The 55,290-nt window shown below is 62.7% G+C and carries 59 protein-coding genes (1 of these 59 only partly in view); 26 read left to right on the plus strand and 33 right to left on the minus strand.

What is annotated here, in order from left to right; translation table 11 throughout:
• Positions 1-279: 279 nt before the first annotated feature.
• Positions 280-732 carry a tRNA (cytidine(34)-2'-O)-methyltransferase gene (locus EKN06_RS14685; RefSeq protein WP_127613658.1) on the minus strand — a complete coding sequence of 151 codons (453 nt, stop codon included), beginning with the start codon at positions 730-732 and terminating at the stop codon, positions 280-282.
• A gap of 170 nt (positions 733-902) precedes the next feature.
• On the opposite strand from EKN06_RS14685, the gene EKN06_RS14690 reads away from it, so the two are divergent.
• Entirely contained in the window at positions 903-1,685 is a 783-nt protein-coding gene (locus EKN06_RS14690) for an esterase/lipase family protein (protein ID WP_127613659.1), read from the plus strand.
• A gap of 50 nt (positions 1,686-1,735) precedes the next feature.
• Here the strand turns inward: EKN06_RS14690 and EKN06_RS14695 are convergent, their stop codons facing one another.
• The 4 genes from EKN06_RS14695 to EKN06_RS14710 form a co-directional block, all read right to left on the minus strand.
• A complete protein-coding gene (locus EKN06_RS14695; protein ID WP_240655043.1) occupies positions 1,736-2,314 on the minus strand; it encodes a GNAT family N-acetyltransferase in 579 nt (192 codons plus the stop codon).
• Positions 2,314-3,399 (minus strand): alpha/beta fold hydrolase, encoded by a 1,086-nt coding sequence (locus tag EKN06_RS14700; protein WP_127613660.1) that lies wholly within the window; start codon positions 3,397-3,399, stop codon positions 2,314-2,316. The genes EKN06_RS14695 and EKN06_RS14700 overlap by 1 nt, the downstream gene beginning before the upstream one ends.
• Complete coding sequence (locus tag EKN06_RS14705; protein ID WP_127613661.1) at positions 3,392-3,754, minus strand: poly(R)-hydroxyalkanoic acid synthase subunit PhaE; 363 nt, start codon at positions 3,752-3,754, stop codon at positions 3,392-3,394. Before EKN06_RS14705 ends, EKN06_RS14700 begins: the two co-directional genes overlap by 8 nt.
• Positions 3,755-4,101: 347 nt before the next feature.
• Positions 4,102-6,060 (minus strand): outer membrane protein assembly factor BamB family protein, encoded by a 1,959-nt coding sequence (locus EKN06_RS14710; protein ID WP_127613662.1) that lies wholly within the window; start codon positions 6,058-6,060, stop codon positions 4,102-4,104.
• A gap of 247 nt (positions 6,061-6,307) precedes the next feature.
• Between EKN06_RS14710 and EKN06_RS14715 the strand changes: the two genes are divergently transcribed.
• Complete coding sequence (locus tag EKN06_RS14715) at positions 6,308-6,898, plus strand: TetR/AcrR family transcriptional regulator (protein ID WP_127613663.1); 591 nt, start codon at positions 6,308-6,310, stop codon at positions 6,896-6,898.
• A gap of 19 nt (positions 6,899-6,917) precedes the next feature.
• Here the strand turns inward: EKN06_RS14715 and EKN06_RS14720 are convergent, their stop codons facing one another.
• Entirely contained in the window at positions 6,918-8,873 is a 1,956-nt protein-coding gene (locus tag EKN06_RS14720) for an oxidoreductase (protein ID WP_127613664.1), read from the minus strand.
• A 193-nt stretch (positions 8,874-9,066) separates the two neighbouring features.
• On the opposite strand from EKN06_RS14720, the gene EKN06_RS14725 reads away from it, so the two are divergent.
• Both EKN06_RS14725 and EKN06_RS14730 read left to right on the plus strand, forming a co-directional pair.
• A complete protein-coding gene (locus tag EKN06_RS14725) occupies positions 9,067-10,269 on the plus strand; it encodes an aromatic ring-hydroxylating oxygenase subunit alpha (RefSeq protein ID WP_164844102.1) in 1,203 nt (400 codons plus the stop codon).
• A gap of 16 nt (positions 10,270-10,285) precedes the next feature.
• The gene (locus tag EKN06_RS14730) at positions 10,286-11,632 is read left to right on the plus strand and encodes an aromatic ring-hydroxylating oxygenase subunit alpha (RefSeq protein WP_127613665.1); all 1,347 of its coding nucleotides are present in this window, start codon (positions 10,286-10,288) and stop codon (positions 11,630-11,632) included.
• 108 nt (positions 11,633-11,740) lie between these two features.
• On the opposite strand, the gene EKN06_RS14735 is transcribed toward EKN06_RS14730, so the two are convergent.
• Positions 11,741-14,185, minus strand: coding sequence for a TonB-dependent receptor (locus EKN06_RS14735; RefSeq protein ID WP_127613666.1), 2,445 nt, complete (start codon positions 14,183-14,185; stop codon positions 11,741-11,743).
• A 364-nt stretch (positions 14,186-14,549) separates the two neighbouring features.
• Between EKN06_RS14735 and EKN06_RS14740 the strand changes: the two genes are divergently transcribed.
• Genes EKN06_RS14740 through EKN06_RS14750 form a run of 3 tightly spaced genes read left to right on the plus strand, consistent with a single transcriptional unit; the run spans position 14,550 to position 19,248 of the window.
• Complete coding sequence (locus EKN06_RS14740; protein WP_127613667.1) at positions 14,550-15,944, plus strand: FAD-dependent oxidoreductase; 1,395 nt, start codon at positions 14,550-14,552, stop codon at positions 15,942-15,944.
• Positions 15,941-17,641, plus strand: a complete 1,701-nt coding sequence (locus EKN06_RS14745; RefSeq protein ID WP_127613668.1) for an FAD-dependent oxidoreductase — start codon at positions 15,941-15,943, stop codon at positions 17,639-17,641. The genes EKN06_RS14740 and EKN06_RS14745 overlap by 4 nt, the downstream gene beginning before the upstream one ends.
• Complete coding sequence (locus tag EKN06_RS14750) at positions 17,638-19,248, plus strand: GMC family oxidoreductase (RefSeq protein WP_205693925.1); 1,611 nt, start codon at positions 17,638-17,640, stop codon at positions 19,246-19,248. Before EKN06_RS14745 ends, EKN06_RS14750 begins: the two co-directional genes overlap by 4 nt.
• A gap of 30 nt (positions 19,249-19,278) precedes the next feature.
• On the opposite strand, the gene EKN06_RS14755 is transcribed toward EKN06_RS14750, so the two are convergent.
• From EKN06_RS14755 to EKN06_RS14765, 3 genes are read right to left on the minus strand one after another with little or no spacing between them, the layout of a single operon-like run.
• Positions 19,279-20,769 (minus strand): class I adenylate-forming enzyme family protein, encoded by a 1,491-nt coding sequence (locus EKN06_RS14755; protein WP_240655045.1) that lies wholly within the window; start codon positions 20,767-20,769, stop codon positions 19,279-19,281.
• Positions 20,769-21,161, minus strand: coding sequence for a hotdog family protein (locus tag EKN06_RS14760; RefSeq protein WP_127613670.1), 393 nt, complete (start codon positions 21,159-21,161; stop codon positions 20,769-20,771). Before EKN06_RS14760 ends, EKN06_RS14755 begins: the two co-directional genes overlap by 1 nt.
• Positions 21,158-21,604 carry a hypothetical protein gene (locus tag EKN06_RS14765; protein WP_127613671.1) on the minus strand — a complete coding sequence of 149 codons (447 nt, stop codon included), beginning with the start codon at positions 21,602-21,604 and terminating at the stop codon, positions 21,158-21,160. Before EKN06_RS14765 ends, EKN06_RS14760 begins: the two co-directional genes overlap by 4 nt.
• Positions 21,605-21,723: 119 nt before the next feature.
• Between EKN06_RS14765 and EKN06_RS14770 the strand changes: the two genes are divergently transcribed.
• Both EKN06_RS14770 and EKN06_RS14775 read left to right on the plus strand, forming a co-directional pair.
• On the plus strand, positions 21,724-22,497 hold the full coding sequence (locus tag EKN06_RS14770) for a TetR/AcrR family transcriptional regulator (protein WP_127613672.1): 774 nt from the start codon (positions 21,724-21,726) through the stop codon (positions 22,495-22,497).
• Positions 22,498-22,552: 55 nt separating this feature from the next.
• Entirely contained in the window at positions 22,553-23,464 is a 912-nt protein-coding gene (locus tag EKN06_RS14775; RefSeq protein WP_127613673.1) for an SDR family oxidoreductase, read from the plus strand.
• A 41-nt stretch (positions 23,465-23,505) separates the two neighbouring features.
• Here the strand turns inward: EKN06_RS14775 and dinB are convergent, their stop codons facing one another.
• Positions 23,506-24,630, minus strand: a complete 1,125-nt coding sequence (gene dinB, locus EKN06_RS14780; RefSeq protein WP_240655047.1) for a DNA polymerase IV — start codon at positions 24,628-24,630, stop codon at positions 23,506-23,508.
• 151 nt (positions 24,631-24,781) lie between these two features.
• On the opposite strand from dinB, the gene EKN06_RS14785 reads away from it, so the two are divergent.
• A complete protein-coding gene (locus EKN06_RS14785; RefSeq protein WP_240655049.1) occupies positions 24,782-25,996 on the plus strand; it encodes a multidrug effflux MFS transporter in 1,215 nt (404 codons plus the stop codon).
• A 10-nt stretch (positions 25,997-26,006) separates the two neighbouring features.
• Here the strand turns inward: EKN06_RS14785 and EKN06_RS14790 are convergent, their stop codons facing one another.
• Entirely contained in the window at positions 26,007-27,422 is a 1,416-nt protein-coding gene (locus EKN06_RS14790) for a helix-turn-helix domain-containing protein (RefSeq protein WP_420810801.1), read from the minus strand.
• A gap of 185 nt (positions 27,423-27,607) precedes the next feature.
• Between EKN06_RS14790 and EKN06_RS14795 the strand changes: the two genes are divergently transcribed.
• Positions 27,608-29,206, plus strand: a complete 1,599-nt coding sequence (locus EKN06_RS14795) for an isocitrate lyase (RefSeq protein ID WP_127613676.1) — start codon at positions 27,608-27,610, stop codon at positions 29,204-29,206.
• Positions 29,207-29,258: 52 nt separating this feature from the next.
• Positions 29,259-29,429, plus strand: a complete 171-nt coding sequence (locus EKN06_RS15760) for a hypothetical protein (RefSeq protein WP_164844103.1) — start codon at positions 29,259-29,261, stop codon at positions 29,427-29,429.
• Between the two features lie 74 nt (positions 29,430-29,503).
• On the opposite strand, the gene EKN06_RS14800 is transcribed toward EKN06_RS15760, so the two are convergent.
• From EKN06_RS14800 to leuC, 9 genes are all read right to left on the minus strand, one after another.
• Positions 29,504-30,292 carry an NUDIX hydrolase gene (locus EKN06_RS14800; RefSeq protein WP_127613677.1) on the minus strand — a complete coding sequence of 263 codons (789 nt, stop codon included), beginning with the start codon at positions 30,290-30,292 and terminating at the stop codon, positions 29,504-29,506.
• 222 nt (positions 30,293-30,514) lie between these two features.
• Positions 30,515-30,844, minus strand: coding sequence for a Grx4 family monothiol glutaredoxin (gene grxD / locus EKN06_RS14805; protein ID WP_127613678.1), 330 nt, complete (start codon positions 30,842-30,844; stop codon positions 30,515-30,517).
• Positions 30,845-30,877: 33 nt separating this feature from the next.
• The gene (locus EKN06_RS14810) at positions 30,878-31,111 is read right to left on the minus strand and encodes a BolA family protein (protein ID WP_127613716.1); all 234 of its coding nucleotides are present in this window, start codon (positions 31,109-31,111) and stop codon (positions 30,878-30,880) included.
• Positions 31,112-31,185: 74 nt separating this feature from the next.
• A complete protein-coding gene (locus EKN06_RS14815; protein ID WP_127613679.1) occupies positions 31,186-31,509 on the minus strand; it encodes a DUF1476 domain-containing protein in 324 nt (107 codons plus the stop codon).
• 26 nt (positions 31,510-31,535) lie between these two features.
• Complete coding sequence (gene leuD / locus EKN06_RS14820; protein WP_127613680.1) at positions 31,536-32,132, minus strand: 3-isopropylmalate dehydratase small subunit; 597 nt, start codon at positions 32,130-32,132, stop codon at positions 31,536-31,538.
• A 61-nt stretch (positions 32,133-32,193) separates the two neighbouring features.
• Entirely contained in the window at positions 32,194-32,355 is a 162-nt protein-coding gene (locus EKN06_RS14825; protein WP_127613681.1) for an LPXTG cell wall anchor domain-containing protein, read from the minus strand.
• 103 nt (positions 32,356-32,458) lie between these two features.
• Positions 32,459-33,052 carry a DNA-deoxyinosine glycosylase gene (locus EKN06_RS14830; RefSeq protein WP_205693926.1) on the minus strand — a complete coding sequence of 198 codons (594 nt, stop codon included), beginning with the start codon at positions 33,050-33,052 and terminating at the stop codon, positions 32,459-32,461.
• Positions 32,962-33,366 (minus strand): GFA family protein, encoded by a 405-nt coding sequence (locus tag EKN06_RS14835; protein ID WP_127613682.1) that lies wholly within the window; start codon positions 33,364-33,366, stop codon positions 32,962-32,964. Before EKN06_RS14835 ends, EKN06_RS14830 begins: the two co-directional genes overlap by 91 nt.
• Before the next feature lies 1 nt (position 33,367).
• Positions 33,368-34,795 (minus strand): 3-isopropylmalate dehydratase large subunit, encoded by a 1,428-nt coding sequence (gene leuC / locus EKN06_RS14840; protein WP_127613683.1) that lies wholly within the window; start codon positions 34,793-34,795, stop codon positions 33,368-33,370.
• Between the two features lie 68 nt (positions 34,796-34,863).
• Here leuC and EKN06_RS14845 point away from each other — a divergent pair, with 68 nt between their 5' ends.
• Complete coding sequence (locus EKN06_RS14845; protein WP_127613684.1) at positions 34,864-35,391, plus strand: sterol desaturase family protein; 528 nt, start codon at positions 34,864-34,866, stop codon at positions 35,389-35,391.
• Between the two features lie 37 nt (positions 35,392-35,428).
• Here the strand turns inward: EKN06_RS14845 and EKN06_RS14850 are convergent, their stop codons facing one another.
• The 11 genes from EKN06_RS14850 to EKN06_RS15765 form a co-directional block, all read right to left on the minus strand.
• Positions 35,429-35,650, minus strand: a complete 222-nt coding sequence (locus EKN06_RS14850) for a hypothetical protein (RefSeq protein ID WP_127613685.1) — start codon at positions 35,648-35,650, stop codon at positions 35,429-35,431.
• A 196-nt stretch (positions 35,651-35,846) separates the two neighbouring features.
• Positions 35,847-37,175, minus strand: coding sequence for a L,D-transpeptidase family protein (locus EKN06_RS14855; protein WP_127613686.1), 1,329 nt, complete (start codon positions 37,173-37,175; stop codon positions 35,847-35,849).
• A gap of 18 nt (positions 37,176-37,193) precedes the next feature.
• Entirely contained in the window at positions 37,194-37,445 is a 252-nt protein-coding gene (locus EKN06_RS14860) for a hypothetical protein (RefSeq protein ID WP_127613687.1), read from the minus strand.
• Between the two features lie 183 nt (positions 37,446-37,628).
• The gene (locus EKN06_RS14865; protein WP_127613688.1) at positions 37,629-38,039 is read right to left on the minus strand and encodes a SufE family protein; all 411 of its coding nucleotides are present in this window, start codon (positions 38,037-38,039) and stop codon (positions 37,629-37,631) included.
• 36 nt (positions 38,040-38,075) lie between these two features.
• The gene (locus EKN06_RS14870) at positions 38,076-38,333 is read right to left on the minus strand and encodes a hypothetical protein (protein WP_127613689.1); all 258 of its coding nucleotides are present in this window, start codon (positions 38,331-38,333) and stop codon (positions 38,076-38,078) included.
• A gap of 23 nt (positions 38,334-38,356) precedes the next feature.
• A complete protein-coding gene (locus EKN06_RS14875; RefSeq protein ID WP_127613690.1) occupies positions 38,357-38,611 on the minus strand; it encodes a hypothetical protein in 255 nt (84 codons plus the stop codon).
• A 10-nt stretch (positions 38,612-38,621) separates the two neighbouring features.
• The gene (locus EKN06_RS14880; protein WP_240655051.1) at positions 38,622-38,909 is read right to left on the minus strand and encodes a hypothetical protein; all 288 of its coding nucleotides are present in this window, start codon (positions 38,907-38,909) and stop codon (positions 38,622-38,624) included.
• A gap of 37 nt (positions 38,910-38,946) precedes the next feature.
• The gene (gene pspC, locus EKN06_RS14885; protein WP_127613691.1) at positions 38,947-39,321 is read right to left on the minus strand and encodes an envelope stress response membrane protein PspC; all 375 of its coding nucleotides are present in this window, start codon (positions 39,319-39,321) and stop codon (positions 38,947-38,949) included.
• Positions 39,318-39,623 (minus strand): envelope stress response membrane protein PspB, encoded by a 306-nt coding sequence (pspB, locus tag EKN06_RS14890; protein WP_127613692.1) that lies wholly within the window; start codon positions 39,621-39,623, stop codon positions 39,318-39,320. Before pspB ends, pspC begins: the two co-directional genes overlap by 4 nt.
• Before the next feature lie 3 nt (positions 39,624-39,626).
• Positions 39,627-40,505: a phage shock protein PspA gene (gene pspA, locus EKN06_RS14895; RefSeq protein ID WP_127613693.1), complete on the minus strand. Its 879-nt coding sequence runs from the start codon at positions 40,503-40,505 to the stop codon at positions 39,627-39,629.
• The gene (locus tag EKN06_RS15765; protein WP_164844104.1) at positions 40,502-40,660 is read right to left on the minus strand and encodes a hypothetical protein; all 159 of its coding nucleotides are present in this window, start codon (positions 40,658-40,660) and stop codon (positions 40,502-40,504) included. The genes pspA and EKN06_RS15765 overlap by 4 nt, the downstream gene beginning before the upstream one ends.
• 157 nt (positions 40,661-40,817) lie before the next feature.
• On the opposite strand from EKN06_RS15765, the gene pspF reads away from it, so the two are divergent.
• From pspF to EKN06_RS14960, 13 genes are all read left to right on the plus strand, one after another.
• Complete coding sequence (pspF, locus tag EKN06_RS14900; RefSeq protein ID WP_127613719.1) at positions 40,818-41,837, plus strand: phage shock protein operon transcriptional activator; 1,020 nt, start codon at positions 40,818-40,820, stop codon at positions 41,835-41,837.
• 131 nt (positions 41,838-41,968) lie between these two features.
• Positions 41,969-42,547 carry a ribosome maturation protein RimP gene (rimP, locus tag EKN06_RS14905; protein ID WP_127613694.1) on the plus strand — a complete coding sequence of 193 codons (579 nt, stop codon included), beginning with the start codon at positions 41,969-41,971 and terminating at the stop codon, positions 42,545-42,547.
• Complete coding sequence (nusA, locus tag EKN06_RS14910; RefSeq protein ID WP_127613695.1) at positions 42,547-44,226, plus strand: transcription termination factor NusA; 1,680 nt, start codon at positions 42,547-42,549, stop codon at positions 44,224-44,226. Before rimP ends, nusA begins: the two co-directional genes overlap by 1 nt.
• On the plus strand, positions 44,207-44,947 hold the full coding sequence (locus EKN06_RS14915; RefSeq protein ID WP_127613696.1) for a DUF448 domain-containing protein: 741 nt from the start codon (positions 44,207-44,209) through the stop codon (positions 44,945-44,947). The genes nusA and EKN06_RS14915 overlap by 20 nt, the downstream gene beginning before the upstream one ends.
• A gap of 99 nt (positions 44,948-45,046) precedes the next feature.
• Positions 45,047-47,656 carry a translation initiation factor IF-2 gene (gene infB, locus EKN06_RS14920; protein WP_127613697.1) on the plus strand — a complete coding sequence of 870 codons (2,610 nt, stop codon included), beginning with the start codon at positions 45,047-45,049 and terminating at the stop codon, positions 47,654-47,656.
• A gap of 92 nt (positions 47,657-47,748) precedes the next feature.
• Positions 47,749-48,285: a DUF1697 domain-containing protein gene (locus EKN06_RS14925; protein WP_127613698.1), complete on the plus strand. Its 537-nt coding sequence runs from the start codon at positions 47,749-47,751 to the stop codon at positions 48,283-48,285.
• Between the two features lie 274 nt (positions 48,286-48,559).
• The gene (gene rbfA, locus EKN06_RS14930; RefSeq protein ID WP_127613699.1) at positions 48,560-48,958 is read left to right on the plus strand and encodes a 30S ribosome-binding factor RbfA; all 399 of its coding nucleotides are present in this window, start codon (positions 48,560-48,562) and stop codon (positions 48,956-48,958) included.
• Between the two features lie 60 nt (positions 48,959-49,018).
• Complete coding sequence (locus EKN06_RS14935; protein WP_127613700.1) at positions 49,019-49,597, plus strand: thymidine kinase; 579 nt, start codon at positions 49,019-49,021, stop codon at positions 49,595-49,597.
• A gap of 25 nt (positions 49,598-49,622) precedes the next feature.
• Positions 49,623-50,306: a site-2 protease family protein gene (locus tag EKN06_RS14940; RefSeq protein ID WP_127613701.1), complete on the plus strand. Its 684-nt coding sequence runs from the start codon at positions 49,623-49,625 to the stop codon at positions 50,304-50,306.
• A gap of 3 nt (positions 50,307-50,309) precedes the next feature.
• The gene (gene truB, locus EKN06_RS14945) at positions 50,310-51,200 is read left to right on the plus strand and encodes a tRNA pseudouridine(55) synthase TruB (RefSeq protein ID WP_127613702.1); all 891 of its coding nucleotides are present in this window, start codon (positions 50,310-50,312) and stop codon (positions 51,198-51,200) included.
• A gap of 18 nt (positions 51,201-51,218) precedes the next feature.
• Positions 51,219-51,488 (plus strand): 30S ribosomal protein S15, encoded by a 270-nt coding sequence (gene rpsO, locus EKN06_RS14950; RefSeq protein ID WP_127613703.1) that lies wholly within the window; start codon positions 51,219-51,221, stop codon positions 51,486-51,488.
• 176 nt (positions 51,489-51,664) lie between these two features.
• Positions 51,665-53,983, plus strand: coding sequence for a polyribonucleotide nucleotidyltransferase (gene pnp, locus EKN06_RS14955; protein WP_127613704.1), 2,319 nt, complete (start codon positions 51,665-51,667; stop codon positions 53,981-53,983).
• A 96-nt stretch (positions 53,984-54,079) separates the two neighbouring features.
• Complete coding sequence (locus EKN06_RS14960; protein WP_127613705.1) at positions 54,080-54,760, plus strand: spermine/spermidine synthase domain-containing protein; 681 nt, start codon at positions 54,080-54,082, stop codon at positions 54,758-54,760.
• Positions 54,761-54,839: 79 nt separating this feature from the next.
• On the opposite strand, the gene EKN06_RS14965 is transcribed toward EKN06_RS14960, so the two are convergent.
• Positions 54,840-55,290: the 3' portion of a GcrA family cell cycle regulator gene (locus tag EKN06_RS14965; RefSeq protein WP_127613706.1), read on the minus strand. Its footprint extends 215 nt past the window's final position; the window shows 451 of its 666 coding nt (coding positions 216-666); its start codon lies beyond the right edge, outside the window; its stop codon occupies positions 54,840-54,842.

A 55,290-nucleotide genomic window follows, 5' to 3' on the forward strand; every position in this document is an offset into this window, starting at 1 on the left:
ACCTGAAGGTCGTTGGTTCAAATCCAACCCCCGCAACCAAACCTCATTGATATAAAACATTTTTATAGCCTCACTGTTAACAGTGGGGCTTTTCGCGTTCGGCAATCAAATGGCGGTAAGATGGTGGTTTTCTACTCCGACGATCAATAACGGCCTAGTCCCAAGTCTAACGAACCCCTTTTAGCCAAATGAGTTGTCTTAGGACTGAAATCGTTGAGGGCGTCCTCTGTCCGACGTCCTTTAATGGTTCCGATGTCGGTGCTTAGCGCCAAAGCCGCGTCAGCCGGGCAAAGTCTCCGTCTGCCGCAGGGCTTCGCCAAGCGCGAGTGCGGTGCACGTGGCGAGGTTCATCGAACGGACTTGCGGTCGCATTGGAAGGCGGACGCGAGCATGACAGGCATCGGCAATAGCCTGCGGCACGCCAGCGCTTTCTTTGCCGAACAGCAGGATATCGTCGGGCCGGAATGCGAACTCATAGACCGAGTGAGTGCTTTTTGTCGTAAACAGTACCAGACGTTGCGCTCCGATCGTGTTGGCGAACGCATCGAACCCGGCATGTCTCGTGACAGTGACATGATTGATGTAGTCCATCGCGGCGCGCCGCACGCGCCGATCGTCCCACGCAAATCCCATTGGCTCGATGAGGTCCACCGCCGCCCCCATGCAGGCACCAAGCCTGAGGACGGCCCCGACATTGCCGGCAATTTCTGGTTCGAACAGAGCAATGCGCATGGAGGGTGATTGGCTTGGGCCAGGGTTCCATGCAAGCCCATGCGCGGGAATCGGGACCATTCTTCGCATAAAATCGGATATGAGCCCGCGCTGATGTGCCGCATTGCCAATCCGGTTACCTGACAAAAGAGACTATAGCGGCGGCGCTGCGAAACCTGCAGAAACTTGTGATGAAACCAAACAAAGTGATCCTCAGCCCCGCGCCTTTCCTCACTTTGGCAGAGGCCGGGCGATCCGCACTTGAACTGGCGACGTTGGCGCTCAGCTATCCCATCATGAGCAATTTGCCACGTGGTGATGGGCATCCGGTCCTGGTCCTGCCGGGCTTTGCCACCAACGACAAAATGACTGTCGTTCTCCGCAAGTTCCTGTCGAGGCTTGGTTATTCGGTAAATGCGTGGGACTTGGGCTGGAACCTCGATCAGCATACGACGGGCGAGAATGGCGAGCACATCGCGCGTCGCATCGCCGAAATTTGTCAGGAGACAGGGCGTAAGGTCACGCTCGTTGGGTGGAGCCTTGGCGGCGTCATCGCGCGCGAGGCGGCGCGCAAGGATCCCGACGATGTGCGGCAGGTCGTTACGCTGGGCAGTCCGTTCACCGGTAATCCGGGGGCGACCAACCTCAATTCGCTTTACGAGCTGCTGACTGGCAATCGAATTGCGGACATGCGGCATCATGCGCGTTACGCGCAGGGCCATAAAGTCCTGCCCGTACCGTCTAGCGCGGTCTATTCGCGAACCGACGGCATCACCGCTTGGCAGAACTGCATCAGCGAGACTGACGCGCAGACCGAAAACGTGGAGGTGGTGTCGAGCCATTTCGGCTTCATTGCCAACCCTGCGGTTTTCTACATCGTCGCGGATCGGCTAGCCCAGGCGGAAGGCACATGGCTGCCGTTCGACCGGCAGGGGCCGTTCAAGGCTTTCTATCGCGCCCCGCCGGATGTCTGATCACGCCGACTGTTGGCTGGCATAGCGTTGGCTGGGCGCGATCGGAATCGTCAGGTCAGGCCGTAAGCCGCCTGCATCGCGTCGTGGCTGCGCATTTCCAGCGCCATGACGAGAATGTCGCTCGAAACCCCGTCGGCATCGCGAACCTGATTGCGCAATAGCGCTTCGGGTTTGAACCCCATCTCCTCGAACATCTGGCGCGCGGTGTCCTGATCCGAAGTCATGCGCACCAAGAGCTTTTCGATGCCCGCATCGCTCGCAGCATCGAGGCAGTGCATGGCGAGCAATCTGCCAAGGCCCATGCCCCGGCTGCTTGTGTCGACCAGCACGCGGACTTCCGCGACGTGCGGCGACCAGCTGAGTTCGTCGCGCACCAGAGCGGTGCACCCCAGAATTACGCCGTCCTCCACTGCGACTAGACTGCGGATGGTCCCGGCCTCGATCTGGTCGAGCCATGCGGCGAAAACCTTTGGACTGCGGATATCCCGTTGCAAAAACAGGAGCTCATGAACCGGCAGCGATGACGCAAAGGCCAGCATCGCATCCCGGTCGCCGGGTTCGAGCGGACGCAGGAGCACGGGGCGACCGGCAAGGTCGATCCTGGTCGGAGCAAGGTCGGTCGTGGGCATCAGGTCGATCTCCTGCCAAGCCATTCGTCGATATGGGGCCACAGCCTGCGCACCGCGGAAGGCCCGGCGACTAGGCTGACGTGGCCACCTTTTGAAACCAGTTCCTCTCGGTCGGTCGACGATGTCATGGTCATCAGTGGGGTAGTTGCTTCGTGGCTGACCACATGGTCGTGTTTCGCCACGATGTTCAGGATCGATGCGGTAACCCGGCCAAGGTCGGCGGTCTTTCCGCAAACCTCAAGAGTGCCGTTGGTCAAGGCGTTTTCCCACATAAGGTCCTTGACCAGCTGGCCGAAATAGTGGCCCGGGATCGGCAGCGTTTCCGCGGCCCAGCGGTCGAACATGCGATACGATTTCACGAATTCGTCGTTCCACATGTTGGTCCAAAGGTTGACGCGACCAGCCGTGCGGTTTGCCGGCCGGGCAAGATCGAATGCGCCCAGCATAATCTCTGGCGGGATAAGTTCTAGCTCGCGGACCAGCAGGTCGACGTCGAAATAGCGTTTGTCGGCCCAAGTCTGGAACAGGTGCATGTGCGAAAAGTCGATCGGCGTAGCCAGCGTGATGAGGTTGCGCAGATGTTCGCGCGCCTCGATCGCGGCGTAGATCGTCACAAGCGTTCCGCCTGCGCAGTAACCGGCCAGCGAAATTTCGCGCTCTCCGGTCCTTGCCTCGATCTCTTTCAGGGCCGCCGGAATGAACCGACCGACGTAATCGTCGAAACCAAGGCCACGTTCGTCGCGCCGGGGCGGGTTCCAGTCCAGGTTGTAGACGTCATAACCTTGCTGCAGGAGGTATTCGAAAAAGCTCTGCCCTTTGGCAAGGTCGAAGATATAGCCTCGGTTCGACGGCGGCGACACGACCAGCAGCGGAATGCGATAGATTTCGCCATGCAGGGGGCGATAGCGGTAAAGCACCGCCGTTCCGTCGCGATAGAGCGCGTCCTTCGGCATGTGACCGACCTCCGCCCGTTCGGCGACGAGGAAATCGAGCCCCTTTATGTTGCGCTTCAGCGCCCGGTCGACTTCGAGCCGGACCTGCTTCGCGATGGCTTCGGGGTCTAGTAGTTCTAGCGGCTCACTCATTGCCGCTGGTTCTGGCAGCAGGCTTGCGGGTCCGGCGCGGTTCCGGGGCCGAGGGTGCCGGATTACGCTCTCCCACCGCCAACTTCAACTGGGCAAGGTGATCTTCGATGACGGCGAGCCGTTCGGAAATCTCGTCGATCTGACTCTTGCTCGGCAGGTTCAGCGAACGCAGCACCGCTTCGGTCTGCTCGGCCATGGTCTTTTGCGCATAGACCGTCGCCTTGGTTGCCTGACCGATCAGGGCGCCGAATTCCTCGCTCTGCGTGATCTGGCTCGACCATTCGTTGAGTTCGGTTTCCCAACGCTGAACGATTTCCTGCCACGCTTCGATGGGGTTGAACTGCTTGTCGGTCATTCCCTGATTAAAGCCCATCTCATCAGGATTGAAACCTATGACTTGGGATGGTTTGCGCACTATCTCTTCGCACAGTCGCTCGCCCGATGCGGGCGACGGTTAGGCCAACAGCGACCTGTAAACCCGCTCCACCGCAGCCGACGCTTCTTCCCATGAATAGTTAACAATGCGGTAGCGAGAAGATCAAGGTAGCGCCGTTGCCATCGTCTGCACCTGAATGACTTATTAGGATCGTCAGGAAAACGGCTAGCTTTGGATGCCCAATGGCGGATCCCGTTTGAAGGGCGGACGGAAGGGTGGACTAAGTAGCCGGGGGCACACGCAGGCGTGTGCCCCCGGTTCGCTGGTCAGTCGTCCTTCGGCCCATAGGCGAGAAAGACGTTGCCGGGCATCTTGCCGGCAAAGCCGTAGCCCGAATTGACGAACAGCATCCCGTTGTGCGGCATAGGGGCCGCCCCGCCGCTCATCGATCCACCGCGCCCTTTGACGCCGTTGGCTGCGGTATATTCGATTGCCGTATCGATATCCCAGGCGACCGTGCCATCTTTTGCGTGATAGGCGCGGACGTGGCCGTCGTTGCTTCCGGCAAAGACGAGGTCGGGCGTCATGGAAATGGCCGCGGAATAGCCGGGGTGGCACATCGACTTTCCTTCGCAGACGTCCTTGGACGGGGCCTGCCAGACATATTCGCCGGTCGCGATGTCCAGTGCGAACATGCCGGGATTGGGCGGAATGTCGTATTTGTTTCCATCCGGAACGTCCGAAACGGGCACGTAAAGCACGCCGTCATGCGCTGCCATGCCGAAATGGATGCCACCGACGACACCGCCGCGACCGACCTGTTTTTTCCACACCAGCTGGCGGGTATCGGGATCGACGCCGTAGGCGATGCTCGACTTTTGGCCCAGCAGGATCATGTCCTTGCCGGCCTTCGTCTTGGCGAGCACCGGGTTGACGCCGAAATCGAAGTCGGGCCCGTCTTCTTCGGGGCAGTTCGCCTGCACCTTTTCCTCGCAAGCCGCGTTCCACGCATCGCCTGCCAGAGCCTGGAAGTGCCAGGCGATCTCGCCAGTTTCCTTGTTCAACGCGACAAGCGCATCGCTGAGCTCGGTCGCGGGGCCGGTGTAGTTGTCGCCAGTAGCGACATAAAGCATCCCACGCTTGTCATCGACGGTGATCGCCGACCAGACCGGGACGCCCGATGGACCGTACAGGGTCTTGCCTGTGAGGCTTTTGTCCACCGGCTTAGATTCCGGAACTAGATAGGTGCGCCACTTCAACGCCCCGGTCTTGGCATCGACCGCGATGACAGAACCGCGGAAGGTGCAGCACGGATAACCCGGCGTGCCTGCCGCGCCTTCTTCCAGCGAGGATACGGGGACATAGACGACCCCGTCGTGCAGAGTCGGAGTGCCGGTCAAGGTGGTGGACCCGTGATCGTCAGCCGAAAAGCGCCAGACAAGCTTGCCGGTCATCGCCTCGATCGCATAGGCATTGCCCGAAACGTCGCCGAAAAAGGCGAGCGGTCTGGCATCGGCGTCGGCCGTGTTCCAGCTTTCGACAACGATCCCGGTGCGCACTTCGGCGGAAGTTTCGAACGCCCAGACCTGACAACCGGTCTTTTCGTCGAGCGCGCGGACCAAATTGTCCTGCCCGCCGACAATCACCGCCCCGCCGGCAAAAGCCGGTTGCGAACGGGCGCGGGTGGCATTGGGGAACGCCATCGCCCATTTCAGTTCGAGATCGCCGACATTGGCCGCATCTATCCCTGCCATGTCGGCCGGGATATAATGGGTCTGTCCCGCATCGACGCCCCAATAAGGATAGGCGACCGTCTGCTTGCGATCGAATACCGCGGCTTCGCCCGTGCAGGCCTCGACCGGCACCGCTGTGCTGGTGCCCATCGAGCGCCCGGCGAGGTATTCGGCCACGGCGCGCTTTTCCTTGTCCTCGAGCGCTTGCGCCATCGGCACCATCACGCCTTCGGTCAGCGCCTTGTAGATCGCTTCGGGGGTCAATTGTCGCACGATATAGGGTATTGGTGCGCGGGCGACCCCGTTGTCGTGGCATGCCGCGCAGTTCCCGGACCATACTTCCTCGCCCAGCGCGCGAACTTCGTCGCTGATCGAACTGGCGTCGCGGTAATGTTCGGCGGCGGCCAATTCGCCGTTGATGAAACTGGGTTCTGGCGCCTTTTCCGCGGGGGCTGCGTTCAGCCCGCCGCCGGCGGCAAGGGTCAGTGCAGCTGCAAAAGTCGTGCCGGCCAGTATGATTGCGCGGCGCCCCAGCGGGGTATTTCTTGCCATCCATCCATCTCCCAATGGTATGCGGTCGCTTCGATTTCATTGTCGTGCGCGGGTTTTCGAAGCCCCCCGCGCATCAAGTGGGGCGAGTTTGAACAGCCCACGTTATTTGGTGCAACTGATTTAAAGGATAAGTTGCTGGAATCTTGAGCTCGCGCGCTACTCCTGAGTGCTTCACGCGGGGTATGATGCCCGCTAACGTTGGCGTGCCTGGCAACGCTGCGGGTACAGGGGGGCGTGACAGTCCGATATGCCGATCGAAGTCGATGCAAAGGAACGCAAGCGCGAGGTGGTCGAGGCCGCGCACGCCTTGATCCGCGAAGGTGGTCTGTCCGCCGTCACGGTGCGCAGCCTTGCCGCGCGGCTGGGGTGCAGCACGACAGCGATCACGCATTATTTCGCCAACAAGAACGAGATCATCCTCGCCAGTTACCGCCATTCGGTCGAGCGCACCGCACAGCGCAGGCGCGAAAGTGCGACAGCTGGTTTTGCCGCGATGCTCGAAGCGATCCTGCCGATCGGGGCCGACAACTGGGGCGACTGGCTCGTCTATATCGCGTTCTGGTCCGAAGCGTTGCACGATGCCGCGCTGCGTTCGGAACAGAAATTGCGCAATCGTTCGATCATCGCCGCCGTCGATGCCGAACTGTCGGTTGGCGCGATGTTGCCCGATGCTGTTTCGCGGGCCGAACGATACGAGATCGCACGGGCCATCGTGGCCACGATCTATGGCGTCGCGGTGCAATCGATCTTCGACCCTGATCAATGGGACAACGAAGCGCAACGCCGTGTGCTGCATCGCGCGCTCTCGGCCTATCTTCCTGCCATTTCGTCCGCCTGACAGCGCCTCTGATTGCATGTCAGATCTGGCGCGCAACCCTGTCGCCCTCGCGAATGGCCTCAAGCGCCGATCGCGGCGAGATGACATCGCCGGCAAGCCACGTCGGTGCCACGCTTTCGCACATGGCCCGCAACCCGTCGCTCGCCCGCGGAGGCGCGCCCGATACGACGAAGTCGAACTCTTCGGTCGTCGTCTCGCCCGACACGGCATGGCGCAGGGTGGCCATACCTTCGGCGATGCCCGCCAGTTTGGTCAGGGGCAGTAGTTTCGTGCCCTTGCGCAAAAGCCGCGCCAGCAAGTCGTTCATGTGCGTGAAGCCGAGATTGGGGCCGTAGACCTGAAACGGGGTTACGACAGTCACGGTCACCCCGCGTTCGACCAGCGATTCCAGCACCAGCGCCGTTTCGTAGTTGCCGTGAAGGTCTATCATAAGGGCGCGAGTGCCCGCCATGTCGAACTTTTGCCCGTCGTATTCGCCGCGCGCCGCTTCGTCCGATGAAAGCACGACGATCGACCCGTCGTCGCCGCATTTCAGATCGCGTTGCGGTGTCGAACCGGCGGTCAGGACGATCGCTTCGGGGGCGAGTGTGCGGACGAAATCTTCGTCTACAATCGTCTGTAACCGGATTTCGACGGGAAGGTCGGCCAGTTCCTGTTCGATCCACGCGGTGGCCGACAGAAGATTGCTGGCCGCGCCCATCGTGCCGACCATGTTGAGCCTGCCACCCAGCTGCGATCCGCTTTCGGCCAGCACGACGCTGTGTCCGCGCCGGCCTGCGATTTCCGCCGCCTTCATGCCTGCGGGGCCGCCGCCGATGACCAGCACTTTTTTTGGCGTCGTGGGCACCGCGTCCATTTCGCGCAGGCGGTTTTCCTCGCCCACTTCGGGGTTCTGGAAACAGGTGATGGGGTAGCGCGCCCGGTCGATACAGCCCTGGTTGGCGCCGGTGCAGGTGCGGATGCGCGACGCCTTGCCCGTCATCAGTTTGTTGACCAGATCGGGGTCGGAAATCTGCGCGCGGGTCATGCCGACCATATCGCAATCGCCGTTCTGCAACGCGCCTTCGGCAAGATCGGGTGTCGGGATCTTGCCGACCCCGATCACCGGGATCGCTGCGCCGATGGCCTCGCGCAGCTGGCGGGTGAGCGGCAGCCATTCGCCGAACTTGTGCCGGTACGATCCGATGGCATGGGCATAGTGCGAACCGCCCTGCCCTTCGGAATGGTTGAGATAGTCGAACAGCCCGGTCTTGACGAAAGCGGCTGTATATTCGCGGCATTTGTCTGGTCCCACGCCGCCCTTTTCCACGGGCACGAGATCGTCGGCGGACGTGCGAAAGCCCATCACCTTGTCCGGCCCGATCGCGTCGCGCACGCGGCGGGCGAGTTCGGTGGTGAACGCCAGCGGGTCGCCCCACTTGTCCGTGCGCTGATTGAACATCGGCGTGAAGCTCTGCTGGATCAGGTAGCCGTGGGTGCCGTGCAGTTCGACACCGTCCATGCCGTTTTCGACTGCGATCCGTGCGGAGCGGCAAAACCCTTCGATCACCATTTCGACCTCGGCATCGGTCATCGCGTGGCCGGTTTCGCCCTCTGTATTAACGCGGGCGGACCATCCCCATAGCGGGTGCATGTCGGGGCGCACCGATGACAGCGACTGCATCCCATAGTGGAAAAGCTGCGATATCGCAGTCGTGCCGTGACGGTGTACGCGGGCGGACAGTTCGCGGAACTTTCGCGCGATGTCCGCCTCTTCGTAATTGAAGTGGTTCAGCAGACCGCTGCTTTCGTGCACGTGCATCGCGGTCAGGATGACCATCCCCGCGCCGCCCTGAGCCCGGCGTTCCTGATACGCCATGTACCGTTCGCCATCCGACCCCGGCTGAAAGAAATCGAGATAGGCGGCGTGCGCGGTCGACACGACACGGTTGCGCACCTCCAAGGGGCCGAGGCGTATCGGTTCGAGCAGTTTCATCAGGCGTCTCCGGTCATTCTTTTTATAAGACACATGTTTTTTATCAGATGCGGCGACGCTGGCAAGGCATTTGCTCGCCGAAAATCAAAAAAAACAATCAGGACGTACTGTTTTTTACGCGACCTTGATCCCGATCAAATCCATCGGCCCGCCCATCGGGTTAGACCGGACTCAACACGCTGGGAGAGTTGCAATGGATGCCGCATTCGAAACGATGCTCTACGACGGCATGGCCGCCGAAAAGGCTCGCAAGGGCCCGCCCGAAGGGTTCCCCCGCCTGCCGCTGATCCCGGCGGCACGGTACACCGATCCCGCCTTCCTCGCGCTGGAGCAAAAGTATCTTTGGCAGAACGTGTGGCTCTATGCGCTGCACGCCGACGAACTGCCGAACGCGGGCGATTATCGCCTGTGGGACCGGACGGGATCGCCCATCGTGATCGTGCGCGGCAAGGATGGCGAAATCCGCGCCTTTTATAACAGTTGCAGCCATCGCGGCGCGCCGCTGGTGGAAAAGGCCGAGGGCGCGACGCAGGGGTTCTTCTGCCGCTATCACGGCTGGACCTACGACCTAGCCGGCAACCTGAATGCCGTTCGCGAAATGCGCGACTTTCCCGGTTTCGACAAAGCGTGCCACGGGCTGAAGCAGGTGCGCTGCGAGGCGTGGGGCAACTGGATCTTCGTCAACGAAAACCCGGATGCCGAACCGCTCAGCGATTTCCTGGGTGGGATCGTCGACGACTGGGCCAATCTCGATGTCGAAAACCTGTGCCACATTCAGTCAGACAGCTTTGTCATCGACTGTCAGGTCAAGGTGCTGATCGACGCGTTTCTGGAAACCTACCACCTCAAGTCGATCCACCCGAACACGGTGGACCGTTTCCTCGACAGCCGCAGTTCGTTCATGAACCTGTGGACCAACGGCCATTCGATGATGACCACCGCGCACCGCGATCCCGACTGGCGCGACCCGGGCGCGCGCGGGATGCCCGAGGTCGAGGGCGCCGAGGACATCTTTGAGCAGAACCCGTCCTACAACATCTATCCCAACCTCGTGACGCCGCCCGCGACCACGGGGATGCCGTTCCTGATGTTCTGGCCGCGCGACGATCGTTCGATGGTGGTCGACGTCCACTGGTTCGCGCCCAACGGATCGCAGGGGCACGAAATGTGGCCGACGCGAATATCGAACCTTGTCCGCATATTGGAAGAAGACACCCAGTTCGCGCCGTCGATCCAGAAATCGGTAGAGGCCAAGGGCTTCGAAGGGCTCACCCTGTCGTATCAGGAGCGCCGGATATATGCCTGGCACATGGAGCTGGACCGGTTGATGGGCGACGCGGTTCCCCCCGAACTGCGCCTTCCGCGCGTGCTCGACCCCTATATCGAACGTCATTGAGGAAAGGGCCGGAACGATGGTCACCACCTACAGCCAGCTGCTCGACCGCGACAGCCGCACCGCGCCCGACTCCCTGCGCGATGAACGGCGCGCGGATTTCGGAAGCGCGCCCATTGCGGCGGCGCGATACATCGATCAGGCCTTCTTCGACCGGGAAGCAGACGCGATGTGGCCGAAGGTCTGGCAGATGGTCTGCCGCGAGGAAGACATTCCCGACGTCGGTGACATCCACGTCTATGACATCATCGACCGTTCGGTACTCGTCGTGCGTAGCGCGCCGGATCGCGTAGAGGCTTTTCCCAATTCCTGCCTTCACCGCGGTCGCAAGCTGATGGATGAAAGCGGCCGAGTGGAAAACATGCGCTGCGGCTTTCACGGGTGGAGCTGGAACCTCGACGGGTCGATCCGCTCCGTCCCGTGCCGTCAGGAATTTGCCGCGCTGTCGGACGACGACCTGCATCTTCCGGCCATCCGCGTCGGGCGGTGGGGCGGATTTGTCTTTATAAACTTCGATCCCGACGCCCCGTCGCTTGAGGAATATCTCGGCGTGCTGCCCCAACATTTCGAGCGGTGGCGGCTGGAAGACCGGTGGAAGGCGGCGCATGTCGCCCGCATCGTTCCGTGCAACTGGAAGGTTGCGCAAGAAGCGTTCATGGAAAGCTACCACGTCATCGCGACCCATCCGCAGATCCTGCCGATCTTTTCCGACGTAGGTTCGGAATACGACGTGTTCGGCCCGCACGTGAACCGCAACCTCGCCGCATTCGGCGAACCCAGCCCGCACTTGCCCGAACGGCCGAGCGGGGCCGAAGTTGTCGAAGGCATGTTCGGCCTGTGGGGTCGCGAAGTGCCGGGCGACCTCGACACCGAAGGCCTGCCGGCGCGCGAGATACTGGGCGAAACGGCGCGCAGCAGTATCGCACGCGCGACCCGCAGCGATCTCGACACCGCGACCGATGCCGAAATGCTGGATGCCATCGTCTACAACGTCTTTCCCAATTTCGCGCCGTGGGGCGGGTTCGTGCCCAACATCGTCTATCGCTGGCGGCCAAACGGGCGCGATGTCGACAGCTGCATCATGGAAGTGATGATCCTGAAACCGGTCAGGGCCGGACAGGAAAAGCCGCGCGGCGTGACGGTTCACTGGCTGGGCGAGGACGAGCCGTGGTCCAACGCGACGGAATTGCCCGCGCTGGGGCCGGTGATCGATCAGGACATGGCAAACATGCCCTTCGTGCAAAGCGGGCTGAAAGCTTCGGGCACGGGGCAGGTGCAGCTGGCAACCTATATGGAAAGCCGCATCCGCCATTTCCACGATACGCTGGATGCCTATCTCGACGGAAGATTGCCAGCCCGCGCCTGATCCATGCCAGTCACGCGGCGGCGCGATCGCGCAAAAAAAGACGCAGGCACGGATTAAACCGTGCCTGCGCCAGCAGGGAAGACAATTCTAAAACGAACGCTGGGTCAATCAGTAGCGATAAGTCACCTGCACCTGCACCGTGCGCGGCGTGTTGGCATACCCGCGCTGATCGGCGAGCCGGCCTGCAGCGGTGCCCGTCCCCGAACCCGTCGACGGGGCATCGAGAGCGCCCGACACGACGAACTGGTTGGTCAGGTTCTTGCCGATGACGCCAAGCTCCCAGCCCGCATCGCTTTTCAGGAACATGCTCGCATCCAGATTGACGTATTCGCCCTGCGTCGCGATCGGATTGGCGAAAGGCGATGCGTTATAGCTGCTCGAATAACGCGCGTCGGTCGACACACCGAGGCTGAGACCGTCCGACACCGGTATGTCATAAGCGACACCGAGCGAGCCGGTCCATTTCGGCGCCATTGCCATGCGCACGCCCGCAAGATCCTGCCCGAGCGAGCCGTCGAAGGCGTTGAACGTCAGGTTGCAACCCTGCGCCGGGGTCTGTCCGGTCACGCACGGGGCGGCAAATTCGATGTAGTGCGCATCGTTGTAGTTGGCAGAGCCGCGAACCGACAGGTCAGGCAAGGCGTGAGGTGCGAATTCAAACGAGAATTCGGCGCCCTTCGTCCGGGCCGAACCGGCGTTGCCGGTCACGAAGCGGAAGGTCTGCGCTTCAAAGAAGTCGACCTGCAGGTCCGTGTACTTGTAGTTGTAGAGCGCAAGGTCGAGCCGCAGCTGGTTGTCGGCCACCGTCGCCTTGATGCCGCCTTCGAAACCCTTTGCCTTTTCCGGCTCGAAGTCGAGATCTTCTGGCAGGCTGGCGTTGGTATAAGTGCTTTCGTTCGAGAAGCCGCCCGACTTGTAGCCCGCCTTGTACCCGGCATAGATGTTCAGGTTGCGCGATGGTTTGTACGCGATCGTGACTTCCGGCGTCCAGTCGGTGAAGGTCTGCTTCGTCTCGATCGGGTTCAGTTCCTGATAGGCGATGCCCGGCCGGATGAACGGGTGGATGAAGTAGCTGTCCTTGGTTTCATGCGTATAGCGCACGCCGCCCGAAAGCTCGACCTCGGGCACGACGTTCCAGACCACTTGCGCGAAGGGCGAGATCGTTTCGCCGTCGGTGGTGGAATACTTGCTGAAGGCCATGAACTGATTGACCGGGTCCTCGTTGCTCTTCTGCACATTGCCGAAGAACACGTTCTGGTCAGCGGTCAGTTTCGAATCCTGGTACAACACGCCGACCATCGCGTTGAGTGGGCCATCGTACTGCGTCTGGGCGCGGAATTCGCCGCTCAGCGCTTTCCACTTTTCGTACGAACCGACGAAAATCTGCGTGATGCGCTGCTGATAGTCGGAGTCCGAGAACCAGCGATTGCGTTGGTTCTGATAGTTCAGGACCGCCGTCAGCATGACGCCGCCAAGGTCATAGTTGCTGTTGTTGGTGACCTGGAACGACTTGTAGGTCGCGCCCAGCGCACCGCCTTCGTAGGCATAGGGGAAAACCTCACCCACTTCGGCCGGGGCGGCGTTGTGATAGCTGTACCATTTACGCTCACACGGAACGTCCGGCATCAGCGTCGAAAAACCGTTGGCGCATGAGAAGATGACGTTGTTCCAGCCCGGATCGTTCGCGCGGTTCCAGCCCATCGACGCCTTGGTGATACTGGTGAAATCGGAGTTCGGTTCCCATTTCAGCGACGCGCGGCCCAGCAATTCGCGTTCGCCCGGTGCTTCGCGCGGACCCGCCGGGGCAACGGTGTTGAACGTGGTGCCGGTGTCGAGGTCGGTAAAGGTCAGCGGAAGATCCGGCGCGTAGTTGGTAGTGTATCCACCCCACATCTTCGCCCCGCGAAGCGCGATGCGACCCGACAGGGTTTCGCTGATCGGTCCCGACAGAATCTGCTCGATAAAGGCGCGCTGGCCCTTGATTTCATAACCGACGCGGGTCGAACCTTCGAACTGGTCGGTGGGATCGGCAGTGGCGATCGAAATCACGCCGGCGGTCGCGTTCTTGCCGAAGAACAGGGCCTGCGGGCCCTTCAGAACTTCGATGCGCGCCAGATCGAAGAAGCCTTCGTTCAGGATGCGGCCGTTACCGTAATAGACGCCGTCGACGATGACAGCGGTGGAGCTTTCGATGCCCAGCGCCGACGCCGGAGTACCGATGCCGCGCAGGGTGATCTGAGCGCCCGAACCGGTCGTGGCCTTACCGACCTGAAGCGACGGGGTGGACGCGGCGATGCGCTCGACACTCGAGATGTCGTAGCGCTGGATCTGTTCAGGCGCGAAGGCGGTGACGGCGACCGGAATGTTCTGTGCCGATTCCGCCCGTTTGCGCGCGGTCACGATGATTTCGGTCAGGCCGCCTGTGCGTTCCGGCTCCGCGACCTGCGTTTCGGTGGGGTCGGTCTGGGCCAGCGCGGGTGTGGCGAACGCGAGCATCGAGATCGATGCGGCGAGCACGGCGCGAGACGCGGCGAACCGGTTGTGGATGATCATTTTTCCCTCTCTCCCTCAGTCCGGCGGCATTTTGCCGCCCTTTATGAGTGCGTCTCACTTTCTCTTTTCGAGATCAAGTGCGGGCAGCCCGATATGTCTTACGGCAGCTGTCATGCGTGTCGCACTTGCCACACAGGTTTGCGCCTCTGCCGTAACCGCTCATGGCTTTTTCCCGCGTAACGCGCAAGTAAAACATGCATGACTGACTTTTTCTGTTTGGCATGACAGGCGTTATGGGTCATGGTGGGTCTATCGACACCGACCTCTGCCGAGAGGTTGTGAGGCGACATAATAAGTCGAGTTCATTACCTTGAACCGGACAGAGGATGCGAGCGACGTCGTGGTCGCGGAAAGGTCGAATCGCTTGAACGATTATGACGTTATCGTCGTGGGTGCCGGCGGCGCGGGCCTTGCCGCAGCCTTGACGGCGGCCGACGCGGGGAAACGCGTGCTGGTGGTGGAAGCTGCGGATCGCGCCGGCGGATCGACCGCACTGTCGGGCGGCGTTTTCTATGCCGCGGGCACGTCGGTGCAGCGCGAGGCGGGGATCGCGGACGACACGCCCGACGACATGTTCCGCTATTACATGACGTTGAACCAGTACAAGCCCGACCCCGCGATCGTGCGCCGCCTTTGCCAAGAGGCGACCCCGGCGTTCGAATGGCTGCGCGAACTGGGCGTCACGTTCACCGTGGACGATCTCTATGCCTCCGGCGTGGACAAAGTGCGGCGAGGCCACCGCGCGGCGGGACACGGGGCCGAAATCGCCGAAGTGCTCGAAGGGCACCTGTCGACGAACGGCGCGGACGTCGCGCTGAGCACGCGGGTGCAGGAACTGCTGATCGAGGATGGCCGCTGCCGGGGTATCGTCGTAGACGGTGCGGCGATCACGGCCGATGCGGTCGTGCTGGCCACTGGCGGTTTCGGCGCGAACCCGGCGATGCTGGCCGAGCTTTATCCCGATGCCGCGCTGCACGGTGATCTCCACTGGTACATCGGGTCCGATCACTGCGTCGGTGACGGGATCGACATAGCACTGGCGGCTGGCGGCGAACTGACCCCGCGCAATCGCGGCCTCCTGCTGCTTACGCCCGGCTTTGCGCGCGATCTGGAAAGCTATCTGCCGGGATGGCTGATGATGGTGAACCGGCAGGGCCACCGCTTTGTCGACGAGACCATAGAATATTCGGTGCTGGCCACCGTCCTGCGCGAACAGGATGGGCGCGAATGTTACGCCATCCTGGACGAAGGCGCGCGCATGGCATCGGCGACGACCGACTATCGGCCCGCGCCCAATTGGCACGGCGAACGGCTGCTCGACCATGTGGCGGCAGGGACGCTGCAACAGGCCGACACGCTGGAAGAACTTGCCGCAAAGATCGGCCTGCCGCCTGACGCGCTTGCCGCTGCCGCACACCGCTACAGCGCGATGGCCGACGCGGGCGAGGATCGCGATTTCTTCAAGCCGGGCACGATGTTGCGGCCCGTGCGCAGCGGGCCGTTCTATGCTGCGCGCATCGTCGCCGCCATCGTGTGCTGGACAGGGGTGGGCATCCGCATCGACCCCGACGCGCGTGTGCTGGCCACCGACGGGACGCCGATACCGGGATTGTATGCCGCGGGAGAAACGACGGGCGGCATGCACGGCGACTGTTACGCAGCTGGCGGAGCGTCAATTGCCAATGCCATCGTATTCGGACGGATCGCCGGTGCCGGGGCCGCAGGTCTGGCCGGCGAAACCAAGGGAGAGGACGCATGAGGGAAATGACTGTCGACCTGCTGGTCGCGGGCAGCGGCGCGGCGGGGCTGACCGCCGCCGTCACCGCGCGCAAAGCAGGGCTGGACGTGCTGATCGTCGAAAAAGAGCATGTGTTTGGCGGCACGACCGCGACATCGGGCGGCGTGCTGTGGGTGCCGGGCAACCACCATTCCCCCGCCATCCAGAAAGCGACAGGAGAGCGCGACGACATCGAGAACGCCCGCGCCTACCTGATCGAGGAGACGGGCAATTATATCGAGCGTGAGCGGGTGGAGAAATACCTCGACGTCGCGCCGCGCATGGTGACCTTCCTTGAGGAGGAGACCGAAGTGAAGTTCTACGGGATGGATTATCCCGACTATCATTCGGAAAGCGCGCATTCCTCCACCGTCCGGTCCATCGGCACCGTCGATTACAAGGCGCGCCAGATGGGCGAACGACTCCCCGAACTTAAGAACCAGCTGCCGCAGACGCTTTTCCTTGGTTTTGCCGTGGGATCGGGCGTGGAGATGATCGAATTCATGCGCGCGGGCCGTTCGGTCAAAGCGGCGGGCTTCGTATTAAAAAAGCTGGCCAAGCATTTCCTCGACGTCGCGCGCTATGGCGAAGGGCAGCAGGTTGTGCGCGGGCGGGCGTTGGTCGCGCGGCTGGCGCGCACGCTATTCGATCTCGATACGCCACTGTGGGTGGCATCCCCGCTCAAACGTTTGATTGGCCAAGAAGGCCGGATCGTCGGCGCCGAAATCGACACGCCCGATGGCCCGGTGCGGGTCAACGTGCGCAAGGGCGTCGTGCTCGCCTGTGGCGGCTTTCCACAGGATGCGGAGCGTCGCGCGGCAAGCTTTCCCGCCCCGGCCGGAAACCCCTACCACCGCAACCCCGCCGCGCCGGGCAATACCGGCGATGGCGCGAGGCTGGCCGAGAGCGTCGGCGGCGTGTTCAGCAACGAGGTCGCGCACCCCGCCGCGTGGATGCCCGTTTCCGTACTTCCCGACACAGACGATTTCACCGGCGTGTGGCCTCACTTGATCGACCGGCAGAAACCGGGCTTCATTTCCGTTACGGTCGAAGGCAAGCGGTTCTGCGACGAAAGCAGTTCGTACCACGATTACGTCCCGCAACTGATCAAGGCGTGCGCGGGCAAATCCCGACCCGAAGCGTGGCTGATCGGCGATGCCGATGCGGTGAAGAAGTGGGGCATCGGCATGGCCCGCCCGTTCCCGATCCCGCACGGCCACCTGATCCGCAACGGCTATCTCAAACGCGCGGGCACCTTACGCGAACTGGCCGCCCAATGCGGCATCGATGCAGACGGGCTGGAGGCGACCGTCACCCGTTTCAACGAAGGCGCGCGTGAGGGCAAGGACCCCGAATTCGGGCGCGGCGACCGCGTTTACGACCGGTACCAGGGCGATCCCGAACACGGTCCGAACCGCTGTCTCGGCCCGTTGGAAAAGGGGCCATTCTATGCGGTGAAGATCGAAAGCGGCATCATCGGCACCTTTGCGGGGCTAAAGACCGACGTGAACGCGCAAGTCGTGCGCGACGACGGGTCGGTGGTCGAAGGGCTGTATGCTGTGGGTAACGATCAGAAGAACGTCTTTGCCGGTGCTTATCCGGGCGCGGGCGCGACGCTGGGTCCGGCGATGACGTTTGGCTATGTCGCCGGTCGCCATGCCGCCGGATTGCCTGCGTGAGCGCGGAGGCTTTCGACTACATCGTCCTAGGCGCGGGCTCGGCGGGATGCGCCGTGGCCGCGCGGCTGGCCGAAAACGGGCGCCATACGGTCGCGTTGATCGAGGCGGGGCCAAGGGACCACGCGTTCTGGATCAGGCCGCCGCTCGGCTATCCGATGTTGTACACCGACCCACTGGTCAACTGGATGTTCGAGACGGAGCCGGAACCGGAGCTGCAAAATCGCCGCATGTACCAGCCGCGCGGCAAGGTGCTCGGCGGGACCAGCTCGATCAACGGCATGCTCTATATTCGCGGGCAAAAGGAAGATTACGACCTGTGGCGCCAGATGGGCTGCACCGGGTGGAGTTATGACGACGTGCTGCCGTTCTTTCGCAAGGCGGAGGACCAGCAGCGCGGGGCCGATGAATGGCACGGCGCGGGCGGCCCGCTCAAAGTATCGGACCAGCCGGGCCGATCGCCTATAGCCGAGGCGATCGTCGATGCGGCAGTCGAAGCGGGCGTGCCGCGCAATCCCGATTTCAACGGCCCACAACAGGAAGGCACCGGCTTTTTCCAGACGACGACAGGCAACAACCGGCGCTGGAACACGGCGCAGGCCTATTTGCGCACGCTGAAGCCGGGGCCGAACCTGCACGTCATAACGAATGCCCATGTCACCCGCATTGCGTTCGAACGGCGGCGGGCCAGCGGCGTTCACGTGCTGGAACACGGCAAGCCGCGCCATATCGCCGCGCGGCGGGAAATCGTCGTAAGCGGCGGCGCATTCGGCACGCCGCACATGTTGCAGCTTTCGGGCATCGGCCCGGCCAAACACGTGCGGCAGATGGGCATCGAACCAGTGCTGGACCAGCCGCACGTGGGCGCGCACCTGCTCGACCATTTCTATGCCTCGCTCATGTTCCGGTGCACCGAGGCGATCACCATCAACGAACTGGCCAACAGTCGGGTGCGTCAGGCGATCGCGGGAGCGCAGTATGTCCTTTCCAAAAAGGGCCCGCTGGCCAACAACGGCATCTTTGCCGGGATATTCACCCGCACCGATCCGTCGCAGGATCGGCCAAACCTGCAGGTGAACACCAATATCTGGACCGTGGAAAGCCGGACCAGCGCGGGCATGAAGGCGCATCCATTTCCCGGCTTCACGATGAGCCCGGTGCTGTTGAACCCGCATAACGAAGGGACGGTCAGGCTGCGTTCGCCCGATCCGCTGGCCGATCCCGAAATCCGGCAGAACTTCCTGACCGACCGGCGCGATATCGACGCGATGATCGCAGGGATCAGGATCGTGCGCGATGTGGCCGCGCAACCGGCTCTGGCAAGATACAACGCGGGCGAACTGGACGCGACGGCGGCGGCGGTCAGTGATGCTGAGATCGAGGAAATGCTGCGCGAACGCGCCATCGCCAACCTTCACCCTGTCGGCACGTGCCGGATGGGGGGATCGGACGACGATCCGCTGGACCCCCGCCTGCGCATGCGCGGGGTCGAGGGGCTGCGGGTCGCCGATACGTCGGTCATGCCATCACTGGTGCGCGGCAATACCAATGCGCCTGCGATCATGATCGGCGAAAAATGCGCGGCCATGATGCTGGAGGATGCAGCCTGAGGTTTTTCGTTTCGGCGGCGGCGGGGCGGTTCAGGCGACCATCGCCTCCACCGCCTCGCGCATGATCTTGCCGCTCGCGCTGCGCGGGAAATCGCTGTCGTCGACAAAGCATACGCCGCGCGGTTGCTTGTAACCGGCAAGGTTCGCGCGGCACATGGCCAGCACGGCTTCCTCGTCCAGAGTGTCGCAATTGCGGGCGATGACGGCGACAGGCACTTCGCCCCATTTCGCATCGGCGCGGCTCACGACGATGGCGTCGATGACGCGCGGATCGGCGAGCAGGACACGCTCGATCTCGGCCGGGTAGATGTTTTCCCCGCCCGATTTGATCAGGTATTTTGCCCGGCCGACGAAGTGGAAGCCGTCGTCTTCCTGCCGGAACAGGTCGCCCATCCGGAACCAGCCATCGCGAAAACACTCGGCATTGGCGTCGGGATTGTTCCAGTATCCGCTGAACAGCGTGGGCGCGCGCAACCAAGCCTCTCCCGGCTGACCACGCGGCACATCGCGGCCATCGGCATCGCACAGGCGCAGTTCGGTCAGCATCGACAGCGCCTTGGGGTAACTGGCGGGCGCAGCGCCCGGCGGGATCAGGTTTGCCGACAGCGGCGGCATCCCCGTTTCGGTCGCGCCGAAGCTGTCCAGATAATGCGCGCCCAGCGCCCCGGTGATGGCGGCGACGGTGGCGCTGGGCACGAGATCGGGCATGCAGCCGACGACCTTGACGCCCATCACCACGGGGTCGCGCGCCTGCAATTCGGCCAGCACCGGCTCTATCGTGGCTGGAACGAGCAGCAGCCAGCCGATGCGGAACTGTTCGATCGCATCGACGATGGCGGCGGGGTCGAAACCATTGGTTACGATCACCGTGCCGCCGCCCATCAACGTGGCGAGACTGTGTTCGGTGCCGCCCATGTGGAACATCGGCGCCCAAGCGACATAGGCGTCGTCTGCTGCCAGCCCCAGATCCATGCGCAGCACGCACGAACGCCATACTTCGGCGCGTTGCCCGATCAGTGCCGCCTTGGGCAGGCCGGTCGTGCCGCTGGTATAGATGATGAGCAGCCCATCGTCGGCGCCGCCCGCAAGCGGCGAATCGCCTGCAACCTGCAGGTCCTCGATCCTGCATATGGACAGACCCGCGCCAGCGGTCTGCGCCGTTTCGGCATACCGTTCGCTACATACCAACAAAGCCGGGGAAACCAGCGTGATGCAGTGGCGCAGTTCGGGCACCGCAAGCCGCCAGTTTTGACACGCGGCAATCGCCCCGATCCGGGCGCAGGCAAGCTGGATAGCAAGGTATTCCCAGCGGTTTTCGGACAGGATCGCCACCCGGTCGCTGCGTGCGATACCGCGCGCATGCAGGCCCGCGGCGAACCGATCGACCTCATCCAAAAGCTCGGCATATGTTAGGCGCATATCGCCCTGGACCAGCGCGAGCGCGTCTGGCGCGACCTGCGCGCGCATCGCAAACAGCCGATAGACGGCGGGATCGTCGGGTTGCTGCATGCCGTCGCCCATCAATCAACCCCCGTCCCGTCTATCGGCTTTAACCTGACTTCGGCCATGAGCACGGTGCGCTCCGCTGCTCCATCGCTTGTCACGCGTAGTTCCATCCTCGCCTTGCCATCGTCGATCTGGCCGGTCGCGACCGCCACGTCACCCGACATGACATTGCCCAGGAACGCGGCCTCCAACGAGATCGGCGTCATCCCTGGCGCGGCGTTTTCGATCAGCGTCAGCAGATAGGCGAGGTTGGCAGGGCCGGGATTGACCGTCCGCGACCCGAAACCCAGCGCCTCGGCCTTTGCCGGGTCGAGATGGATCGGGTTGTCGTCGCGCAGGATTTCGCACCATTCGCGCATGGCTTGCGTGTCGATGTCGCGTATCGTCATTTCGATGGGGCGGGTCATGCGGCGGCCTTTGCAACAGGGACGATAGTTGTCGTTCGCACCGTCGCGCAAAGGCCGTCTTCATCGTCGATGGCGAACGACAGGATGAGGTGGTCCGCGGCGCCGAAACGGCGGCTGGCCTTGCGGTTCAGAGATGCGAGGGTAGCGGTCACCGCATAGTCGTGGCCCACGGTCAGGGGGCGGTCCCAATCGACACTGCAGCTGCCTAGGACCGCGCCGGCATCGAAATCGAGGCCGCAGCGTTCGAAAATGTCCCTGATGGGCACGCCAATTCCGCCCAGCGCGAGGGCCAGGGCAAACCCGGCATGGGCTTCGTCACCCCGGCGCGGTCCAGCCTTCGCCAAGCGGCGAATACGTTCGTCGGCAGCGTCATCGATGGCGTAGCGGCCTGCCGCCAACACCTGTCCCGCTACCGGAGGGGCGGCATTACGCGAGGGGTTCATTTCGGTTTCCATTGCGCTACGCTGCCCATACAGGCGGGTTCGCTTCCCCGACCGCAGCTGTCAACAGGAAATGAGGATCACTTGATTAGTTTCATGCACGCATTAGTGTCGACCCTAACATGAAAAATGCTGCGAAGACCCATGAGCTTGCAGAAACGGCCCAGCCTGACCCCGTTCAGGAGGATGCCGTTCAGCCGCGCGTGTCATGGCGGCGGCGCAAAAGCGCGCGGCCTCAGGAGATCGTCGACGCTGCGACGCGGTTGCTGGAAGAAGAGGGTACGGCGAACCTGTCCATGGCCCATATCGCCCGTGGGGCGGGGGTCTCAGAAGCGACATTGTACAAGTATTTCGAGAGCAAGCAGGCTCTGTTGAGCGAGGTTTTTACCCAATGGGCGAAGCCGTTCGTCGCGCGGTTGAGCGAAGAACTGCCTTCGATCACGGATTTGCATTCGCAACTGACGCTTGTCGGCCTGCGTTTCCTGCGCGGCATCGAATCGACGCCCAGATTGCACCGCATTTTCTATCAGGAAATCCGATGGAACGATTATCGCGGATCGACCTTGCATCAGATCAATCACGACTTTGCGCAGACCGTAGTGGATGCCGTACAGGCCGCGGTCGAACGGGGTGAAGTTCGGCCTGATATACAGCCCGCGATGGTTCGCGATGCTCTGTTCGGCGGGCTTGAGCACATCGCCATGCGCACGATCTTTATCAACCGCCCGTTCGACGCGGCGGAAGAAGTCGCGCGCTATGTCGACATGATCCTCAATGGCATCGGTGCCGTCAGGGCCGATGTCGGATATGCAGAAAAGGCATCGGACAATGCCGATCGGCTGGGGCAGCAGATCGACCGTTTGGAAAGCCTGATGGCCAGGCTTGAAAAGCCTTGATCGAACGGGAAGCCGCAACGCTAATCAGTCTCGCTCAACACCGAAGGGGAGCCAGATGAGTCCAACGATCGCCGTCATCGGCGCAACTGGCGTGCAGGGTGCAGCGCAAGTGCGCGAGCTGGTGCTGGCCGGGTTCGATCCGGTGGCGTTCAGCCGATCGGGCGGCGCGGTGGCAACGAGTGCGGGGCCAGTGCGCGGCATTGCTTGCGATCTTGGCGATGTGGCGTCGCTGAAAACAGCGTTTGCCCGCACCGACGGCGTTTTCGTGAACCTGCCCTCTACATCCTTTCAACAGGCCGAGCCCTTGATCGCGGCGGCTGGCACTATCGGGAAAGCGGCGAAAGCGGCGGGCGTGCGGCGGATCGTTTTCAACACCTCCATGCCGGTGCCTACCGACAAGCGCGGTTTCGCGGCACAGGATGCACGGCACGAAATGCGCGCTCGGTTGTGGGACAGCGATGTCGACACGACCAGCATCGAACCGGTGGTTTATCTCGACAACCTGCACCAGCGCTGGGCCTGGCCCTCTATCGTGGAGCGCGGGGTGGTCTGTTATCCACACGCGCCGGAGCTGGAGGTAAGCTGGATCTGTCACGAAGACCTCGCGCGCCTTATGATCGAGGCGTTGCGGCGCGACGACCTGCACGGACATCGCATCCCGGTGGGCGGCCCTCAAACCGTCCGACTGCCCGAATTAACCGCAGAGCTTTCGGCGGCTTGGGGTCGCAAGCTTGCATGGGAAAGCCAGCCCATCGACGAATTCTGCGATCGCATGAAGCGCGCCTTCGACGGCATCGCCACGCTGGAGGCGGAGCGGCTGATCGATGAACTGCGCCGCATTTACGAATGGTACAACACCAGCCCCGAAAAACCATTCAAAGTCGACATGACGCCGGTGCTGGAAATCCTCCCCGCGCGGATGACCCCGATCGGCGACTGGGCAAGGGCGAACCCGCTTCCTGCCTGACCGCGCCCGGCCAAACAGTGTCCTAGAACCCAAAAAGACGACTAGAACAGCGCCAATTGTGCCCCATCGCCGCCGGCATCGGTGCTGGGTTGGGCCCCGTCCAGCTTCGACAGCGTCAGGCCCATCAGCCGGATCGGGCGCGACAGCGGCAGCGCATCTTCCAGCAGGGCATGGCCCAACCTGCCAAAATCGGCCTTGTCGGCGACAGGGCGGCTCAGCGTGGTGGCGCGGCTCATCAGCGTGAAATCGTTGTACTTTAGCTTCATCGTCACCGTGCGCCCGACCGCACGTGCGTTTTCGATGCGTTCCCAAACGATGTCGACGATCCGGTCCATCGCCTCGCGCAAGTCCGTGGGATTGGACAGGTCCTCGTGGAAAGTGCGTTCGCCGCCAACGGACTTGCGATTGCGATGCGCCCGCACCTGCCTCAAGTCGATCCCCCTTGAGGCGCGATAGAGATAGTCGGCAAAGCTGCCGAAATGGGCGCGCAGGAACGCGAGATCCATGCGCGCCAGATCTGCGCCCGTCGCGATGCCCAGCCGCGCCATCTTTTCGGCGCCCTTGGGGCCAACGCCGTGGAATCGTTTGATCGGCAGGCCCGCGACATAGTTCGCCCCTTCGCCGGGACGGATGACGCACAGGCCGTCGGGCTTGTTTTCGTCCGATGCCAGCTTGGCGAGGAATTTGTTGTAGCTGACCCCGGCGCTTGCCGTCAGCCCCGTGTCTTCGCGGATGCGGCGGCGGATGTCCTGCGCGATCCGCGTCGCCGAACCCAGCCCGCGCAGATCCTCAGTCACGTCGAGATAGGCTTCGTCGAGCGAAAGCGGTTCGACGAGCGGGGTATAGTCGTGAAAGATTGCACGGATCTGCTGGCTAACCTCGCGATAGACGTCGAAGCGCGCCTTGCGGAAAATCAGGTCGGGGCACAGTCGCTGCGCCGTGACCGATGGCATGGCGGAACGCACTCCATAACGCCGCGCTTCGTAACTTGCCGCTGCGACGACCCCGCGCCCGCTCGACCCGCCGACCGCAACCGGCTTGCCGCGCAATTCCGGCTCGTCACGTTGTTCCACGCTGGCGAAAAAGGCATCCATGTCGACATGGATGATCTTGCGCAGCCCCTCAGCCTCGCCATCATCCTCGAAATCGGGCGCATCGTTCGTCACCGCTCGGCTTCTATCGCAAAGGCGCAGTCAAGCGCAAAGGCTGGTCGCTCCGCATCTGCCGCCAAGCCAAACGGCAATTTAGCCATTGTGCCCCGACACCCATCGGAGCATTGACCGGCCAATGTTTCGTCTGCCCAGACCCCCCGCCGAATTGAGTCGCACCGAATTTACCGTCATGCTCGCCTTTGTCATGGCGCTGCAGGCACTGGGCATCGACGCGATGCTCCCGGCTTTGAGCGATATCGCGCGCGAACTGAACGTCGCGGACGGAAACGACCGGCAGCTGGTTGTCGGAACTTATCTCATCGGGATGGGGCTGGGAGCGCTGGTCTTCGGTTTTCTGGCCGATCGATTCGGACGCAAGCCAGTCGTGCTGGGCGGAATCGGCACATATTGCCTGTTCGATTTCGGATGCATCGTCGTCAACGATTTCAACACCCTGCTGATGTTCCGATTTGCCAACGGAATGGTGGCATCGGCCGGCAGCGTTGTCGCAAATGCCATCGTGCGCGACCGGTTCGAAGGCGATGCCATGGCCCGGGTCGTATCGATGATCGCGGTGGTGTTCATGATCGTTCCGGTCATGGCGCCTTCAATCGGTCAGATGATCCTGTTGTTCGCCGGCTGGCGTGCGATCTTCGGCATGATGTTCGTGATGGGGGTGCTGATGTTCCTGTGGGTGCTGTTCCGTTTGCCCGAAACGTTGGCTCCGAAGGATCGCCAGACGCTCGACGTTCGCCGCATTGCGCGCAATTTCCGGCTCGTGATGACGAACCGCGATGCGTTCGGCTACATCTTCGGCGCTATGCTCGTGTTCGCCGGGCTCTATGGCTACATCAACTGCGCCGAGCAGCTGGTGGGAGAACACTTCGGTCAGGGGCAGCGTTTCGCCTATGTCTTCGGTGCGATGGCGATTTTCATGGCGCTGTCGAACTTCGTCAATTCGCGGATCGTCGAGCGGTTCGGCGCACGGCGGGTCAGTCACATGGCGTTACTGGTTTTTGTCGGGACAGCGGGGCTGCAGTGGTTGGCGGCGGCATGGGCGCCAAATAACTTTTACCTTTTCGCGCCGCTGATGACGGTCAATCTCGCGCTGATCGGCTTTCTTGGGGCGAACTCCAGCTCGATCGCGCTGCAACCTTTTCGGCATTTCGCCGGCTCGGCGTCGTCGTTGCAAACCACGGTGCGGGTCGGCGGCGGGGCTGTGTTGGGCGCGATGATCGGGGCCGCCTACGACGGCACGGCGCGTCCTCTTGCGATGTCTTTGTTCTTTTCGTCGCTACTGGGCATGTTACTGATCTTGTATAGCGAACGCGGCAAGCTGTTCCGGCGCCGCAAGGAAACGGTACCGCAAGTCGAGGATTGAGGCAGGGCGCTCAATCCCCCGCAAAGGCAAAGGGGACGCCGGTATCGCGATTGTCGTCGGGGCGCATTTCCCGCCCGATCGGCGGTGCGGAACGAGCGATGCAGTGCGGCCGGTGACACAGGCGGCAAGCGACGCCGATGGGAGTCGCCGCGCCTTCGTCCATTCCATCGGAATAGATGACATGCCCCGCGTGTTCGGCCGAACACGCCAGCGCGACACTCCGCACCGCGCGCGGCGAATCCCATGCCCCGCCGCCAGCCTCAACCGTCCGTGCGATGGACAGGAACTTCTCGCCTTCTGGCAGTTCAAGCCATTGCGGGCGAATCCGGCCTGGCGTCTCGAATACCCCATGCACGTTCCACAACGGGCATGAACCGCCGGTGCGGGCAAAGGGAAAGCCCGCCCCGTCCAGCCGTTTCGACACGTTGCCCGCCCGGTCCAGCCGCAGGAAGAAGAACGGCACGCCTTCCTCTCCCGGACGGCCCATAGTCGTAAGCCGGTGTGCGACTTGTTCGAAACTGGCCGCGAAACGCCGCGACAGTGTCTCGACATCGTGCCGGGTCTGCCGCGCGGCGCGCAGGAACGGGCGATAGGGCATGAGCAAAGCCGCGGCCCAATACCCGGTCAGCGCCCGGCTGGCGAGCCGGCGGGCGTTCTCTCCCGAAAAGCGCCCGTCGGCGAGTTGCGTGGCGATGATGTCGCGCGCTTCGAGCAGTCCGATCTGCAGCGCGAGTTGAAACCGCCGTCCCGGATGATCCAGCCGGTTGGAGATCAGCACCTGTTCGCGGTGCCGATCGTGCCAGCGCAGCGAGCCCAGGATCAGGTCGGGATCGGTGAAGCGCACCTTCTGCCCGTGCCGGCGCGTCAAACGCTCGACCAGCGCATCGGTCCAGACCGATTCCTCGCGCGGGCGGTCACCGGCCAATTCCTGTGCAACATCCGCAGCATGGTCGTCCAATGCGGGGAAACAGTTGCGCCTTGCAGCGAGAAATGCGCGCGCTTCTCCCACTGGATCGGTCGCAGCCATGTCGACCGATCCCAATCCGGACGACGCCATCTCGCGCCGCTGCGCATGGGCCATCTGTTCTTCGGTAAACGCGGTGTGCAACCGCAACAATGCCTCGGCAAATCCGGGGTAGCTGGTGGCGATATCTGCACTGTCGAGGGCCGGCAGGTCGATGTCGGCGAAGATCGGTTGCTTGAGCGTGGCCTGTAACCGCTTGGTCAGACCCTCGCTGTCGTCATCGGCAAGACTGGCGATGTCGATTTTGTAGGTGCTTGCCAGCTTCAACAGGAGATCGGCGGTGACAGGGCGTTGGTTACGCTCCATCAAGGCGACGTAGCTAGGCGAAATTTCAAGATCCGCCGCCATGTTTGCCTGGGTCAGGCCAAGATCGCGGCGCACGCGCTTGAGCCGAGGGCCCATGAAAAGCGCCTTGCGCACCATATTCGAAAATCTCCGTTACGGCTTTACTGTCTTGGGCATTACAACATTACAGAGATCTTTTGTAAAGCTTGACAACCCGACACCGAACCATATTCCGCACCGCAACATTTGCGATCATATCCGGCTCACGAATTCACCTGCTTTCGAATCGTGAGGGATTTGACATGACCTACCAGCAGACCATCGCCGACTTGGGCCGGACCATCACCGGCAACGGCAGTCCGTGGAACGCCATCGACGCGGAAAGCGCTGCCCGCATGCAGTTGCAGAACCGTTTCAAGACCGGGCTCGATATCGCGAAGTACACCGCGAAGATCATGCGCCGGGACATGGCCGCCTATGATGCCAACTCCGCCGAATACACTCAGTCGCTGGGTTGCTGGCACGGGTTCATCGGACAGCAGAAGATGATCTCCATCAAGAAGCACTTCGGCACGACCAAGCGCAAGTACCTCTACCTTTCGGGTTGGATGGTTGCCGCGCTGCGTTCCGAATTCGGCCCGCTGCCCGATCAGTCGATGCATGAAAAGACGTCGGTCCCGGCCCTGATCGAGGAACTGTACACCTTCCTCAAGCAGGCCGATGCCCGCGAGCTTGGCCTGATGTTCCGCGACCTCGACGCCGCGCGCGATCGCGGCGACGAGATCGAGGCGAAGCGCATCGAAACGGCCATCGACAATTTTGAGACCCACGTCGTTCCGATCATCGCGGACATCGACGCGGGCTTCGGCAACCCGGAAGCGACCTATCTTCTGGCGAAGAAGATGATCGAAGCCGGCGCCTGCGCCCTGCAGATCGAAAACCAGGTTTCCGACGAGAAGCAGTGCGGCCATCAGGACGGCAAGGTCACTGTCCCGCACGAGGATTTCCTGCAGAAAATCCGTGCGATCCGTTACGCGTTCCTCGAAATGGGTGTCGAGGACGGCATCATCGTCGCTCGCACCGATTCGCTGGGTGCTGGTCTGACCAAGCAAATCGCCTACACCACCGAGGCCGGCGACATGGGCGACCAGTACAACAGCTTCCTCGATTGCGACGAAGTCGACGCATCGAACCTTGGCAACGGCGATGTTCTCATCACCCGTGAAGGCAAGCTGCTGCGTCCCAAGCGCCTGCCCAGCAACCTGTTTCAGTTCCGTTCGGGAACCGGCGAGGACCGCTGCGTGCTCGACTGCATCAATTCGCTGCAGAACGGCGCCGACCTGCTGTGGATCGAAACCGAAAAGCCGCACATCGGCCAGATCGGCGGCATGGTGAACCGCATCCGCGAAGTCATCCCGAATGCCAAGCTGGTTTATAACAACTCGCCCAGCTTCAACTGGACGCTGAACTTCCGTCAGCAGGTGTTCGATGCATGGACCGCAGAGGGCAAGGACGTTTCGGGTTATGACCGGGCTAAGCTGATGAGCATCGATTACGACGGTTCGGAACTGGCGGCAGAGGCCGATGAACGCATCCGCACCTTCCAGGCGGACGCGGCGGCACAGGCCGGCATTTTTCACCACCTCATCACGCTGCCGACGTACCACACCGCGGCGTTGAGCACCGACAACCTTGCCAAGCGTTACTTTGGCGACGATGGGATGCTTGGCTACGTCCTCAACGTCCAGCGTGAGGAAATCCGCCAGGGAATCGCCTGCGTGAAGCACCAGAACATGTCGGGCAGCGACATTGGCGACGACCACAAGGAATACTTTGCCGGCGAAGCGGCCCTCAAGGCCGGCGGCAAGGACAACACGATGAACCAGTTCGCCGCTGCCTGATGGTAGTCAGCTAAAGGGCCGCTTTCGGGCGGTGAAGACAAGGAGCACTGACATGAGCACCGAAGACCAGCAACGCCCCCAGGAACGGCCCCGCGCCATTTTCAGCAACGCCGACTTCCCGATGCTGAAGACAGCCGTCGCCCATTATGCCCGGACTTGCGAAGATCCGGCAGAAGCGACGCGCTACGCGAACCTGTTACACCGTCTCGGTCGCGCCGACTGAGACGGATAGAACAAGAATACCGTTCGCGGCCCGCTTGAGGGAGAGGGTCGCGAAACCTCAGCAGCGCGGGGACCTTATTGGTCTCCGCGCTTTTTTTCGTCGCCGCGCAGGGCGGTTTCGAGCAGTTCGGCATAGTCGGGATAGCCGTGTCCAGCCGGAACGGTCAGCCATCTGCGGCCTTCGCGTTCTTCGATGATGCCGGTGATCGATTGGATTTCGCGCGAAAGACTGTCTTCCCGCGCTCGGTCGAATTCGCCCAGCGCGCCCAGTCTTGCAAGGTTAGCGCGGGTGGGGAACATCAAGTCAATCTCGCCGCGATCGCCCATTGCCATGATCTCGGTCGCACTGGCCCAGAATTGGTTGCTCGTCTCGGTCCCGTCGGCCGACAGGCTGACGGCTCCGGTGCCGATATCGGCAAGCAGGAACCGCGTGTCGAAACGCCGCGTCGCCCGACCCGGCGGATACCAGCGGGCGAATGGGACGAAGCCTTCGACGTCGAGCGCAAGATCACAGTCCGCCAGCACGCGCGCGAATGACCGCCCCTGCGCCACCGCATCGCGCGCCGCCGTAGCCTTTTCCTTGTCCACCGAACCCGAAACGCCGATCAGCAGGCCAGTTTCTTCAAGCGTTTCGCGGACGCAGGTGATGCGCGCGGCATTCCAGTCGCGGTCGCCGGGGAGGGAGGCGGCCATCTCCATGTCTTCGGGATCGACCCTTCCCCCGGGAAAGACAACCGCGCCGCCGCCGAATGCAAGATGCGTCGAACGATGGATCATCAGGAGCTCCGGCGCGGTCGGGCCATTGCGAAAGACGATCAGCGATGCGGCGGCGCGCAGTTCGGCAAGGGGGGCGTGTTCTGGCATGACGTTAGGACTGGCGACCCATGTCGGGAAAATTGACACCTTGGCCCAAGTTGACGGCGGGCGTAAATCCAAAAACGGCTGAATACAGACGTATTTGCATGTTTGGCACGCTTCGTGCTTTGTAAGCTATGTAACCCGCGTAACCCGAACCGATCGCGGGGCTGTCGTACTGGTCTCCGACAGCCCCGCCGATTAGCGGGACCATCGAGAGGGACCGGCCCATCATTCGGCCTTGGCGACCTGCTTTTCGGACATGAACTGCTCAAGCTCGCCTGCTTCGAACATTTCCATCATGATGTCGCTGCCACCTAGGAATTCGCCCTTTACGTACAGCTGTGGGATCGTCGGCCAGTCGGAATAGGACTTGATGCCCTGACGGATCTCCATGTCCTGAAGCACGTCGACAGAGCCATAGGCGACGCCGAGGTGTTCGAGGATCGCGATCGCGCGACTGGAAAAGCCGCACTGGGGGAAGAGCGGCGTGCCCTTCATGAAAAGCACGACATCGTCGGCCTTGATGATGTCGGCAATACGGTCGTTCACATCGGCCATGCGGCAAGATTCCCGGTAATTAGTCTGTAGGGCTCAGTTGGGAACCGCGGTCGTCAGTTGCAAGGCGTGGAGTTCCCCGCCCATGCGTCCGCCCAGCGCGTCATAGACCGCTTTATGCTGCGCGACCCGGGTCTTTCCGGCAAAGCTGGCCGAAACGACGTGCGCTGCATAATGGTCGCCATCACCGGCTAGGTCGGTAATTTTTACCTCGGCATCCGGAATGGCGGCGCGAATCATCGCCTCGATCTGGTCGGCTTGCATCGCCATCATGATTTCTCCGTGTTCGAGCCGATGTCGGGACCGGCTCATGACCCTTGGTAGAAGGTCGGTGTCGGAATTTCTTACACGCCGCCCATGAGCTGGCGTCGGGCTTCGACGGACTTTTCATCCATCGCGGCGCGCACGGTGGCGTCGTCGATGTCGACTCCGGCAGCCGTCATGTCGCCCAAAAGCTTGCGGATCACGTCCTCTTCGCCGGCTTCTTCGAAGTCCGCCTGCACTACGGCCTTGCGATAGGCTTCGGTCTCGGCTTCGGAGAGGCCCATCTTGGCCGCGGCCCATTCACCGACCAGCCGGTTGCGGCGGGCAGCGATACGGAACTGGGTTTCTTCGTCCATGGCGAACTTGGCTTCTTCGGCGCGCTCGCGATCGTTGAAATTCGTCATGACGCTTAAGTCCTCTTTCGCTGGGGTCAGGCCGCGCGGCGGCCCGACAGGAACGGCAATTGTTGTCCGGCCTTGGCTTCGTAGGCGGAAATCGCTTGCCCTCGCGCCATGGTAAGGCCGACTTCGTCGAGCCCTTCGATCAGGCAATGCTTTCGGAACGGGTCGATTTCAAACGTGAAACGGTCCTGGAACGGCGTGGTCACGGTCTGGCTGTCGAGGTCGATGGCGATATCCTCGCTCTCCGCCACTTCGAGCAGGCGGTCGACCTGTTCCTGCGGCAGAACAACGGTCAGGATGCCGTTCTTGAAGGCGTTGCCGGAAAATATGTCTGAAAAACTTGGCGCGATGACCGCGTGGATGCCCATGTCGAGCAAGGCCCATGCCGCATGTTCGCGGCTCGACCCACAGCCAAAGTTATCGCCAGCGATCAGGATCGGCGCGTTTTTGTAGCGTTCGGAGTCGAAAATGTTCGCGGGATCCTTGCGGATCGTTTCGAACGCGCCCCGGCCCAGCCCTTCGCGGGTGATGGTTTTCAGCCAGTGCGCCGGAATGATGACGTCGGTGTCGACGTTCTTCGCCCCGAACGGGATGGCACGGCCTTCTATTTCGCGGATCGGTTCCATGCCAATCGCCTAGATCAAGCGCGACCCGGCCTCAACACCTATCCGCGCCCAAATTCGTGTTTCAGTCGGTTTCTGGCGGTTCGACCGGCGCAGGCTTCGCGTTTTTGGCGTCGGCCCGCTCCTTGCGCCGCGAGGCATAGAGCAATGCTGCGGCCAGCGCGGCCGATCCGATCGCGGCCCCGGCCATCGCTGCCTTGCCCGTCCAATCCTTGTCGTTGCTCACAATCAGCGTCTCCCTGGTGCGCGCGGCACCCGACCAATTTGGCCCCATTCAATCTGGCGACAACGCCGATCATTGCAAGAGCCCCGATCGATCGCGCGGCCCATCATCCCATTCGCTGGTCAAGAAATGGCCGCAGCGCAAGCCAGCTTCGCGTCTTTTCCGCAAGCGGCATGGCGGCATAGGCCGGACTGCTGGATGGCAGGTCGATCAAAGTCAGGTGGGGGGAGGGCGCGAGAATTTGCCGCCCGATCCGCGCGGAAGTGGCGCCGTTGAAACCGATGGCGACAAGCTCGGGCGCCTTTTGCACCATTTCGGCAAGATCGTTGTGTTCCACTTCGCGCAAGGCGGCGTCGAGGCTGCCCTCACGCTTGCCCGACTGGACGACATCCCACAGTCCGACACCGTGTTGCAGCAAGGTCGCCAGCCTTTCGTCGTAATCAATAGCGGCAAGATCGCATCCGATTGCGCTTCCGGTCAGCTGCCAGAACTGGTTGCGCGGATGGGCGTAATAGCGGCCCGCGCGAAGCGACGCATCCCCCGGCAGGCTGCCAAGGATGAGGATGCGTGTATGCCGGTCTACGACCGGGGCAAAGGAACGTTTGAAAGTCAGAACGCCTTGCCATCGCCGATCACGCCGTCTCCGGTGCGGGCCATGGGTGCGTCCGTGTCGTCGCTCGCCGAAAGCCCGTCGATCCATCGTGCGGGGATGCCCGTCAGTTGGTCGAGCGGAAACAGCCGCATGTTCACGCCCATGCGATCTTCGTCGTTGGGGCCGTAAGGCGTCCATGCGACGGCCGATCCGCAGCCGGGGCAGAAATGGAAAGTGAGCCAGCGTTCGATGTCGGTGCGCCCGAACTGTGCCGGTTCGCCCGTGATTTCAACCTCAGCCGCCGGGAAATAGCCCCAGCCCGCGCCGGTCGGGCGACACAGGCCGCAATTGCAGAAATTGATGTAATCGGGCTTTCGCGCCACCGATACGGCGATCCGTCCGCAGGCGCATTGCCCCTTCACCTCAAAGCTCGCGAACGTCCGTCAGCCGCCCGGTCACGGCGGCGGCAGCGGCCATCGCGGGGCTGAGCAGGTGGGTGCGCGCACCCGGACCCTGACGCCCGACGAAGTTGCGGTTGCTGGTCGACGCACACCGTTCGCCGGCGGGCACTTTGTCGGGGTTCATCGCAAGACAGGCCGAACAGCCCGGTTCGCGCCATTCGAGACCCGCTTCGATGAAGATCTTGTCGAGCCCTTCGGCTTCTGCCTGCTGCTTGACGAGGCCCGATCCGGGGACGACGATCGCCCACTTCACGTTGGCTGCCTTTGTGCGCCCGCGAACCACTTCGGCCGCAGCGCGCAGATCTTCGATCCGGCTGTTGGTGCACGAACCGATGAACACGTTTTCGACCGCGACATCGGTCATCCGCATGCCGGGTTCGAGGCCCATGTATTCAAGGCTGGCGCGGGCTGCCTTCTGCTTGGACGGATCGGCAAAGCTGGACGGATCGGGCACAACCCCGCCTATGGCGACCGTATCTTCGGGGCTCGTGCCCCAAGTCACGGTCGGCTCGATGTCGGCGGCGTCGATGTGGACCGATTTGTCGAACTTTGCGCCGGGATCGGTGCGCAGCGTCTTCCACCATGCCAGCGCCTTGTCCCAGTCGTCGCCGGTGGGCGCCATCGGGCGGCCCTTGACGTAGGAGAAGGTCTTGTCGTCCGGCGCGATCAGTCCGGCGCGGGCGCCACCCTCAATCGCCATGTTGCACACGGTGATGCGCCCCTCGACCGACATTTCCTCGAACACGTTGCCGCAAAATTCGATGACATGGCCGGTGCCGCCGGCAGTGCCGATGGTGCCGATGACATGGAGCACGACGTCCTTGGGCGTCACGCCGGGGCCAAGCTGGCCCTCGACCCGCACTTCCATCGTTTTCGACTGTTTCAGCAGCAGCGTCTGCGTGGCGAGCACGTGCTCCACCTCGCTCGTCCCGATGCCGAACGCCAGCGCGCCCAGCCCGCCATGCGCGGCCGTATGCGAATCGCCGCACACGATGGTCGCGCCGGGCAGGGAAAAGCCCTGTTCCGGACCGACGACGTGGACGATGCCCTGTTCGAGATCGGCGTCGCCGATGTACCGGATGCCGAATGCGGGCGCGTTCGTTTCCAACGCGGCAAGCTGCTGCGCGCTTTCGCGGTCGGCGATGGGAATGCGCTGTCCCGTTGCATCGCGGCGTGCGGTCGTTGGCAGGTTGTGGTCGGGAACCGCCAGCGTCAGATCGGGGCGACGCACGGTGCGCCCTGCGCTACGCAGCGATTCGAACGCCTGCGGGCTCGTCACTTCGTGGACGAGATGGCGGTCGATGTAGATGAGGCAAGTGCCGTCTTCCTGACGCTCCACCACGTGGGCGTCCCAGATCTTCTCATAAAGAGTGCGCGATGTTTCAGCCATGATGAAGGCGCATTTGCGCGTCTGAGTCAGGAATTGCAAGCATGACCCAAGCAACGTAATAGCGGACCATGCTCGTCGTCGAAAAACTTCTCGTCGTCCTGGCCAGCGCGGCCGCCATGGAAGGTGTCGCGTGGGCGTCCCACAAGTATATCATGCATGGAATCGGCTGGGGCTGGCATCGCGATCATCATCAAAAGCATGACGGTTTCTTCGAACTGAACGACCTTTACGCGCTGGTCGGCGCGGCCATGAGTATATCGATGTTCATGTTGGGCAGCCCGCTCGTCATGGGGGCCGCGGCTTGGGAGCCGGCGACGTGGATCGGGCTGGGAATTCTTGTTTATGGCGTCATCTATACGCTGATCCACGATGGCCTCGTGCACCAACGGTGGTTTCGTTACGTCCCGCGCAGGGGATACCTGAAACGCGTGGTGCAGGCGCACAACCTCCACCATGTCACCCACGGCAGGCGCGGCGGGGTCAGTTTCGGTTTCGTGATCGCCCGCCATCCCGACCGTCTGAAACAGGACCTGATGCGACAGCGCCGCAAGGGCCAGACCGAACTGCGCAAATCCGGCGCGATGGAAAAGGCCTGATCGTCCCGGTCACCACGTCACGGCTTTCGGGTTGCGATCAGTGTGCCGTTTCGTCCGCCAACAGATCGTATGCGTGCGCATCGAACAGGCGGTGCCCGCTTTCATCCGGCGTGCGATAGGGAAAGGCATGAGCCTCGATCCGCTTTGCATAATTGCGCGCTTCCTGACGATGCATCCGCCGAGCAGCCATATCCTGCGCACACTGGGCACGCAGCAGCTCGACCTGCTCGTTCAGCAATAGGCTGTTGAAGTCTTCCATAGTGCCGCTCTCCTTCGGCAGAGATGGACACGAAGGTCCGTCCCCGGCGAACGCAATTTGCTTGCAGTAACCGCGATACGGTTCTGCCTATATCTTGTGTGCGTTCGCGCTGCGGTGATGCTTTAGCACGTTTTGGCCGTCCGGTCGCCCACAAAGCGAACGGTTCCACGCGCGCTCTGCCCGGACTATCGCGATCTCAGCCCGCAGTGTCGCGGGCGTAAAGGTCGTTGCGCAGGGCCACGCCCTGTTTCGTCTGTGCGGCAGTGAAGTAGGTCAGGTAGACCGGGACGGGCGCGGGCAGATAGGCCGCTTCTTCAGGACGCTTGGTCTTCAGATCAAGTTTGTCGCCCATCATCCAGCGGCCGAGCCTGGTTGCATCTTCGAGCCGGACGCAACCATTGGAAATGTGGCGGTCTTCCTTCTGGAAATATTCCCGCGACGGCGTGTCGTGCAGGTATATGCCGTGATCGTTGGGGAACAGGAATTTCACCTTGCCCATCGAGTTGTACTTGTGCGGCAATTCACGAATTCGCACGACTTGCGTGCCGTCGGCGACCGCTTGCCAGTTCACCGTTTTCGGATCGATGACGGCGGGTTCGCGGCTCCAGTCCGAAAGCACTTCCATCTTCATGGAGGCCAAGGTTCGGCCCGACAGGATCTTCTTCGCGACGTTGTTCTGCGCAAGGTAGTCCGGAATGTTCCAGTAAGGGTTCACGATAGCCCAACTGATGTTGCCGGCCAGCATGGGCGTCTGCGTTTCGGCGGTGCCGACGACGACCTTCATCGTGCCGGCTTCGTCGCCCGCCTGATAATACCACAGCCGCCCTTCGGACGCGTCGACGACGATGTGTCGCACGCCGGCAGGCGGCAGGACACGCGCTCGTTCGAGGTTCAGGCGAACCGTCTGCATCGTGTTTTGGTCAAGGCGCTGTTCGCGAGCCGTTTTCACCAGCCCGCGCATGCGAACGTAATGCGGGCTCATCCAGCCCATCTTGGCGACGTAGGTGTCGAAATCGCGAATCGTCGCGGCGCGCAGAACGGTTGCCGCGGTCGGTACTGTCGGCACCAGCGCCTTGTCAGCATATTCCATGCCAACGTCGCGCGTCTTGCGCATGTCGCGCACGTATTTGGCAAACGCCTTGGTCAGGTCGACCTCGGCTCGGGCGAGTTCGTTCACTCCTCCGCGATCGGATGCCGCTATGCGCTCGCGCAACTTGCGAGCCTTGTAGCGCGACGGCTTCAGCCCATCGAGGTCCGCTTCGTCGAGATAGCGTAGGAATACCTGTGCATCGCGCGCGATCAGACCATTCTTGATCCATATCGGCTGGTTGCCGCGCGCTTGATAGAACGCCCCTACCTCGCCTCTCGCCCGCTTGCCGATGGCGGCTCGCATTGCCGCGTCGGTTGAGGTCGCAGCGACGGGCGATGCCTGTGCGGTTTGCGAATGAGCGATTGTGGGCACGAGAAAACTCGGGCCGGCCATGATGGCCAGCCCGAGCAATGCCAGGATGCGGTGATTACGCATTTCCTGATACGTCTTTCGTCAGCCGCGTTCGCCAATCGGCGAAGGTGCCGGCGGCGGCGGCGGCGGCGGCGGAACGTAGTTGGGATGATAGATGCCGTCGGCGGAATAATAGCCGTCGATGATGCCATCGCCATCGCGGTCGGCCGCGACCGAACCGTCAACGGCGCCCGGCGGGGGCGGCGGGGGCGGCGGGGGTGCGGGTTCCTGCGTCGCGCATGCCGTCAGGGCAATAGAGCCAAGCCCGATCAGGGCCATGGTGGAAATCTTCATAGAGTTCTCCCCTTGAGAGTATGCCGCAAAAGGATAGCGACCCGCTTGCGTGAAGTCACCGGCGCGGCACGTACGCAGGCTTATCCGGGGAACTTGCAGCGGGAAGGGTTCGATCCCGCTGATACGGACCGGTCGTGCGTGTTACGGGACGAAATGACATTTGCTGTCATCTTTCCGCCCCGATCAGCCTTCGGCCGCGATCCTGCCTGCTGTCTCGCGGATTAACGAAATCATGTTCGGCACGCCTTGCGTCCGGTTCGACGACAGCTGGTTGCGCAGGTCGAACCGTTCGAGACACTCGGCAATGTCAGTCGCGGCGACTTCGGCTGCGGGCCGGTCCTGCACTGCGGCAATGACCAGGGCGACGATGCCCTTTGTGATGGCGGCATTGCTGTCGGCAAGGAAGTGCAACCGGTCGCCGTCGCGCATGGGGTACACCCAGACGGAGGCGGAGCATCCCTTGACCTGCGTCGCCTCGGTCTTCAGCGCGTCGGGCATGGGGTCCAGCTCGCGGCCAAGCTCGATCAACAGGCGATAGCGTTCGTCGCCTTCGAGGAATTCGTATTCTTCGGCAATGTCGTTGATGGTTCTCATGCGCTGCGGGCTAGCCGCGTGGCCCGATCGGATCAATCAAAGATCCACGCCGGCAGCGATCGCTTCAAGCTGGCGGACGCGTTCCTTTAAATCGGCAAGTTCGATCCGTGCAGCGGGCGGCACATCCGTGTCGTCGTGCGGATCGCGCCGGTATTCGCGGGCCGGTCGGGCAAGGCGATCGATTTCGCGCAGCTTCAGCGCCAGCCAGCCTTGCCAGCCGCGCAGCGCGGCCAGCGTCACGATACCCGTCGCGGCAAGCGCGGCGATCGCGATGGTCAGCGTTTCATAGGCCATGACAATTCCCCTTCGTGCGCCTTTCAGTCGCGCAGGCTTTCGATCTCGTCGGCAAGTCCCAGCCGCTTGCGATCGTCGTAGGCGATGCGTTCGAGCACCTTTATCCGCTCCTTCAGATCCGCGATCTCACCTTCCAGCTGCTGTTCTCTTGCCGCATGAAGCGCCGGGTCGCGGTCGGCGCCGGACGTATGGCCTGACGTGGCATTACGCTTTTCGCGCAAGAACTGGGTGACGAAAACGATCGCGACGATCAGAACGATGGCGGTCCAGAAGCTCATGGCACCCTCTCTAGTTGACGGACTTGTCGGGCGCGGTCAGGCGCTTGTCGGATTCTTCGTGACGCAGCGCCTCGATCTGGGCGGCGACATCGACACCGCGATCGGTGACGATGCGTTCCAGGACGCGGACCCGTTCTTCCAACTGCGACGTATGCTGCGCGTACTGCGCGGCCTTTTCCGCCGTGTTCTTCATCTGAAGTTCGGCCATTTTCGCCTGATGCTTGGTCCACACGATGAAGCAGACCATCAGGAACGGCGCGAGCGGGATCATGAGCGCCATCATGCCGGTGATATCCATGTTTCAGTCCCCCTGAATTCCGTCGACCAAAGGACGCTCAGCGCAGGTTTTCGATCTCTGCCGAAAGCGAACGGTTGCTGGAAACGTAGTGTTCTTCCACGCGGGCCAGCCGACGGTCGATCTCGCGGAAACTGGCGCGGACCTCGCGGGCGGAGCGGGCGGGCGACCGGCGGACGCCCTGCCAGAACTTTTCCTCGCGCTTGTCGGCATAGAGTTCGGCGGGCTTCTTTGGCGCCAGTATGCCGATGGCGAGATAAACGAGGATCGGCCAGCCCATCGTGACCATCGCGACGGCAAACCCGACGCGGACCCAGAGCGCATCGACGCCGGTGTAATCGGCAATGCCCGAGCAAACGCCCATGAACTTGCCATCGGCCTTGTTGCGGTAGAAGCGGGTGCGGGGCGTGTTCATCGTGCGGTCCTTTCCTTGAGCTTGCGCTCGATTTCGGCGAGCGTGTCGTTGTCGTCGGCACTGTCGGCGATCAGGCGGGGTCCGTCCGTTCCGACGCGTCCGAACTCGGGGCTGTCCGCGACGACAAGGCGTTCGACCGTGTCCATCCGCGCGTCCAGCCGCCGGGCCAGCTGGAACAGTTCCTCGAGCATCTGCTCGTCGCCGTCGGTCAGCTTTGGCGCCGACTTCCACTTGGTTATGTAGTGCAGGATCAGCCAGGGAAGGCCGATCACCACGGACAGGATGGCGAGTGTTTCTTCCATGGATCAGTCCTCCTTGGCGGCGCGATCAAGCGCGCGCTTCATGTCTTCGAGCTCGGCATCGACGGTGTCGTCGACGTTCAGTGCGTCGATCTGCTCGGCCAGGCTCAACTCGCCCTTGGCAGCGCGCAGGCTGATCGCTTCGGCGCGGCCCTCGGCGTAATCGGCCCGGCGTTCGAGCATGTCGAAACGGGCCATCGCCTCGTCCACGCGTTCGGTGGTCAGCAGCGAGCGCAGCTTGTAACGGTTTTCCGCGCTTTCGAGGCGGGCTGCGATCTGGCTCTGGCGGCTGCGTGCTTCGCGCAGACGGCCTTGCAGCTTTGAAATGTCTTCCTCGTAAGTGCGCAGGCTTTCGTCGAGCATGTCGCCTTCGGCCTTCAACTTGACGGCGAGGTCGCCGGCCTTGCGCTTTTCGACCAGCGCGGCGCGGGCGAGGTCTTCGCGATCCTTCGACAGCGCGAGTTCGGCCTTTTCGCCCCAGTCCGCCTGCAGCTTTTCCAGCCGCAGCCGGTGGCGCTGCATTTCCTTTTGATCGGCGATGGTGCGCGCCGCGCTGGCGCGGACTTCGACCAAGGTTTCCTCCATTTCCACGATGATCATGCGGATCATCTTGTGCGGGTCGTCCGCCTTGTCGATCAGGTCGGCAAAATTGGCGGCGATGATGTCGCGGGTGCGGGAGAATATGCCCATCAATGGCGCTCCGTACTGGGTGAAATCACGGGTGGGGGTGTCCTTTGCGCGGACGGCGTCTTTTTCGGCATGGCCACCGCGCAGGCGGGCGACTTCCGCATCGATGCGGAATCCATCGGTGCCGCGATGCACGACGCGGGCGCTGCGGCGCCGCGCTTCGTCCCGCTCAGGCTCCAGATCGAACGGATCGGTCATGCCAGGCTGCCTTCGACGATCATCGTCGGGGCGGCGAAGCGCGGTGCTTCGTGCAACTGCTGGCTGAGCGCAAAGATATTGAGCGCCAGCATCGCAGCAAGGCTGGCCACCGAGGACCATGCCAGCGGGCTCTGCTTGATAAGGCGGTCGAACATCGGATCAGTTCCTTTAAATTCAGGTTCAACTGGTGTTCAGCAAGGGTCGTGCCAGTTTAATTAAAGAGAATATAAACAATGGCTTATGCGACTTTTGCCAAGGCAGGTCATTGATAAATATTGCCATCAGTTGGGAAAATTCGCTAAAACTTGGGACATGGAGCGCGAGAACCAGTTTGTCGGACAGTCGCAGTCGATCCTCGACGCGGTGGAGCGTGCCAGCCGCGCTGCCGCCTTGTCACGCCCGGTGCTGGTCATCGGTGAGCGTGGGACCGGCAAGGAACTGATCGCTGAGCGCCTCCACCGCCTTTCCGACCGATGGGGCGAGCCGCTGATCGTGATGAACTGCGCAGCTTTGCCCGAAACATTGATCGAGGCGGAATTGTTCGGGCACGAGGCCGGGGCGTTTACTGGCGCGACCAAAGTGCGCGAGGGGCGGTTCGAAGAAGCGGACGGCGGCACGCTGTTCCTCGACGAACTGGGCAGCCTGTCGATGGCAGCGCAGGAGCGCTTGTTGCGCGCAGTCGAATATGGCGAAGTGACGCGCATCGGATCGTCCCGCCCGCGCCGGGTCGACGTGCGGATCGTCGCCGCCACGAACGAGGATCTGCCCAGCCTTGCCGAACAGGGGCGCTTTCGCGCCGACCTGCTCGACCGCCTGTCGTTCGAAGTGATTACACTTCCTCCCCTGCGCGCGCGTGAGGGGGACGTGCTGGTGCTCGCTGATTTCTTTGCCCGCCGCATGGCCGCAGAATTGCGGTGGGAAGAATGGCCCGGATTTTCCGACGCGGTGATGGATGCGCTCGAAAGTCACGACTGGCCCGGCAACGTGCGCGAATTGCGCAATGCGGTGGAGCGCGCGGTCTACCGCTGGGACAACTGGGAAGCGCCGATCGGGGAGATCGTCTTCGATCCGTTCGACAGCCCTTGGGCGCCCAAGGCCTCGGTCGCGCCGTCCGCCGCGCGGAGCACGGCGCCGGCGCCCCAGGCTCGCGTGACCTTCGATTTTGCCGCCGTCACCGATTTGCGCGAAGCGGTCGATTGTCACGAACGCGCCATCGTCGAAGCCGCGCTCGACCGTAACCGCTGGAATCAGCGCAAGACGGCAGAAGCGCTGGGCCTGTCATACGACCAGCTGCGCCATTGCATGAAGAAGCACGAGATATCGGCGAGCTGAGCTGCGAAGCGGCTTGAAATTTACCTGACTTGCGCCTAATTGGCGACTCATCCCGACATTGTCGCGTACAAGGCCGGGCCGGAGCGGAACCGCCCCGGCGCGATTTTTCGTATGCGACGCATGGAGCCATGATGACCGATATCGCACGTGCAACCGATCTGATCGCGCAGGAAGTGACCGCTTCCGGCCTTGAGCTCGTGCGCGTGAAATTGTTCGGCCAGGATGACGAACGCACCTTGCAGGTCATGGCGGAAAACCCCGAAACCGGTCAGTTGGTGATCGAGCAATGCATGGCGCTGTCTCGCCGTATTTCCGCCGCGCTCGACGCGCGAGAAGAAGCGGGCGACGATCTGATCGAAGGGGCCTACCGGCTCGAGGTTTCCAGCCCCGGCATCGACCGTCCGCTGACCCGCGCGAAGGATTTCGTGAACTGGGCGGGCCACGAAGTGCGCATCAACCTTGCCAAGGATGCCGAAGCGCCGGTGGGCAACCGCCGCACCTTTCACGGCGACCTTCTGGGGATAGAGGGCGACAAGATCGCCGTCGACGACCGCAAGAACGGGCGGGTCGAACTGACTTTTGCAACCATTCACTCGGCCAAGCTGGTCCTCACCGACAAGCTGATCGCCGCTACCGTCCCGCTCGACACCAGTGGCGCCGACGAGATCATTGAAACCGAAGACGATCTTCAGGAACAGGAAGACTCATAATGGCCAGCCCGATTTCCGCGAATCGTGCCGAACTGATTGCCATCGCCAATTCCGTGGCGAACGAGAAGATGATCGACAAGTCGATCGTCATCGAAGCGATGGAAGAAGCGATCCAGAAGTCGGCGCGCAACCGTTACGGCGCGGAAAACGACATCCGCGCCAAGCTCGACCACAACACCGGCGACTTGCGCCTGTGGCGTGTCGTCGAAGTTGTCGAAGAGGTCGAGGACTACTTCAAGCAGGTTTCTGTCGAACAGGCGCAGAAGCTTCAACCCGGTGCGGTCGTCGGCGACTACATCGTCGACCCGCTGCCGCCGGTCGACCTTGGCCGCATCGATGCGCAGTCGGCCAAGCAGGTCATCTTCCAGAAGGTCCGCGACGCAGAGCGTGAACGCCAGTACGAAGAGTTCAAGGACCGCGCCGGCGAAATCATCACCGGCGTCATCAAGTCTGTCGAATTCGGCCACGTGATCGTCAACCTCGGCCGGGCCGAAGGCATCATCCGTCGCGATCAGCAGATCCCGCGCGAAATGGCCCGCGTCGGCGAGCGCGTCCGCGCATGGATCATGAAGGTCGAACGGTCGAACCGCGGCCCGCAGATCTTCCTGTCCCGCGCGCATCCCGAATTCATGAAGAAGCTGTTCGCGCAGGAAGTGCCCGAAATCTACGACGGCATCATCGAGATCAAGGCTGCGGCCCGCGATCCGGGCAGCCGTGCCAAGATCGGCGTCATCAGCCACGACAGCAGCATCGACCCCGTCGGCGCCTGCGTCGGCATGAAGGGCAGTCGCGTCCAGGCCGTCGTGCAGGAACTGCAGGGCGAGAAGATCGACATCATCCCGTGGAGCGAGGATACCGCGACGTTCATCGTCAACGCGCTCCAGCCCGCGACCGTCAGCCGCGTCGTCATCGACGAGGACGAGAGCCGCATCGAAGTCGTCGTCCCCGATGACCAGCTTTCGCTCGCTATCGGTCGCCGCGGTCAGAACGTGCGTTTGGCGAGCCAGCTGACTGACAGCCAGATCGACATCATGACCGAGGCGGAATCGAGCGAGAAGCGGCAGAAGGAATTCGCCGAACGCTCGAAGATGTTCGAGGAAGAACTCGACGTCGACGAAACGCTGGCGCAGCTGCTGGTTGCCGAAGGCTTCACCGAGATGGACGAAGTCGCCTATGTCGACCGCGACGAACTGTCGGGCATCGAAGGATTCGACGAAGATCTGGCCGAGGAACTGCAGTCCCGCGCGATCGAAGCGCTGGAGCGTCGCGAAGCCGCTTTCCGCGAACAGCGCCGCGAACTGGGCGTTGACGATGCGCTGGCCGAGCTGCCGCACTTGAACGAGGAAATGCTGGTCGTGCTGGGCAAGGCGGGCATCAAGACGCTCGACGATCTGGCCGATCTCGCCACCGACGAACTGATCGCCCGCAAGCGCGAAGCGCCGCGCCGCCGGAACACCACCGACGGTCCGCCACTCAAGCGCAACGTGCGCGAACAGGACAAGGGCGGCGTGCTGGGCGAATTCGCTCTTTCGGAAGAGCAGGGCAACGAAGTCATCATGGCTGCGCGCGCCCACTGGTTCGAAGACGAGACCGAAGACGCAACCAGTGACCAGGCCGCGGCGGCTCCGGCTGCCGTTCCCGCAGACGAGGAGGCCGCCAATGCGGAATCCTCACAATGAGCCGCTAACCGACAGCTTCGATGACGGAACGGCGCGAACCGCAAGGTCCGCGCCGCAACGCCGCTGTGTGTTGAGCGGGCGGACTGCTCCGCGCGAAGAATTGCTGCGGCTGGCCGTAGGACCCGAAGGTCAGGTCTTGCCCGACGCCCATGCCAAGGCGCCGGGGCGCGGCGCGTGGATCGGTGCCAACAGGGTCGAGCTTGAAGAAGCGCTGGCCAAGGGCCATCTCAAGGGTGCGATGGCGCGCGGGTTCAAGACGAACGCGTTGCGCCTTCCGGACAACCTTTCCGATCTGGTGCAAGCGTCGCTGACCCGCGCGCTGACCGACCGGTTGGGGATCGAATGGCGCTCGGGCAACCTGATCGCCGGGTCTGATCGCATTGCCGAACAGGCGCGGTCGGGCAAGGTTCATTGGCTCGGCCACGCCAGCGATGCAGGCGAAGACGGCTCGCGCCGGCTGGACCAGGCATGGCGTGTCGGCAGGGACGCCGAAGGCTCTGGCCTTGGCGGAACGCGCTTGCCACTGGACCGCGCGGCTCTGTCTGTGGCATTGGGCCGCGAGAATGTCGTCCACCTTGCCGTGACCGACCGCGCCGCAGCGGCGCGCATCACGGCGCAGCTGGCGCGATTGACGCATTTTCTCGGCCAAGGCGAGCAAGCGGGCGGAAATCCCGAAGGCAGCCGAAGCACGGATCCGCCCCTGACCGGTAAGGCTGCTTAACGCGGCCGAGGCCCGAGGCACCGCCCCGATCTCCCGTGCGCCATGCACGCGGACGGACCGGGGACGAGACAAAGTATTTTTGAAGGACGTTTTGACCGTATGAGCGATACCAACGACACCCCCCGGACCCGCAAGCCGCTTGGCCTCAAGCGCTCGGTGGACGCGGGCGAGGTCAAGCAGACCTTCAGCCACGGCCGGACCAACAAGGTCGCGGTCGAGGTCAAGCGTCGCCGCAAGATCCTGAAGCCCGGCGAAACCGCCGCGCCCGCACCGGAAACGGCACCCGAGCCTGTGGCTGTTGCCGCACCTCCGCCGCCGCCTGCGCCGACCCCTGCGCCCCGTCAGCCCGCGCCCAGCCGCGAGAGCCGGCAGGAAATGCAGACCCGCCTGCTGCGCGAGGCCGAGGAAGCGCGACTTGCCACGCAGGAAATGACCAACCGCCGCGAGGAAGACGAGCGGCTGAGGGCGTTCGAAGAAGAAAAGCGCCGCGCCGAGGATAATCGCGCGCAGGAAAAGGCCGCCGCCGAAGGGACGAGCAAGCCCGCAGCCGAGGTCGCCAAGCCGACGGTTGAAGAACCGGCGGCACCGGCTGTTGAGGCCGAGGCGCCCGCCGTCGAGGCTTCCACCGCCGAAGCGCCCGCGACAGAACCCGCAGGAGGAGAAGCAACGGCCGAAGAGGGCGCGGAAGCCGCTCCCGCGCCGCGTCGCTTCACCCCGGTCAAGCGCCCCGAAGTCAAGCGTCCGCCGGTCGAGAAGAAGCCGGCCAAGACCGAAAAGCGCGACGACCGTACGACCGAATCGATGGCCGACCGCCGCCGCAGCGGCAAGTTGTCCGTGACCAAGGCGCTGAACGAGGACGAGGGCCGTCGCGCCCGCAGCCTCGCCGCGCTGAAGCGCGCCCGTGAAAAGGAACGCCGCGTCCACGGTGGTGGCGGTTCGCGCCAGCCGCGCGAAAAGCAGGTTCGCGACGTTATCGTGCCAGAAGCGATCACGGTTCAGGAACTGGCCCAGCGCATGGCCGAGAAGGGTGCCGACCTCGTGAAGGCGCTGTTCAACATGGGCATGATGGTCACCGTCAACCAGACGATCGACCAGGACACCGCTGAACTGCTGGTCGAAGAATTCGGCCACAACCTGCAGCGCGTATCCGAGGCCGACGTCGACATCGTTTCGACCGAAGACGTCGATGCCGAAGAAACGCTGGAGCCGCGTCCCCCGGTCGTCACGATCATGGGCCACGTCGACCACGGCAAGACCAGCCTGCTCGACGCGTTGCGCGGGACCGACGTGACCGCTGGCGAGGCCGGCGGCATCACGCAGCATATCGGTGCGTACCAGATCACCACCAAGGACAAGCAGAAGATCACGTTCCTCGACACGCCCGGACACGAAGCGTTTACCGAGATGCGTGCGCGTGGCGCCAATGTCACCGACATCGTGATCCTGGTGGTGGCCGCCGACGACGGGCTGATGCCGCAGACGATCGAGGCCATCAATCACACCAAGGCCGCCGGCGTGCCGATGATCGTTGCAATCAACAAGATCGACAAGCCCGAAGCCAACGCGAAGAAGATCCGCGAACGTCTGCTCGAGCACGAAATCGTGGTCGAGGCGATGAGCGGCGATGTGCAGGACGTCGAGGTTTCGGCCAAGACGAAGCAGGGCCTCGACACCTTGCTCGAAGCGATCGCCAACCAGGCCGAGCTGCTTGAACTCAAGGCTAACCCCGACCGCGCCGCCGAAGCGACGGTGATCGAGGCGCAGCTGGACAAGGGCAAGGGGCCGCTGGCCACCGTGCTCGTCACGCGCGGCACGCTGAAGCGTGGCGACATCTTCGTCGTAGGCACACAGAGCGGCCGCGTCCGTGCCCTGCTCGACGACAAGGGTCGCCAGATCAAGGAAGCCGGTCCGTCCATGCCGGTCGAGGTCCTGGGCCTTGGCGGCGTGCCGAATGCCGGTGACCAGCTGACGGTGGTCGAGAACGAGCAGCGCGCCCGCGAGGTTTCGGCCTATCGTACGGAAAAGGCGAACGACAAGCGCACCACGTCTGTTCCGGCCAACTTCGAGAACATGTTCTCGGCGCTCAAGAGCAGCGTGATCGAATACCCGGTGGTCGTGAAGGCCGACGTTCAGGGTTCGGTCGAGGCCATCAACTCGGCTCTCAACCGCCTGTCGAACGACGACATCAAGGTTCGCGTCCTGCATTCGGGCGTCGGCGCCATTACCGAGAGCGACGTTACGCTCGCGGCGGCAACCGGTGCGCCCATCATCGGCTTCAACGTGCGTCCGAACGCCAAGGCGCGCCAGCAGATGGAAAAGGACAAGGTCCGGCTGATGTATCACGACGTGATCTATCACCTGACCGAAGAGATTACGAAGGAACTGATCGGCGAGCTTGGCCCGGAACGCATCGAGCATGTCATCGGCCGCGCCGAGGTCAAGCAGGTGTTCCCCGCCGGCAAGAAGGACAAGGCGGCCGGCCTGCTGGTGCAGGAAGGCGTCATCCGCAAGGGTCTCTTCGCGCGTCTTACCCGCAACGACGTCATCGTGTCCGCAACGACGATCCAGTCGCTGCGGCGGTTCAAGGACGACGTGGACGAAGTCCGCGGCGGCCTCGAATGCGGTGTCGTGCTGGCCGATACGAACGAGATCAAGGCTGGCGATCAGCTGGAAGTCTTTGAGATCGAGGAACGCGAACGCGTGCTTTGATCGCGTTTCGATAATGACATGAATTGGCGGGGCGCCGGGCATCTGTCCGGCGCCCCGCTGACGTTTTCACGCCGGCAAGACAGGACTTTTCGATGCCTCGTTACTGCGCCTTTTTTGCCAGCATGAATGTCGGCGGCAACCGGCTGGCGATGGCCGATCTGCGCCATGTGCTTGAACGGGAGGAGCTGGAGGACGTCGAAACCGTCGTCGCCAGCGGCAACGTGCTGTTCTCGTTCGATGACCGCCCGACAGAGGGGTTGTCCGAGATGCTCGCGTATATCGTCAAGGATCGCTTTGGCTTCGACACATTTGCCGCAGTGCGCAGCATCGACGAAGTTCGCGCGGCGATAGAGGGTAACCCGTTCAGCGCGGACGGGCAGGACAATCTTGTCCATACTTTGTTCGCATCGGGCCCAGTCAGTCCGGCGAATGTCGAACGGGTGATTGCCGATTACACGGGACGCGGCGCAGAGCGGATCGCCGCCGGAGAGCGATCGCTTCACGTCGATTACGTTTCGGGCGTCGGGGGCAGCAGGCTGACGGGTCCCTTCATCGAGCGTCGACTGGGTTGCAGCGTGACGGGCCGCAACATGCAAAGCCTGAAACGCATATTGGACAAGATGGCGTGATGGCGACAAGCAGCGCCTGGTCGGCGTCACGAACCAAGCGATAGCCAGAGGGCGGGCCAGACAGGCTGCGATTGTCGCGAAATTTCACCAGGCGGTAGCGGCAGCCTTACTGGAATCGAACTTCTGGTCCTTGGCGCACCTATACCCCGCTGCGGGTATTCACGATTATTCTCCGCCGATTGGCGGTTTCAGGGCAACGACGGGCCGTGACGGTGGAAGGCTTCGTCACGGTTTGTTGCAAATTGTCGCAGCCTATCCCAAGTCGGGTATTGCCATGGCACGCCCCACGACCACTCCCGAAGATCGCTCCGTCCGCCTGTTGAAGGTGGGTGAGCGCGTACGCCACGTGTTGAGCGAGCTGTTGAGCCGCCAGCAGGTGCACGACGATGTCTTGTCCTCGACGACGGTCAGCATCACTGAAGTGCGCATGACGCCCGACCTTCGGCAGGCGAAAGTCTACGTGAAGCCGTTGCTGGGCACTGACGAGGGCAAGGTGGTGAAGGCGTTGCAGGTCAACACCGCGTTCTTTCAGCGCGAGGTGGCCAAGCGGCTAGGCCTGAAAAACGCAGCCAAGCTGCAGTTCCGGCTGGATGAAACGTTCGACGAGGCGACCCGGATCGACCGGCTGCTCGACGATCCGCGCGTTCGCCGCGACGTCGCCGACGAAGATTGAACCGAGCGCGACCCAAACGAACGGGTCGGCAAGGTTTGAGCGCAGAGCGTAAGCGAGGGTATGGCCAAGCTCTATTTCTACTATGCCAGCATGAACGCCGGGAAATCGACGAACCTGCTTCAGGCCGATTTCAATTATCGCGAACGCGGCATGGCGACGATGCTTTGGACCGCGGCATTGGACCATCGCTCCCTCAGCAAGGCGATCGCCAGCCGCATCGGGCTTGAGGCAGAAGCTCACCGCTTCGACGCAGCAACCGATCTTCACGCCCGCGTTACCGCCGCGCATCATGTCGAACCGCTCGCCTGCGTGTTGATCGACGAAGCGCAGTTTCTGACCCGCGATCAGGTGTGGCAATGCGCGCGGCTGGCGGATCAGGCGAACATCCCAGTGCTGTGCTATGGTCTGCGCACGGATTTTCAGGGTGAACTTTTCGAAGGGGCGGCGGCGCTGCTGGGCATTGCCGATGCGCTGATCGAATTGAAGGCGGCCTGCCATTGCGGGCGCAAGGCGACGATGAACCTGCGCGTCGATGCGGGCGGTGGCGCTGTCGTCGAAGGCGCGCAGACCGAAATCGGCGGCAACGACCGTTACGTTGCGCTTTGCCGCAAGCATTTCAGCGAGGCGCTGGCAGGCTGACCCTTCGCCCCCTATCTAGGCAACCATGTCCGAAACCCTGATCCTCGCCGCGATCCTGATCCCGGTGCTCATCGTCTCCATCGTGTTCCACGAAGTGGCCCACGGCTGGATGGCGCTTGCCCTTGGCGACACCACGGCAAAGGAGCGGGGGCGGCTGACGCTAAACCCCGTGCGCCACGTCGATCCGGTCGGTACGCTGTTGGTGCCGGGCGCGCTGGCGCTGGTCGGCGGGCCGGTGTTCGGATGGGCGAAACCGGTGCCGGTGAACAAATGGCGGCTGAACAACCCGCGCACCGGCATGATGGCGGTCGCTGCCGCAGGGCCGGGCACCAACATCTTGCTGGCGCTGGTGGCGACGATCGTGCTGGGACTTGTCGCGCGGGGGCTGACGGGCGCGCCGGGCGATGGACTGGCTCTGGTTGTCCTGGCGCTGAACTACGCGATCCTGATCAATCTCTTCCTCGCGTTCTTCAACCTCCTGCCGATCCCGCCGTTCGACGGTTCGCACATCATGGAAGGGTTGCTGCCCCGCAAATGGGCGGCGGCCTACGAAAAGCTGCGCCCGGTCGGCATGATCCTGTTCGTGATCCTGATCGCGGCGACTTGGGCCTTTCCCGATGCGGGGATCATCGAACGCATCATCCTCCCCCCGGTCGAATGGCTGCGATCCCATTTCATGACGCTTGCCGTCGCCATTGCGGGGAACTGATTCATGCCGAACGGATGGATCATCCTCGACAAGCCGCTGACGCTGGGCTCGACGCAGGCGGTCGCGGCGGTAAAGCGCAACTTGCGTGAGGCGGGATACGGTAAGGTGAAGGTCGGCCATGGCGGCACGCTCGACCCGCTGGCGACGGGCGTACTGCCCATCGCGGTGGGAGAGGCGACGAAGCTTGCGGGCCGGATGCTCGACGCGACCAAGGCATACGAATTCACCGTCCAATTCGGCACCGAAACCACGACGCTGGACGCAGAAGGCGAAATCTGCGCCACCAGCGACGTTCGCCCGACGCGCGCCGAGGTCGAAGCGATTCTGCCCGACTTCACCGGACCCATCGAACAGATGCCGCCAGCCTACTCCGCGCTCAAGATCAACGGCAAGCGCGCCTATGACCTCGCTCGCGCGGGCGAGGACGTCGTGCTCGAAGCGCGTTCGGTCACGATCCACGCGCTGGACGTCATGGACTGGACGGAGGATTCGGTGACGCTGCTGGCAAATGTCAGCAAGGGTACCTATATACGATCCCTCGCAAGGGACATCGCCTGTGAGCTTGGCAGCGTCGGCTACGTCACGATGCTGCGACGCGTGAAAGCCGGTCCATTCACCCTGGAAAGCGCGATTTCGCTGGACAAACTGAACGATTTGGCTAAGGGCGCGTCCCTTGAAGATATCATCCTGCCGTTAGAGGCGGGGCTGGACGACATCCCGGCCCTTGACCTCGATCCGGACGCGGCAGGGGCGGTCCGACAGGGCCGGAAACTGTCCGGATTGCCTCAACCCGACGGCACATACTGGGGACGACTGGGCGATGAGCCCGTGGCCCTGATGGAAGTCGAAGGCGGCGAGGCAAGGGTCCTTCGGGGCTTCAACTTGAAAGCATGATGTCGCGGAGTACGAATTATGACGATTTCAGCCGAACAGAAACAGGAAGTAATCAAGGACCACGCCCGTGCGGAAAACGACACCGGCAGTCCCGAAGTACAGGTCGCGATCCTTACCACGCGTATCCGCAACCTGACCGAGCATTTCAAGGGTAACCACAAGGACAATCACTCGCGGCGTGGCCTGCTGGTGATGGTCAACAAGCGGCGCTCGCTGCTGGCGTACCTGAAGAAAAAGGACGTGGAGCGTTACAACTCCCTGATCCAGAAGCTCGGCCTGCGTAAGTAAGCTGATGAACGGAAGCGGCCCCAAGGTGGGCCGCTTTCCACATCTGGGATATGTTCCGCATTTCGGCGGGATGACCCGGGGGCGCGATGAATGGCCCCACACCGGACCGGGACGGAACCCCCCGGCAAGTAGGCCCCGCGCTGCAATTTGGCACCGCGGGTTCATAAGGAAATCATATGTTCGACAAGAAAACCGTATCGCTGGAATGGGGCGGAAAGACCCTCACTCTGGAAACCGGCCGCATTGCCCGTCAGGCTGACGGCGCGGTCCTCGCCACTTATGGCGAAACCGTGGTGCTGTGCGCAGTCACCGCCGCGAAGAAAGTGAAGGAAGGGCAGGATTTCTTCCCGCTCACCGTTCACTACCAGGAAAAATTCTCGTCCGCCGGCCGTATCCCCGGTGGCTTCTTCAAGCGTGAACGCGGCGCGACCGAAAAGGAAACGCTGACCAGCCGCCTGATCGACCGTCCGATTCGCCCGCTGTTCCCCGAAGGTTTCTACAACGAAATCAACGTGATCGCGCAAGTCCTGTCCTATGATGGCGAAGTCGAGCCCGACATTCTGGCGATGATCGCCGCGTCGGCTGCGCTCACCATCTCGGGCGTGCCCTTCATGGGCCCGATCGGCGCTTGCCGCGTCGGTTACGAAGACGGCGAATACACGCTGAACCCGTCGCAGAACCATGCTGCCGCAACCGACCTCGACCTGATCGTGGCCGCGACCGGCAATGCCGTGATGATGGTGGAATCGGAAGCCAAGGAGCTTTCCGAGGAAATCATGCTGGGCGGCATCATGTTCGCACACGACGAATGCAAGAAGGTCGTCAATGCGATCATCGAGCTGGCCGAAAAGGCTGCCAAGGAACCTTGGGAAATCAGCACGTCGGACGACATGTCGTCGATCAAGGAAAAGCTGCGCGGCATCGTCGGTGACGACATCGCCGCCGCCTATCGCCTGACCGACAAGTCGCAGCGTTCGGAAGCCCTGAACAACGCGCGCGCCAAGGCTAAGGAAGCCTTTGCCGAAGCGGACGGCCAGACCCAGATGACGGCCGGCAAGGCAGTCAAGAAGCTGGAAGCCGAAATCGTTCGCGGCGCGATCCTGAAGGACGGCACCCGCATCGACGGTCGCACGACCACGCAGGTCCGACCGATCGAAGCGATCGTCGGCCTGCTGCCCCGTACGCACGGTTCGTCGCTGTTCACCCGCGGTGAAACGCAGGCGATCTGCACGACCACGCTGGGCACCAAGGAATCCGAGCAGATGATCGACGGGCTGGAAGGCCTGACGTATTCGAACTTCATGCTGCACTACAACTTCCCGCCCTATTCGGTCGGCGAAGTCGGTCGTTTTGGGGCGCCCAGCCGCCGCGACATCGGCCACGGCAAGCTGGCATGGCGCGCGCTGCGTGCGGTGCTGCCGACGAAGGAGGATTTCCCCTACACCATCCGCGTTCTGTCCGACATCACCGAGTCCAACGGCTCGTCCTCGATGGCGACGGTTTGCGGCGGCTGCCTATCCATGATGGATGCCGGCGTACCGATCACGCGCCCGGTTTCGGGCATCGCGATGGGCCTGATCCTCGAAGGTGACGAATTCACCGTGCTGTCCGACATCCTTGGTGACGAAGATCACCTTGGCGACATGGACTTCAAGGTGGCCGGGACCGAACAGGGCATCACCTCGCTGCAGATGGACATCAAGGTCGCGGGCATTACGCGCGAGATCATGACCCAGGCATTGAGCCAGGCCAACGAAGGCCGCGCCCACATCCTGGGCGAGATGACCAAGGCTCTGGGTTCTGCCCGTACCGAGCTCTCGGCACACGCTCCGCGTATCGAGACGATGCAGATCGACAAGGCGAAGATCCGTGACGTCATCGGCACCGGCGGCAAGGTGATCCGCGAGATCGTCGCCGAAACCGGCGCGAAGGTCGATATCGATGACGAAGGCCTGATCAAGATCTCGTCTTCGGACCTCAGCCAGATCGAAGCCGCACGCAAGTGGATTCAGGGCATCGTCGAGGAAGCCGAAGTCGGCAAGGTTTACACCGGCAAGGTCGTGAACATCGTCGATTTCGGTGCATTCGTGAACTTCATGGGTGGCAAGGACGGTCTCGTCCACGTGTCCGAAATGAAGAACGAGCGCGTGGAAAAGCCGACCGACGTCGTGTCCGAAGGGCAGGAGGTCAAGGTCAAGGTTCTCGAGATCGACCCGCGCGGCAAGGTTCGCCTGTCGATGCGCGTCGTCGATCAGGAAACCGGCGAAGAGCTGGAAGACACCCGTCCGGCACGCGAACCGCGTGAACCGCGCAACGACCGCGGCGGTGACCGTCGTGGCCCGCGTAGCGACCGTGGCGGTGGCCGCGGTGGCGATCGTGGTGGCCGTGGCGGCGACCGTGGCCCGCGCCGCGAACGCAGCGAAGGCGAAAATGAAGGCGGCGGCAAGGAGGGGGGCAACCCCGATCACATGCCGGCGTTCCTCAAGGACGATTGATCGATCATGCCGGAATTCGATCCGGCCTGAACGAACCCAAGTTAAAAGGGCCGCGAGCGATCGCGGCCCTTTTTTGCATTCGTAAAGGTGAAACCAATGCTCGAACGCAAATTGCTGGGCACGGCGCAAGTGCCGGGCGGGGCCGAATTGCAGCTTTTCTCGCACGGACGCGATTTCATCATCGCGCTGGATCGCAACGAATTGATGAGCACTCGGATGCGCTTTTCGGAAGAACAGCTCGCCGAACTGACGCTCGACCGCCTGGACACGCCCGATCCGCACATCCTGATCGGCGGATACGGCATGGGCTTCACCTTGCGCGCTGCGCTGGCGCGGATGGACGCAGAATCAGGGACGCGGGGGCGGGTGACGCTGGCCGAACTCGTGCCCGAAATCATCGAGTGGGCGCGCGGACCGATGGTCGACGTGGCGCAAGGTTGTCTAGACGATCCACGGGTCGAACTGCAGGTGGCGGACGTGGCGAAGGTGATCTCCGCGGGTAAGGGCCGGTACGATGCGATCCTGCTCGACGTCGATAATGGGCCCGACGGACTGGTCCGCCCCGAAAACGACGGCATTTACGCCAATGCCGGGCTGGCTGCCGCGAAACGGGCGTTGCGGCCGGGCGGCGTGTTGGCGATCTGGTCGGCGGCGCCTGACCCGCGCTTTACGCGTCAGCTCACGAAAGCGGGTTTCGACGTCGATCCGGTGGAAGTTCGGGCAAGGCCAAACGGCAAGGGGCCGCGTCATACGATCTGGTTCGCGCACCCGCGCTGATCGAAGGTTTGCTGCAAAAGAAAGGCCCGCTTCCTGTGTTAGGAAGCGGGCCTTTCTTTTCAAGCGCTGTCAGCGGACCTCAGCGCACGCGCGGGCCACCGAACGGCAACGGCGGAGGTGGACGGCGTGCACCACGCGGCAGCTGTGCCTGATAGGCCCGGCCGCAATGTTCGACGCAATAAGGAAACCCGGGGTTCACCTTGTCGCCGCAGAAATGGAAATCGGGTTCGCCCGGATGTCCCATCGGCCAGCGGCAAATGCGCTCGTTCAGATCGAGCAGCGAGGTCTTGCCTTCGATATCCGTGCTCGGCTTGGCCGGAACCAGGCGGCGCGGCGGGGCCGGCGGTATCGGCGGCTGCTGATCGCCCGGACCCTGACGCAAGAAGCCACCGGGGCCGACCGAAACGATGCGCGGGTGCCTGCTGGGCGGAAGCGGCTGTTGCGCGGCCTGCTGCGGCTGTGCAGGGGCAGCAGCGCGCGGTGCGGGGGCGGGCGCTGCGGGACGGGGCGCGGCTTCGACCTTGGGCTTG

The organism is Croceicoccus ponticola, assembly GCF_004004515.1.
Classification (GTDB): Bacteria; Pseudomonadota; Alphaproteobacteria; order Sphingomonadales; family Sphingomonadaceae; genus Croceicoccus; species Croceicoccus ponticola.

Coding starts and splice junctions, on each gene's coding strand:
- EKN06_RS15760 (WP_164844103.1), top strand. CDS start 29,259: ATGAGCACCGAAGACCAGCAACGCCCCCAGGAACGGCCCCGCGCCATT.
- EKN06_RS14830 (WP_205693926.1), bottom strand. CDS start 33,052: ATGGATCGACGGGCTTTCGGCGAGCGACGACACGGACGCACCCATGGC.
- EKN06_RS14690 (WP_127613659.1), top strand. CDS start 903: ATGAAACCAAACAAAGTGATCCTCAGCCCCGCGCCTTTCCTCACTTTG.
- EKN06_RS14700 (WP_127613660.1), bottom strand. CDS start 3,399: ATGAGTGAGCCGCTAGAACTACTAGACCCCGAAGCCATCGCGAAGCAG.
- EKN06_RS14855 (WP_127613686.1), bottom strand. CDS start 37,175: ATGCGTAATCACCGCATCCTGGCATTGCTCGGGCTGGCCATCATGGCC.
- pspB (WP_127613692.1), bottom strand. CDS start 39,623: ATGGAAGAAACACTCGCCATCCTGTCCGTGGTGATCGGCCTTCCCTGG.
- EKN06_RS14735 (WP_127613666.1), bottom strand. CDS start 14,185: ATGATCATCCACAACCGGTTCGCCGCGTCTCGCGCCGTGCTCGCCGCA.
- EKN06_RS14860 (WP_127613687.1), bottom strand. CDS start 37,445: ATGAAGATTTCCACCATGGCCCTGATCGGGCTTGGCTCTATTGCCCTG.
- EKN06_RS14790 (WP_420810801.1), bottom strand. CDS start 27,422: ATGGGCCCTCGGCTCAAGCGCGTGCGCCGCGATCTTGGCCTGACCCAG.
- EKN06_RS14845 (WP_127613684.1), top strand. CDS start 34,864: ATGCTCGTCGTCGAAAAACTTCTCGTCGTCCTGGCCAGCGCGGCCGCC.
- EKN06_RS14850 (WP_127613685.1), bottom strand. CDS start 35,650: ATGGAAGACTTCAACAGCCTATTGCTGAACGAGCAGGTCGAGCTGCTG.
- EKN06_RS14760 (WP_127613670.1), bottom strand. CDS start 21,161: ATGACCCGCCCCATCGAAATGACGATACGCGACATCGACACGCAAGCC.
- EKN06_RS14815 (WP_127613679.1), bottom strand. CDS start 31,509: ATGACGAATTTCAACGATCGCGAGCGCGCCGAAGAAGCCAAGTTCGCC.
- rimP (WP_127613694.1), top strand. CDS start 41,969: ATGACCGATATCGCACGTGCAACCGATCTGATCGCGCAGGAAGTGACC.
- EKN06_RS14695 (WP_240655043.1), bottom strand. CDS start 2,314: ATGCCCACGACCGACCTTGCTCCGACCAGGATCGACCTTGCCGGTCGC.
- pspC (WP_127613691.1), bottom strand. CDS start 39,321: ATGAACACGCCCCGCACCCGCTTCTACCGCAACAAGGCCGATGGCAAG.
- EKN06_RS14765 (WP_127613671.1), bottom strand. CDS start 21,604: ATGAACCCCTCGCGTAATGCCGCCCCTCCGGTAGCGGGACAGGTGTTG.
- grxD (WP_127613678.1), bottom strand. CDS start 30,844: ATGGCCGATGTGAACGACCGTATTGCCGACATCATCAAGGCCGACGAT.
- EKN06_RS14715 (WP_127613663.1), top strand. CDS start 6,308: ATGCCGATCGAAGTCGATGCAAAGGAACGCAAGCGCGAGGTGGTCGAG.
- EKN06_RS14730 (WP_127613665.1), top strand. CDS start 10,286: ATGGTCACCACCTACAGCCAGCTGCTCGACCGCGACAGCCGCACCGCG.
- EKN06_RS14870 (WP_127613689.1), bottom strand. CDS start 38,333: ATGGCCTATGAAACGCTGACCATCGCGATCGCCGCGCTTGCCGCGACG.
- EKN06_RS14925 (WP_127613698.1), top strand. CDS start 47,749: ATGCCTCGTTACTGCGCCTTTTTTGCCAGCATGAATGTCGGCGGCAAC.
- infB (WP_127613697.1), top strand. CDS start 45,047: ATGAGCGATACCAACGACACCCCCCGGACCCGCAAGCCGCTTGGCCTC.
- leuC (WP_127613683.1), bottom strand. CDS start 34,795: ATGGCTGAAACATCGCGCACTCTTTATGAGAAGATCTGGGACGCCCAC.
- truB (WP_127613702.1), top strand. CDS start 50,310: ATGCCGAACGGATGGATCATCCTCGACAAGCCGCTGACGCTGGGCTCG.
- EKN06_RS14795 (WP_127613676.1), top strand. CDS start 27,608: ATGACCTACCAGCAGACCATCGCCGACTTGGGCCGGACCATCACCGGC.
- EKN06_RS14865 (WP_127613688.1), bottom strand. CDS start 38,039: ATGAGAACCATCAACGACATTGCCGAAGAATACGAATTCCTCGAAGGC.
- pspA (WP_127613693.1), bottom strand. CDS start 40,505: ATGACCGATCCGTTCGATCTGGAGCCTGAGCGGGACGAAGCGCGGCGC.
- EKN06_RS14880 (WP_240655051.1), bottom strand. CDS start 38,909: ATGGATATCACCGGCATGATGGCGCTCATGATCCCGCTCGCGCCGTTC.
- nusA (WP_127613695.1), top strand. CDS start 42,547: ATGGCCAGCCCGATTTCCGCGAATCGTGCCGAACTGATTGCCATCGCC.
- EKN06_RS14755 (WP_240655045.1), bottom strand. CDS start 20,769: ATGGGCGACGGCATGCAGCAACCCGACGATCCCGCCGTCTATCGGCTG.
- pnp (WP_127613704.1), top strand. CDS start 51,665: ATGTTCGACAAGAAAACCGTATCGCTGGAATGGGGCGGAAAGACCCTC.
- leuD (WP_127613680.1), bottom strand. CDS start 32,132: ATGGAACCGATCCGCGAAATAGAAGGCCGTGCCATCCCGTTCGGGGCG.
- EKN06_RS14960 (WP_127613705.1), top strand. CDS start 54,080: ATGCTCGAACGCAAATTGCTGGGCACGGCGCAAGTGCCGGGCGGGGCC.
- rbfA (WP_127613699.1), top strand. CDS start 48,560: ATGGCACGCCCCACGACCACTCCCGAAGATCGCTCCGTCCGCCTGTTG.
- EKN06_RS14725 (WP_164844102.1), top strand. CDS start 9,067: ATGGATGCCGCATTCGAAACGATGCTCTACGACGGCATGGCCGCCGAA.
- EKN06_RS14935 (WP_127613700.1), top strand. CDS start 49,019: ATGGCCAAGCTCTATTTCTACTATGCCAGCATGAACGCCGGGAAATCG.
- EKN06_RS14705 (WP_127613661.1), bottom strand. CDS start 3,754: ATGACCGACAAGCAGTTCAACCCCATCGAAGCGTGGCAGGAAATCGTT.
- EKN06_RS14720 (WP_127613664.1), bottom strand. CDS start 8,873: ATGAAACTGCTCGAACCGATACGCCTCGGCCCCTTGGAGGTGCGCAAC.
- EKN06_RS14710 (WP_127613662.1), bottom strand. CDS start 6,060: ATGGCAAGAAATACCCCGCTGGGGCGCCGCGCAATCATACTGGCCGGC.
- rpsO (WP_127613703.1), top strand. CDS start 51,219: ATGACGATTTCAGCCGAACAGAAACAGGAAGTAATCAAGGACCACGCC.
- EKN06_RS14940 (WP_127613701.1), top strand. CDS start 49,623: ATGTCCGAAACCCTGATCCTCGCCGCGATCCTGATCCCGGTGCTCATC.
- EKN06_RS14745 (WP_127613668.1), top strand. CDS start 15,941: ATGAGGGAAATGACTGTCGACCTGCTGGTCGCGGGCAGCGGCGCGGCG.
- EKN06_RS14915 (WP_127613696.1), top strand. CDS start 44,207: ATGCGGAATCCTCACAATGAGCCGCTAACCGACAGCTTCGATGACGGA.
- EKN06_RS14685 (WP_127613658.1), bottom strand. CDS start 732: ATGCGCATTGCTCTGTTCGAACCAGAAATTGCCGGCAATGTCGGGGCC.
- EKN06_RS14800 (WP_127613677.1), bottom strand. CDS start 30,292: ATGCCAGAACACGCCCCCCTTGCCGAACTGCGCGCCGCCGCATCGCTG.
- EKN06_RS14775 (WP_127613673.1), top strand. CDS start 22,553: ATGAGTCCAACGATCGCCGTCATCGGCGCAACTGGCGTGCAGGGTGCA.
- EKN06_RS14810 (WP_127613716.1), bottom strand. CDS start 31,111: ATGGCGATGCAAGCCGACCAGATCGAGGCGATGATTCGCGCCGCCATT.
- EKN06_RS15765 (WP_164844104.1), bottom strand. CDS start 40,660: ATGTTCGACCGCCTTATCAAGCAGAGCCCGCTGGCATGGTCCTCGGTG.
- EKN06_RS14875 (WP_127613690.1), bottom strand. CDS start 38,611: ATGAGCTTCTGGACCGCCATCGTTCTGATCGTCGCGATCGTTTTCGTC.
- pspF (WP_127613719.1), top strand. CDS start 40,818: ATGGAGCGCGAGAACCAGTTTGTCGGACAGTCGCAGTCGATCCTCGAC.
- EKN06_RS14770 (WP_127613672.1), top strand. CDS start 21,724: ATGAAAAATGCTGCGAAGACCCATGAGCTTGCAGAAACGGCCCAGCCT.